A 57,671-nucleotide genomic window follows, 5' to 3' on the forward strand; every position below is an offset into this window, starting at 1 on the left:
CCCTTTTTTTACCCCCGCCGCGGTACCTTTGCGCACCCCCCCCCCCCGCGCGGGGGGGGTGGGGGCGGCCGCCCCCCCCCCGGAGAGGGGGCCTTCGTAGAGCGCGGTTCCCCCTCTCCGTCTCGGCTTCGCCGAGCCACCTCTCCCCCACTTTCGTGGGGGCGAGGAACCCAAGCTGGAATGAAGCCGCGATGCCAACCTGAAGCGATTTCCCTAAAACACAGCAACTTTGTTCTTGCTTTGTGCCGGCAGCTATGCTACTAATTTGGGTATGGTGCCATTTGGCTCCAACGACCCGCCCACCGAGGCGGGTTTTTTTGTTTTGAGATTCCGAAGTTGCCGACGTGAGGCGGGACAGCGCCCTGGACAGCCCCTCTCTGTCCTGCCGGACATCTCCCCCACTTGGGGGGAGATTGGCCGTCACCTCTCGATTTCGCTAATCACAGCGGTGAAGAGCGCAGAACTCGACGCGTGTGCCTGCCATTCTCTACGCCTCATCCTCATCATCGAGCAGCCGGGTGGCGCGCCAGCGGGTCAGCACGATGTTGGTCTGCTCGATGACGAAGAAGCGCGCGGAATCGCGGTCATAGCCTTCGGCGAGCAGCTTTTCGTAGTCGGTGTGGGCGTGGCGAATATGCGCAATCGTCGCCAGCCATACGGCAATGCTCGGCGGCAAGCTCTTCATGTGCACGGCGCCGGCATCGGCACGGATCTTTTCCATGTCGGCATAAGGCGCCAGCGGCAGCAGCGCTGTCAGCGCCTTGGCGATGGCGCGGCGGCGGCCGGTCGGCGCGCTCATCACTCCACCGGCCCTGGCTCGTCCCGCCCGGCGATGGTCGCATCGGCAAAGGCATCGGTCGAGGCGAAATAAGGCTTGATGTCGATGACCGGCGTGCCGTCGAGCACGTCGATGGCATCGAGATCGAGGCGGCCGGTGTCGATGTCGACGGCAACCAGCCCGGCGACATGCAGCCCAATTGGGTTCGGCCGGGCAGGGGAGCGCAGCGAAAAGACGCCTTTTGGCTCCGTGGCATGGCGGGGTTTCTGGACAATCAGTTGCCGCGGCGCATGGTGCAGCCAGGACAGGATGATGACGTGGCTAGCGCGTTCCAGCCCAAGCAGGCCGTCCCGATAGAGCGGATCGATCGTGAGAACCGCCGGCTGTCCCATCTCCCGCGCTGCCTTCATGTTCTTGGGGCAGGTCTCCCGCGTGATCCAAGGCGAAGCGATGCGGCCGATGAAGACGACATGGCCATCCGGCGGCATCGTTGCCGGGTCGGTTTCCAGGAGCTTTTCGCCGCTGCGCGTTTCGAACATGGTTCTCGCCCCGATCATGCGTCCGTTTTTGCGCGATCCGCCACGCATGCGTCATTTTCTTGTCCGGAAGCGACATAGCGCTTGCAAGCCTATCCAAACCGACATAAACATATGTTTATATCTTTTCAAAGAGAATGCTCGCATGCATGTCGCTCTCGACACGATGGTAGATACATTGAAGGCGGCGGCGGAATCCAGCCGGCTGCGCATATTGGCGCTGCTGTCGCGCGGCGATCTGACCGTGTCCGACCTCACCGAAATCCTCGGCCAGTCGCAGCCGCGCGTCTCGCGCCATTTGAAATTGCTGCTGGAGGCAGGGCTGATCGGCCGCTACCAGGAGGGCTCGTGGGCGTTCTTCCGGCTATCGGATTCCGACGCGTCGCGCGATTTCGTGCTCAGGCTGGTCTCCGGCATCCGCGGCGCCGATCCGCAGGTCGAGCGTGATCTCGAACGGCTGACCGCGGTCAAGCGCAAGCGGCAGGACCGGGCTGCCGAATATTTCTCGGTAAACGCCGCAAGCTGGGACCATATCCGCTCGCTGCATGTGCCGGATCGCGCGGTCGAAGCAGCTCTCATCAAGCTCGTCGGCAAGCGGCCGTTCCAGTCGATGCTCGATCTCGGCACCGGCACCGGACGGCTGCTCGAGATATTTTCGCCGCTCTATCGGCGCGGTGTCGGCATCGACATGTCGCGCGAGATGCTGACGGTGGCGCGCGCCAATCTCGACAAGGCCGGCGTTTCGAATGCGCAAGTGCGCCAGGGCGACATTTTTGCGCCACCGGTCGAACGCGACGCCTTTGATCTCGTTACCATCCATCAGGTGCTGCATTATCTCGACGATCCCGCCCGCGCCATCCGCGAGGCGGCGCGTCTGTTGCGCCCGGCCGGCCGGCTGGTGATCGTCGATTTCGCGCCGCACGCGCTGGAGTTCTTGCGCGAGGAGCACGCGCATATGCGTCTCGGCTTTTCCGACCGGCAGATTGGCGACTGGTTTTCCGAGGCCGGCCTCGACCTTGAGGACAGCCAGGAATTCGAGCCGCGCGGCGGCAACGAGGCCAAGCTCACCGTCAAACTCTGGCTCGGCCGCGACCGGCGCATGCTGATTGCCGAGCCTTCCAACGACAGACAACCGGCCAATGCGTATCCGATAGGGGAAACCGCCTGATGAACCAGTTCCGCTTCTCCCGCCGCCCCGACATCGGCGACAAGGTCAGGGTTTCGTTCGAGTTCTTTCCGCCGAAAAACGATGAGATGGAAGCAAGGCTGTGGGACACGGTCACCCGGCTTGAGCCGCTCAAGCCGAAATTCGTCTCGGTCACCTATGGCGCCGGTGGTTCGACCCGCGAGCGGACGGCCCGCACCGTCAAGCGCATCCTCAATGAAACGACGCTGACGCCGGCGGCGCACATGACTTGCGTCGATGCGGCGCGTCACGAGGTCGATGCGGTGATCCGGGAGTTCGCCGATATGGGCGTCAAGCGTTTCGTCGCCCTGCGCGGCGATCCGGCAGAGGGCGTCGGCGCGGCTTACCGGCCGCATCCGGAAGGCTATGCCAATGGCGCCGAACTGGTTGATGCGCTGAAGGGCGCCGGCGATTTCGACATATCGGTCTCGGCCTATCCGGAAAAACATCCGGAGAGTCCGGATTTCGCCACCGACTTCGACATGCTGAAGCGCAAGGCCGACAACGGAGCGACGCGGGCGATCACCCAGTTCTTCTTCGACAACGATCTCTATGAGCGCTATGTCGAGCGGGCACGGCGGGCCGGCATCTACATACCGATCGTGCCGGGCATATTGCCGGTGCACAATTTCACCCAGGTCGCCAACTTTTCGGCGCGGTGCGGCGCCTTGGTGCCGGCATGGCTGGCCGAGCGTTTCGATGGGCTGCAGAACGATCCGCAAACGCATGCGCTGGTGGCATCGGCCGTGGCGGCCGAGCAGGTGCTGGACCTTGTCGAGCGCGGCGTCGGCGATTTCCACTTCTATACGATGAACCGGGCCGATCTGGTCTTCGCCATCTGCCACATGATCGGCATCAGGTCGCACGAAGTCGAGGCGGCGGGATCAGCCGCGGCGTAAGGCGGCAAGCTCCTTTTTGAATGTCAAAAATCGGGGGAATGCAAAAGGCCGGGCAAAATGCCCGGCCTTTTTAATGGTTTGGAGTATTCGGTGCTGGTCTTCCCCCGCTCAGCGGCCTTATGGAAGAACGCCCATAATGAGGGCGCCGATGAATGCAAACGCAGCACAAATCATCAATGCGTTGATCGGCCTCGTCAGTCCCATGTCATAGCCTCCTCTTAAAGAGCTATGGCGAGAGTCTAGGGTCATTTGTGCCACAGGCAAGCAGAAACTTTGCTGCAATGCGACGAGATTGTGGAATTTGCGACCTGCCGTTTGCCGTTAGGCATTGAAACTCTTTGTCAAAAGCCGGCTCGGGACCTGTGAATAATTTGTGGCAAAGCCGGGGCAGTAACGAGAATGGCAGCGCTACCGCGCCAGAAATCGGAAATCGATTTTCGGACCGACTGAAGATTCGAAGCGTCGGAGCGTCCTTTGCATATCCAACCGGGTGCTGCACTGCGATGGGCAGCAGCGCGTTGCGAGGATAGCCCAGGACTTGAATATGCTGCCAATTGGCAGTATGTTGCCTGCCAAGTGATGGAGGTCGGAATGAGTGTCGCTTATGCGGTTCGCGATCCTGCAAATCAGGCTTTGCCGGCAAATCTGGCGGATGCCTCGGCACGGGCGCGGATCACGCCAGCTGCTGTTGCCGGCATCGTCAGGCTCGCAGACATCTGGCATCTGACCAGCACCGAGACCTGTACCTTGATTGGCGACGTGTCGGAGAGAACCTGGTTCCGCATGAAGAAAGGCGAGTGGGAGGGCGTTCTCTCCCAGGATTCGCTGACACGCATCAGCGCCCTGATCGGCATCTTCAAGGGACTGCGGCTTCTGTTTTCCGAAGGGCTTGCCGATGAATGGGTGCGGTTGCCGAACAAAGGGCCTCTTTATGGTGGCCGGCGCCCCCTGGACGTGATGATCGAGGGCGGCATTCCGAGGCTGCTGCAGGTTCGCCAACATATCGACGCTTTGCGCGGTGGACTTTGAATGCAGATCCCATCACGCGCGGACATTTCCCAGCGCGACACGATCCGGCTGATTTCGACAGGCAGGCTCAAGGAACCGGTCCTGATGCCGTTGGCCAGGAATCATGGAGATTTGGAGGACCTTGCGGAGCTCGAAGGAGCCACCAGCGGCCGCCTTCAGGCGCAGCAAGGGGGATTGCCCGACCTCGATCCGCGCGAACTGGTTTTCGGGAGACCGGGCTACACCTTCATCAATGCGGCGTTCGCTTACACCCGTCCGGGCGGCAATCGTTTCAACGATGATGCCAGGGGCGTCTGGTATTGTGGGTTCGATGCGGAAACCGCGCTCGGCGAGGTCTCGTTTCATCTGACGCGCGAGCTTGCCGCGATCGAACGGTTCGAAAACGTCACCGACTACGCGGAGCTCGTTGCCGACTTCATAGGCTCGTTTCACGATCTGCGCGGTGCTGAGTTCAGCAAGGACCCGGTGCTCGATCCGGATACCGCCTTAGCCTATCCTGCCGGTCAGGCGCTGGCGAAGCAACTCCGCAAGCAAGACGCCGCGAGCGGTCTTGTGTATCCTTCCGTGAGACATGTCGGCGGGACCTGCCTTGCCGCCTTCCTTCCCGATCTCGTTCAGAATCTCCGGCAAGGCGGTATCTGGCGTCTGGAATGGCAGGGTTCATCTGTTCCCGCGATCACGCCCAAATAGCGCACGATCGGGAGCGACAACTTCGCTGCGCCATCTCTAACGCCGCCCGAACAGGCGACCGTCGATGGTGACGAGGCCGAGGGCGATCAGCGCCATGCCGCCGAGTTCGAACAGTTCGAGCCGCTCGCCCAGGAACAGGAAGCCGAGCAGGATGGCACTGGCCGGCACGATGAGCGTGACCAGCGAGGCGTTGGTGGCGCCGGTCGAGGCGACGAGATTGAAATAGAGGATGTAGGCGAAGGCCGTCGACAGCAGCGCCAGTGCCAGCACCGCCGCCCAGACCGGCGGCGAGGCCGAAAACAGATTGGCGGCATCATAGGTGAACAGAACGACCGGGATCATGATGATGGTCGAGCAGGTCAATTGTCCGGCGGCAATGACCGGTGACGGCACGCCCTTGAGGCGGCGGGCAATCATCAGTGCAGCCGCATAGGATAGCGACGCTCCGATGAGCGCGAATTTCGCCCAGACCGGACCGCCGAGCCCGGCGACGAGGCCGGGGCCGATCATCACCGCCGTTCCCGCGATACCAAGGGCGATGCCGGCAAGCTTGTTCCACGACAGCTTTTCGTCGCTGGTCAGGGCGTTGGCGAGGATCAGCGTCCAGAACGGCGTCGTCGAATTGAGCACCGAGGCGACACCGGCGCCAAGCTCGGTCTGGCCGGCAAAGATCAGCGAGAAAGGAATGACATTGTTGGCGAGCGCCAGCAGGAAGAACAGGCCGGCATGCGGCAAGGCGAGGCGAAACGACGGGCCGCGGACCGCAAGATAGAGCTGCAACGCGATCGCAGCGATGGTGACGCGAAACAGCACCAGCACCAGCGGCGGAAGTTCCGCCACCGCAATGCGGGCAAAGAAGAACGAACCGCCCCAGACGGCGCCGAGCAGCAGAAGCTGCGCCCAGTCCTTGAGCACCATCGGACCGCGCATCGTGGTGGTGGCAGCTATCGCCATTGGTCGTCCTCCCAGACGAGATGCCTTGCTCTTCAGGCGTCTGTTCACGCCATACCCGATCCGGCCGCAAGGGCCACCCGAAACCTGAGCGATGGCCTAGCTCGCTCATAACCGGCCTGCAGCACCGGCGTAGCGCCGCGAAGCCAGGGCGGCGAGACATAGAATTGTTTTCATTAGCCGCTAGCTTGGATTAATTGTGCGCAGCCTCAGTCAAGGGATTCGTCCATGCAGCGATTCGAAAATGCCCGCGAGGCAGCGCTGGCGCTTCGCCCGGACGATCCGATCTATTGCTTCCGCCCGCAGGTGCTGAAGGCGGACGCCAAACAGTTCATGGGCATGTTTCCCGGCAAGACCGCCTATGCGGTCAAGACCAATGGCGAGCGGATCGTGCTCAACGCCCTGGTCGAGGCCGGCGTCGGTGCCTTCGATGTGGCCTCGCCCGGCGAATTCGCCGCCGTGCGCGCCGTCTCGCCGGACGCCGAGATGCTCTACATGCACCCGGTGAAGGCGCAGTCGGACATCAGGCTGGCGCTGGAAAAATACGCCATCCGCGTCATTTCGCTCGACCATGAGGACGAGGTCACCAAGCTGACCAGGGTGGTGCGGGCGCTCGACATCGATCCGGGCGCCATCACCGTGTTCGTGCGCATCCAGACGAAAGGCTCGGCGGCCTACGAACTGTCGAAGAAGTTCGGCGCCGGACCGGCCAATGCGGTCGAACTGGCCGAACGGCTGAACCGGACGGGCTACAAGGTCGGGCTGTGCTTTCACGTCGGCAGCCAGATCGAGGATCCCGACACCTATGAGCGGGCGCTGGCCTCCGCCGACTGGGTGCGCAACCGCGTCGGTTTCGACATTGCCGGGCTCGATGTCGGCGGCGGCTTTCCCGCCGAATACGGTCATGATCCGAACAGCCGCAAGCCGGAAATGCCGTCGCTCGGCCAGATCATGTCGCGGCTGTCGGGCGACCTCCAGGAGTATCAGTTCGACCAGATGCCGCTGGTGGCCGAGCCGGGCCGGGTGATCGTGGCGCGCTGCCTGTCGCTGATCGTGCGCGTGCTGCTGCGCAAGGGCAAAAGGCTCTACATCAATGACGGCATCTGGGCGTCGCTGTCGGATTCATGGACCGGCAAGATCACGCTGCCGGCACGCTTCATCCCCGATCCGGCGATCCGCTCGCGCAATGGCGAGGACAAGACCATCGTGCCGTTCAAGGTCTGTGGCGCGACTTGCGATTCCGTCGATATATTGTCGCGGCCGTTCTGGCTGCCCGAAACCGTCGATACCGGCGATTGGATCGAGATCGGCCATATCGGCGCCTATTCGCTGTCGCTCCGAACACGGTTCAACGGCTTCTATCCCGACACTTTCGTCGAGGTGGCGACGCCATTCGACGAAGGCGATGCGCCGCAGGGGTTTGCCAGCCTGGAGACGATGGCGGATTAGTGAATGGTGAATAAGTAAAATAGTGAATAGTGAATAGTGAATAGTGAATAGAAGTAGTTCTTGCGTTCCGTCCGCTTCGGTGAATTGTCACCATTCACCATTCACCATTCACCATTCACCATTCACCATTCACCATTCACCATTCACCATTCAGTCAGGCTACTCCGCCGCCGGCCTGGATATTCTCGCCGGTCAGCCAGCGAGCTTCGTCGGAAGCCAGGAAAACCGCGACATCGGCGACGTCGTGCGGTGCTCCGATCCGGCCGAAGGGCGACATGCCGGCGGCCACGGCGCGGTCCCGTTCGGGGAGCAGGTCGGTGTCGGTGAAGCCTGGTGAAAGCGCATTCACGGTAACGGAGCGCGGGCCGAGTTCGCGCGAGAGGACGCGGACGAACTGCTCGACGGCGCCCTTGCTGCCGAGATAAAGCGCCGTCTGCGTGAAGAACATCCTGGTTCCGCCGGTGGAGACGGCAATGATGCGGCCACCGTCGCGAACGCGGCGCGCCGCTTCCTGAAGCGTGAAGAAGGTGCCCTTGGCATTGGCGCCGAAGACATGATCGAAATCCGCTTCGGTGGCCTCGACGAGCGGCTTTATGACGGCGACGCCGACATTGGCGACGACGATGTCAATCGGCCCCATCTGCCTTTCGGTTTCGTCGAACAACTTGCGAATGTCGGGAATGCTGGAGACATCCGCCTGGATGGCAACGGCTTTTCCGCCATTCCCTTCAATAGAGGCAACCACTTCCCTGGCGGCCTTCTCGTTGCCGACATAGTTGACGACCACGGCAGCACCCTTGGCCGCGAGCCCCTCGGCGATGGCGCGTCCGATGCCGCGCGAGCTGCCGGTCACAAGTGCGGTTTTGCCTTCGAGTGGACGATGCATGGCTGTTCCTTCCGTCTGATTACGGCCGCCTCGATCGAGCGGCGTTCCAGGGAAAGCTATGGGCATGGTATTGCTCAGAGAATAGCCTATTATCTTACTGACTTGTTAAGCCTGGGGTACATAATGCGCGGAACCGAGTTTTCCGAACTCACGGCATTTGCAGCAATCATCGAAGAGGGCAGCTTCGTCCGCGCCGCGGCCAAGCTCAGGATTTCGCCTCCAGCACTCAGCCAGACGATACGCGGGCTGGAAGAGCGTCTCGGTGTCCGCCTGCTCAACCGCACCACGCGCAGCATGTCGCCGACGGCTGAGGGCGAGAAGCTGTTTGCCCGCATCGCACCGGCGTTCAGCGAACTGGAAGGGGCCGTCGCCGACGCGCATGCATCACGCGGCCGGCCGGCAGGCTCGCTGCGCATCAATGTTCCGCGCATTGCCGCCACGCGTTTCATCGCGCCGATCCTCGGCGATTTCCGCCGCGCCTATCCCGATATCGCCCTCACAATCATTGTCGACGACATGCTCACCGACATCGTCGAGGGCCGCTTCGATGCCGGAATCAGATTGGGTGAGCGGCTGCACAAGGACATGGTGGCGGTGAAACTCAGCGAGGAACTCGAGATGGCCGCAGTGGCGGCGCCGAGCTATCTGGAGCATCACCCGATACCGCGTCACCCCGCGGACCTGCATCACCACCAGTGCATCAATTTCCAGTGGCCCAGCGGCGGCAACATCTACCGGTGGGAGTTCGCCCGAGGCCAACGTGCTTTGGAAGTGGCCGTCAGCGGCGGCCTGACGATCAACGATACGGAACTGATGATCGGGGCGGTTCTGGATGGGGTCGGCGTGGCGTACATGCTGGAATATCAGGTCCGGCCATGGATCGAAGCGGGAAAGCTCATCCGCTTTCTCGACGCCTGGTCGCCGAGATTTCCGGGTTTTTATCTATATCACGCGAGTTCCCGCCAGGTTCCGGCGCCGTTGCGAGCGTTCATCGATTTCCTGCTTGCCAGGCGGTGATGTGAATAGTGAATAGTGAATAGTGAATAGTGAATAGTGAATAGTGAATAGTGAATAGTAGTAACCTCTGGTGCTCAGTGCGGCTCCGGTGCTATTCCTTTTCACCATTCACCATTCACCATTCACCATTCACCACCCTCACAGCCTGTCGAGCAGCTCCGGCGTCGGCCAGCCGTCGACCGGCAGGCCCAGCCGCTTCTGCTCCTTGCGGATCGCTTCGCGGGTGTTGGTGCCCAATATGCCGTCGACGGTGCCGACGTCATAGCCTTTCGCCTCGAGCTTGGTCTGCAGCACCTTCATCTGGTCGCCGTTGAGGCCGGGTTCGGGGTTGCGCGGATCGAATCGCGGCGCGCCCCCCAGCCGGGCGGCAAGATTTGCCGCGGTCAGGGCATAGGTGAAGGACTGGTTCCACTCGAGATAGACGTCGAAATTGTCGTAGGTCAGGAAGGCTGGCCCCTTGCGACCCATGGGCAGCGCCAGGCCGGCCTTCAGGCCGTTGTCGAGAAGCGGCGTACCGTCGGGCCTGGTAACGCCCCACTGCGCCCACTGCGTCAACGGCAGCTTGTTGGTGCGCCCCGTCTGCTCCCACGGCAAATCGTCGGGCACACGGACTTCCTCGATCCAGGGCTGGTCGCGCTTCCAGTCGCGCGACTGGATCTTGCTGGCCGTGCTCATGATCACATCAGGCGCGCTGCCGCGCAGGTCGACCAAGCCATCGCCGTCGCCGTCGACGCCGTGGCCGAGATAGTCGGAAGGCAACATCTGCGTCTGGCCGATCTCGCCGGCCCAGGCACCGGTCACGTCGGCCGGCACCACGCCGCGATCGATCAACATCAGCAGCGGGACGATCTGCGGCCGGAACAGCTGCGGGCGGCGGCAGTCATGCGAGAGGCTCACCAGCGCGTTCAGCGTATGAAAATCGCCCTGCACGGCGCCAAAATCGGTTTCCAGGGCCCAGAAAGCGGCGATGACCGGCGCCTGCACGCCGTATTCGCGATCGGCGCGGACAAAGACCTCGGCATATTTTTGCAGATTGGCCGCACCTTGCTTCAGCCGATGGGACGAGATCATGCGGTTCGAGAATTCGATGAAGGTCTGGGTGAAGACCCCCTGGGCACGGTCGCGTGCCAGCGCCTTTTCATCGAGGGTGGCGTTTTCCAGCGCAGAAAGGCCGGCAGCGCCGACGCCGGCCGCCCTGGCCTCCGCCGCCACGCCCTGCTTCCATGCCTCGAAATCGCCGCCGCATTGCTGTGCCGCGGCCGGCACGGCGCTCAGGAGCAGCGCCGCGAGAAGTCCAAAGCGCGATCGCATCGCCATCCTTCCGAGAAGATTACCAGCGGTTGCGGGCATCCGTCATTGGCTGTGTCGAAAAGCAGGCGGCAGGCCTGGTGTCAACGGGTGTTCTGCCGCAACCACTTCTTCCACGCGGCTTCGGAGCCGTTGAAGACGCTGATGTCGGCGTTTCCGGCCATGCCCGGCACGACACCCGTTCCGGTATACTGCCAGAAGGTGAAGGGATGGCTGCCGTATTTCTGGTGCGGGTGCCCGGCGACGGAGCGCAGCCAGTAGGGGTAGCCGCGGAAGCCCGATAAACCATTATCTTCGAAGAAGTCGACCGACGTGTAGATGATCGGCTTCTTGCCGTAGTGTTTTTCGACGATTTCGAGGAATGTGCTCATCTCGCTGCGTACCGTGGCGGCATCTGGCCGCAGCTTGCAGGTCGGCGATTTCGGGTTCCATTCCATGTCGAGAACCGGCGGCATCGCCGAACCGTCTTTGGGCACGTTCTGGATGAACCAGCGCGCCTGGGTAGCGGCCGGCGTGCAAAAGTAGAAAAAATGATAGGCGGCACGGGGGATGCCCGAGGCCCTGGTGCGGCTCCAATGCTCGTTGAAAGCTTCATCGAAACGGTCTCCGCCTTCGGTTGCCTTGATAAAGGCGAAGGAGATGCCGCTGGCCCTGGCCGCCGGCCAGTTGATCGATGTCTGGTATTTGGAGACGTCGGTACCGTGGACGGCATAGCTCCACGGTGCGCCGCTATCCCATTCATGCGGGTCGGAATCGGCAAAACGCGGCGCGCGTACCGCAACCGTCGGGGCGCTGGACGACGACAGCGATGGCGTCAGATCCTCGACCGTCGAGCAGGCGCCAAGCAGCATCAGCGTGATGAGGACCGCGAAACGGCGCATCGCTACTTCCCGAGCCGGTTTCAGCCGGCCGCTGATGGGTCTTTCCGCGGGTGCCCCCTCGACCGGGCGCAGCGTGTCTGAAACCGACTTACGCGACGCGCCTGGATCTTCGTTTCATGCATTCCCAAACCGTTATGCAGTTTTGGGACGCATGCATTCAAGCCCCGCCGGACGGTCACCCCACAGGATCGCCCGGTCTGTCCTAAGCGCGTCGCTTCGACGCGCTTAGCTCTTTTGTCTATGCATGTCGTTGTCCCAAAACCGCTGCGCACTTCTGGGCGACATTCACCTGTGATCGCCGATCATGGTTGATATTCGGTTGACGGCGCTCGACAAGAGCCGCGATTTTGCCGAAACAATGGCGGCAAATCGATGACATAGATCGAGCGCGCCCGGGGGAACTCAAAATGCAGATCCTTTTGAAGTTCGTCAAATGGCTGCTCGGCTTGGCTGTGCTGGCCGCCGCTGTACTCGCCGGCTGGCTGTATTTTGCGCCGCCGGAACTGATCCGCGTCGGTTCCGGCTATGCGGCCAAGATCGTCTGTTCGAACGTCTTCATCGCCGGGCGAGACGCCGACGATGTGCTTGCCGTCGATGTGCAGGCGCCGGGTCATCCGCTGCTGAAGCTGATGAGAGTGTCGGTCGACAAGGAGAAGGGAACGGTTTCGGCCGGCCTGTTCGGTGTGCTCGGCAAAAGTGTCGCGGTTGCGCGCGACGGGCTCGGCTGCGCCTCGGTTCCCGACGGCGATATTGCCGCCGCCAAGGCTATCGCGGGAGCCGCGCCAGCGGCGGCGCCGCTGCCCGATCTGATCTGGCCGGAGGGCGACAAGGCCGATGCCTCGCAGGATCCCGAGGTCGCGAAAGTCCTCGACGATCCAGCGTCGACCGGCGCCGGCATGCGGGCGGTCGTGGTGGTCAAGAACGGCCGCATCGTCGCAGAGCGCTATGGCGACGGCTTTTCCGAAAAGACGCCGCTACTGGGCTGGTCGATGACCAAGACGGTGAATGCGGCGATCGTCGGCACGCTGGTGAAGGACGGCAAGCTGGCGATGACCAACCAGCGGCTGTTCGGACCCTGGCAAGCAGATGGCCGTGCCGTGATCAGCCTCGCCGACATGATGGCGATGTCGAGCGGGCTGGAATTCAACGAGGATTACGGCGACGTCGCCGATGTGACGCGCATGCTCTACCTCGAACCGGACATGGCCGGCTTTGCCGGATCCAAGCCGCTGACCGGCGAGATCGGCAAGGTGTTTTCCTATTCGAGCGGCACGGCGGTGATGCTGTCCAGGCTGTGGCAGGACGCAATCGGCGACAAGGACAAGGCACTGGCGTGGCCGAGGACCGCGCTGTTCGATCCGCTCGGCATGCAGAGCGCTGTGCTTGAGGCCGACGAGCACGGCACCTTCGTCGGCTCGTCCTACCTCTACGCCACGGCACGCGACTGGGCGCGCTTCGGCCAGTTCCTGCTGCAGGGCGGCGTCTGGAACGGCAAGGAGATCCTGCCCGCCGACTTCGTCGACTGGATGCGGGAACCGGCAACTGCCTCGAAGGTCTACGGCAATGGGCAATTATGGATCGAAGGACCGGGCGACGAAGAAAACCCCGGCGCCGGCACTGCCGCCGGCCTGCCCAAGGATACCTATTGGATGGAGGGGCATGATGGGCAAACGGTTGCCATCATCCCCTCGGAGCAGCTGGTTGTGGTGCGGCTCGGGCTGACGCCGGCCAGGCTCGGCTACCGGCCGCAGGCGATGGTAGCGGCGCTGACGAAGGCGCTACACTGAGGAATGCGGCGGTCGCAGTCTTGTCTATGCGGCTGTCGCCAAAGGCTTGGCGCGATCAACACGCGCCCGCTCGTCGGGTGAGTTCATAACCGTCCAAAGATCGTTACGGCGCTGGACGTTCAACCAGAAATCCGGGCTGTTGCCAAACACCCGCGCCAGAATGAGCGCGGTAGCCGCCGTCACGTTGCGGCGGCCGTTGCACAATTCGTTCACATGCTTGCGCTGGACGCTCATAGCTTCGGCCAAAGCCGCCTGTGTCAGGCCGAGTGGTTGCATGAATTCTTCCGTAAGAATTTCGCCAACCGTTGCTGGCTTGCGTGCGGTCATCAACATGTCTCACCTCACTTATATATAACTGTGGTCGTCGAGATAGATGTCCGACGCCTCGCCCCGGCCCCCGTCCCAGCGGAAGACCAGCCGCCATTGTTTGTTGACACGGATCGAATGGAAGCCTTCGAGATTGCCGCGCAACTTCTCGAAATGGTTGCTGGGCGGCACTCGCAAATCCTGATCGATCGCCGCGTCGTCAATCATCTGGAGCTTGCGGAACAAGCGGCTTTCGAGATCGGACGGAATATTGCGGGAGTGGGTGTCGTCCACGAAGAAAGCCCGCAGCCATCCATCTCTAAAGCCGATGATCATCCCATGCTTCCGGCGAGGAGATAATGTACCACTCCTTGGGTCATATGGCAATGTGTGATTTAGCCAATTAACTGATTTCAGCCACGGCCCTCATTTAGGATTGGAGCCCCAAAACCTTCCACGGCAAAATTGATATTAGATGGCGATCTTGCTCACGGCGAGCCAGCTGTAGCCGCGATAAAGTGTTTTGAATCGAACGCTTGCGCCAACTCTTGCAGATTCCGAATCCAGAATCGCGCGCAACGATTGACGCGGCTCGACGTGGAATTTTTTCAGCCAGCCGCGCAACAGCTTGCGGAACCAGCTGGGCAAGGCTTCCTGCTGGCCAAAATCGACGACATGCAGCGAGCCACCCGGTGACAGAGCAGCAAGAGCCGCGGATACCGTCTTTTCCCAGCCGGGGATCATCGACAGCGAATATGAGACAAAGACGCGGTCGAAACTTTCGACGCCGAACAGCGCTTTCGCGTCGAAATTCGTGGCATCGCCGCGCGCCAGCGTGACGCGGCCGGAGAGGCCTTCGCGCGCGAGGGCGGCGGTGGCCGTCTCCAGCATCCCGGCCGAAATATCGAGGCCGAAGAAGCGCGCGCCGGGATAGCGGCGGGCGGCGAGGATGATGTTGCGGCCGGTGCCGCAGCCGAGCTCGAGCACGGTGCCGCCGGCCGGCACATCCAGTCCGGCGATAAGCCGGTCGCGGCCCAGCAAATAATATTTGCGGGTCAGGTCGTAGATATGACGCTGCCAGCGGTAGACGCCGTCCATCAGTTCGGCATGGCTGGCCGGCAAGTCGGTCGTGCTCATCAGGACCGCTTCACATAGAGATGGAAGCCGCCATAGATGGCCGAGCGGTCGCGCGCCGAAAACTCGCGCGAGGCGTCGTTCTCGTAGCGCCACTGATCGAGCAGCGAATTCGAGACGCGGCCGGGCAGCAGGCTGGGTTCCGCTGCGGTGCGGAAGATGACGCGGGCGCCGGTGGAGGCGGTTCGGGTGATCTCGGCCCACAACTCGTTGAGCTGGTCGTCGGTCATCCAGTCCTGTGCATCGAGCAGCACGAAGCGATCCACTGAGCCGGCATCCTTGCGGGCAAGGAACTCGATCAGATTGGCGTGGTGGATGGCAACGCGATCGACATTGTTGCGGATCGTCTTGTAGTTGCGCTTTTCGAGATAGGCGGGCAGGGCGGCCTCGCCCGGATCAGGGTAGCGGCGGGCGAAAGCCTGCCAGGCGAAATAATTGGTCTTCAGCGGAAAATCGCAGGCGAGCTTTTCCAGTCGTGCCTTCAGCACGCTGGCCATGGTGCCGTCACCCGAGGTGATCAGCGAATCGTACTGGGCCGGCGGAATGCCGAGGCCGAACAGCGAAGCCTTTCGCGAGGTCGCCCATTTCAGCAGCGGTTTTTCGAAGACCGGCGCCAGCTCTTCGTCGAAGAAGCGGCGCTGATCGGCGATGGTCTTGGCGTCCATGATTCCGGCCGGGTCGACGCCGAAGAATTTTGCGGTGCGATGGCCGATCGCAATGAACAGGCCAAGCAGGCCGGTCTGGTAGAAATTGCGGTCGAAGACGGCGATGCGGCGACGGCCGCGCCAGTTGCGGCGCTCCCAATAATGGCGGCTGACCGGGTCGAGATGCGGTGCGATGAAGCGATCGTAGGCCTGTGAATTGTGCCCGGTCTCAGCCGCGCCGAAGAAACGGAACAGGTCGCCCTGCGACGGCAGGTGACGGACGGCTTCGAGCTTCATGCGGTTCAGCGCGATATGGGCAGCGTTGAGGTCGACGGCATCGATCCTTTCCGGCGAGCGGGTGAGATAGGCAAGGATGTTACAGCCGCCGGAGGCAATGGTGACGATGCGGTGGCCCGTCCCGAGCTGCATCGCGTCCATGTCGATTTCGGGGTCTTCCCAGATCTGCGGATAGACGAGGCCGGAGAACAGGAAGGCGAACAGGCGCTCGGAGATGCCGGCTTTCGACAGCGGGCGGTTCTGGTAGACGGCCTTGCCGACTTCCTTGCCGCGGCGAAAAACCAGGTCCCCAGAAATGTCCGTCATGGCAAGGCGATTCCCCGTTTGCTTTGCCGCAAGCGGGTAGCGCAGGGTGATGACAGGCCAGTGACAGCCTGTTGACGCGAGTTCAGGCCTTGCCAAATCCACCTGGGGTCGGCGTCGTCACGATGACCGCCTCGCCAGCGTCGAGGATGGTCTGATCGCAGGCTTTCAGCGTCTCGATCGCGCCGGTCTTGCGGCGGACCTTGGTCGAACCGGCCTCGCCATCGCCGCCTCCGTCCAGTCCCCGCGGCGGGCGGTTGCGATGCGAGGACAGGATCGCGCATTCCATTTTTTCGAGGAAGCGGATGGTGCGCCCGGTGCCGTCGCCGGCATTCCATTTGCCTTCGCCGCCGGAGCCTTCGCGGATATGAAAATCCTCGAGCAATACCGGGAAACGCAGTTCCAGCACTTCCGGATCGGTCAGGCGCGAATTGGTCATATGGGTGTGGACGCCGGAGGTGCCGGCAAAACCGCGGCCGTCGTTCATCCGGCCAGCCGGCGAGCCCGAGCAGATCGTCTCGTAATACTGGTACTGCTTGTTGCCGAAGGTGAGATTGTTCATCGTGCCTTGCGCATTGGCCATCGCGCCCATGGCGCCGAACAGCGCGTTGGTGACGTGCTGCGAGGTCTCGACGTTACCGGCGACGACTGCCGCGGGATAGGCGGGCTTCAGCATCGAGCCGTCGGGAATGACGATGTTGATCGGCCGCAGACATCCGGCATTCATCGGGATGTTGTCTTCGACCATGACGCGGAAGGCATAAAGCACAGCGGCTCGGGCGACTGGCTCTGGCGCATTGAAATTGTTCTTCATCACCGGCGACGTTCCGGTGAAGTCGACGGTCGCTTCGCGCTTCCGCCGGTCGACCGATATCTTCACCTTGATCATTTGGCCGGTGTCGGTCGGATATTCGTATTCGGAACTGTCGGGCAGCCGCTCCAGAACGCGGCGCACGCTTTCGGCGGCATTGTCCTGGACATGGCCCATATAGGCTTCGACGACATCGAGGCCGAAATGCGCGACCATCTTGCGCAGCTCGGCGACGCCCTTTTCGTTCGCGGCGATCTGCGCCTTGAGGTCGGAGATGTTCTGGTGCGGATTGCGCGCCGGGTAGGGGTGGTTGGTGAGTAGCGTCTCCAGGTCCTTCTCGCGGAACCGGCCGCGATCGACGATGCGGAAATTATCGAACAGCACGCCTTCCTCGTCGACGGTTGTGGCAAGCGGCGTCATCGAGCCGGGCGCGGTGCCGCCGATGTCGGCATGATGGCCACGCGAGGCGACGTAGAAGAGGATCTCCTCCCCCCTCGAGGGGGAGGTGGCGGCGAAGCCGCCGGAGGGGGTCGTTGCGGCAGTGCTCGACGCATTTGTGGTGCCTTCTGCGAGGACCCCACCCGGCCGCTTCGCGGCCACCCTCCCCTCAAGGGGGAGGGAAAACACCGGCGTCACCACTGTGATATCAGGCAGATGGGTGCCGCCATTGTAAGGTGCGTTCAGCGCAAAGACGTCGCCGGGGTGAATGTCGCCGGAATTGAGCCGGATGATGGTCTCCACCGAGCGGTCCATCGAGCCGAGATGCACCGGCATATGCGGTGCGTTGGCGACCAGCGCGCCATTCCGGTCGAAGACGGCGCAGGAGAAATCGAGCCGCTCCTTGATGTTGACGGAATAGGCAGTGTTTTGCAGCGTTACGCCCATCTGTTCGGCGATCGACATGAACAGGTTGTTGAAGACCTCCAGCATCACCGGATCGGCTTCGGTGCCGAGTGCGGCCTGTCGGCGCTTCTTCTCGACGCGCCGCATCAATACGTGGTCCTTGGCGGTGATCTCGGCCTGCCAGCCCGGCTCGACGATAATGGTCTGGTTCGGCTCGATGATCAAAGCAGGGCCGGCGATCTTGTTACCAGGCTTCAGCGTTTCGCGAGGGAAGATGCCGGCGTCGCGCCAGACGCCGTCGACAAAGATTTTCCGGTTCCCGGAAGGACTTGCGGCCATGTCTTCAACAACTGAATCGCTTTCGTCGCGGCCGGTGCCGCCGGTATCGGTACCCTCGACGCCGACCGATTCGACGATCATCGGCTTGTCGTCGTAGACGAAACCGAACTGCGCCTTGTGCGCCAGTTCGAAGTCCGCCTTGGCCTGCGCAATCGAGCCGTGCCCGAAGTTCACAGGCAGCGCGGTATCGGTGCCGTCGTAGCGGATCTGCAGCACCGGTCTCGAGGCGACCGCGTCTTCGCTGATGCCTTGCGCGGCGAGTTCGTCGATGACGGCTTTGCGCAGCGTTGCGATGAGTTCATCGATCGCTGGCCCGGAATTGTCCGCCAGCGGCTTCAGCAGCGCCTGCTGGCGTGACGCAAATACAGAGGATAGGCCGATGCCGTATGCCGAGAGCAGGCCTGAGAAGGGATGGATCAGCACCGCCTCCATGCCGAGCGCATCGGCGACCAGGCAAGCGTGCTGGCCGCCGGCGCCGCCGAAGCAGTTCAGGAGGTATTCGGTGACATCGTAGCCGCGCTGCACCGAAATCTTCTTGATGGCGTTGGCCATGTTTTCGACGGCGATGGTGATGAACCCTTCGGCGACGGTTTCCGGCGAGCGGCCGTCGCCGATCTCGGCGGCAAGTGCGGTGAATTTTTCGCGAACCGTCTGGACGTCGAGCGGTTCGTCCTGGCCCGGTCCAAAAATAGCCGGGAAGAACTCGGGCTGCAGCTTGCCCAGCATGACATTGGCGTCAGTGACGGCCAACGGGCCGCCGCGCCTATAGGCGGCCGGGCCGGGATTGGCGCCGGCCGAATCCGGCCCGGCGCGAAAGCGGCCGGCCTCGTAATGGAGGATCGAGCCGCCGCCTGCAGCAACGGTGTGGATGCGCATCATCGGCGCGCGGATGCGCACGCCGGCGACCTCGGTGTCGAAGGCGCGCTCGTAGTCACCATCGTAATGGGCGACATCGGTGGAGGTGCCGCCCATGTCGAAGCCTATGACTTTGCCGAAACCGGCGAGTTTTGCCGTCTCGACCATGCCGACGACACCGCCGGCCGGGCCGGACAACAGCGCATCCTTGCCCTGGAACATGTCGGCGGCGGTAAGGCCGCCCGACGACATCATGAACATGAGGCGAGGAGATTGGCCGATCTCCCCCCTTGTGGGGGAGATGCCCGGCAGGGCAGAGGGGGGCGCCGTAGGGTGCTTTGTGTCATGATTGGCGTCACTAAGATGCTGAGATGCTGGCGGGACAGCGCCCCCCTCTGTCGGCTTCGCCGACATCTCCCCCACGAGGGGGAAGATTGGAGCCACGCCCAGCTCACCGGCAACCCTTTGCACATACCTTGCCAGGATCGGCGACAGATAGGCGTCGACCACGGTGGTGTCGCCGCGGCCGACCAGCTTGATCAGCGGCGAGACCTCGTGACTGACCGAGACCTGCGAAAATCCGAGTTTTCTGCAGACCTTCGCAACTGCCTTTTCGTGATCGGGATGTTTCCAGGCATGCATGAAGACGATCGCGACCGCATCGATGCCATCCGCCTTGGCTTGCTCAATAGCCGGGCGTACCGAAGCAATGTCGAGCAGGCGCTCGACACTGCCGTCGGCGCGAATCCTTTCGTCGATCTCGACGACACGCTCATAGAGCTGTTCGGGAAGGATGATCTGCTTGGCAAAGATATCGGGCCTGGCCTGATAGGCAATCCTCAGCGCATCGCGGAAGCCTTTGGTGATGAGCAGCAGCACACGGTCGCCCTTGCGCTCGAGAAGGGCATTGGTGGCAACCGTGGTGCCCATCTTGACATCGCCGATCAGAGCGGAGGGGATTGGAGCGCCGGGTTGGACGCCGAGCAAATCGCGAATGCCCTGGATGGCAGCGTCGGCATAGGCTTCGGGATTTTCCGAAAGGAGTTTCCTTGGATGCAGCCCGCCTTGCGGGTCACGGCCGATGACATCGGTGAAGGTGCCGCCACGGTCGATCCAGAAATCCCATTTTGCAGTCACTGCGGCGGCTCCCGGGATTTTTCCCTGTTCGATCTGTTAGCTCGCGAGGCCCTGACCGGCAATCGTCAAATGATTGGAATATGTTACAGGCAGAAATGCAACGTTACGAAACTCATGCGCAGCTTACGCATTGTGTCCTCGACCGCCGCCGGTAACGGAGGCGTGATTAGAGGAGAGATATCATGAAGAAACTCATTTTTGCGTCGGTGTCGGCGCTTGCGTTGCTTGGCCTTGCCGCCTGCAGCAACAGCGGCACCGACAACACCACGACGCAGAGCACCAACCCGCCGGCATCCGACCAGACGATGAAGCCGGCTGCTCCTGACGCCAACAAGCCTGCCGAGCCGGCTCCGGCTCCGGCGCCTGCGCCGGCTGCTCCGGCTCAGTAGTCAATGTGGCAACCAAGGAAAGGCTGGCCTCACAGGCCGGCCTTTCTGCTGCTTACGATACCAGCGCCTGGCGGCCGAGTGCGACGACGTGAGCGCTGGCGCCAGCCGCCTCAGGCATTGCGCCAAATCGATTGGGCCAGCCCCTGCGGCACTGTCTTGGCTTGATAGCGATGGGTGGTTGGCCCTATGAAGCCCCCATGTCGATTTGGGACCGCCTTGGCGACTTCGTCACACGCGTTTCATCTTCAGCGTCGTCAGGCGTCGCCGAAGTGGTCGAGGCCGTGCGCACGGTTTTCTCCGGCGATGCCGATCTGCGCCGGCGCGTCGCCTTCTCGGTGGCGATGATCGCCCTGTCGGCCAAGATGGCCAAGGCAGACGGCATCGTCACGCAAGACGAGGTGCGCGCCTTCCAGGAAATATTCGAGGTGCCGAAGGAACAGAGGCGCAATGTGGCGCGGCTCTACGATTTGGCCAAACGCGACATTGCCGGTTTCGAGACCTATGCCGAGCGGATGGCGCAGCTTTGCGGTTCGGGCCATTCGAACTGCCTGATGCTCGAGGACATACTCGACGGGCTGTTCCACATCGCCAAGGCCGACGGGCTGGTGCATGAGCGCGAGGGCCAATTCCTGCATCGCATCGCCGAGATATTCCGCATCAATGAGGCGCATTACCAGAGCATCCTGGCCCGGCATGTCGATCTGGGTGCCGCCGATCCCTATGTTGTGCTCGGCATCGAGCGTGGGAAGCCGTTCGAGGAGGTCCGCAGGCGTTACCGCAAGCTGGTCTCCGACAATCATCCGGACCGGCTGATCGCACGCGGCCTGCCGCAGGAATTCATCAAGATCGCGACGACCAGGCTGGCGGCGATCAACGCGGCCTATGAAATGATCGAGCGAGGCCTGCGGCACGCATGAGCGGCTTTCCGCCCGATGAGCCGAGCGCCGAGGTCAGGGTATCGCCGAATTTCGGACCACGGCGCGGGACGCTCGGACCCGATATGATCGTGCTGCACTACACCGGCATGGCTACCGGCGCCGGTGCCGAGGCATGGTTGTGCGATCCGGCAAGCGAGGTCTCGTCGCACTACCTGGTCCATGAGGACGGCCGAATTGTTCAGATGGTAAGGGAAAGCGACCGCGCCTGGCATGCCGGCAAGAGCTCGTGGTTCGGACAGAGCGACATCAACTCCTGTTCGATCGGCATCGAGATCGTCAATCCGGGGCATACGCTCGGCTATCGCAACTTTCCAAAACCGCAGATCGACGCGGTGATCGGCCTGTGCGCTGGGATCATCGAGCGCCATTCCATTCCGGCGCAGCGGGTGCTTGCCCATTCCGACGTGGCACCGGGGCGAAAGGTCGATCCAGGCGAGAAATTTCCATGGAAGGCCTTGTTTGCTGCCGGTATCGGCCATGTTGTGCCGGCAGCACCGATCCGGCGCGGCGCCGTGCTGAAGCCAGGCGATACCGGCGCCGAGGTAGAGGCGCTGCAGTCGATGCTGGCGCTCTATGGTTATGGCGTCGAGATCACCGGCACTTTCGACCGGCAGACCGAAATCGTGGTCGAGGCATTTCAGCGGCATTTCCGGCTGCGCCTGGTCGATGGCATGGCTGACGGATCGACGATCCGCACGCTGGAAAGGCTGCTCGCTTCCGTAAGGATAGCCTCTCTCAAATAATCTTTTGCCAGCTTAAAAGTTACAATCTGTTACTCAAAGTGACTTGCGTCGCCTTCTTTGGCGCCAATTCCGTCGTCAAAGGCGATCCGTACAGATTGTCGGACGTCTATCCCCCAAGATGTTCCGATGTTGATTGAGGGTATCTGCGCGAAGTTCTTTGTGCAGATCAAACAGAACAGGATCACATGCAGAAATTGACCGTTTTAACGGCAGCCATTGCTGCCGGCGTAATGACTTTTGCCTTCAGTGCGGCGAACAGCGCACCGCTGAGCCAGCGGGCCGATCAGGGCTTCAGTGCCGCAGCCGGCAAAACCGCCATGCCGAAGGGTGGTGCAAAAGTAGAGAAGACCGCCACCGCAAAAGTGGAAAAAGCGGCCGCGGTAAGGACGAAAAAGCCAGTCTCCGCGAAAAGGCCAACCGCTGCGAGAAAGACAATCGCCAAACAGCATGTGAAGCGTAACCGCAAACGCATCGACCGCATGGCAACGGCGTCAGTCGCTCCGAAGAGCAGGCCAGCGCCTCAGGCGGTGGTTGTCGGCGGCAGCGGACAGTATTCGGCGATCATTGCGCGTTATGCCGCCAGCTATGGCGTCCCGGTGTCGCTCGCCAACGCCGTCATCAAGATCGAAAGCAACTACCAACCGAACCAGGTCGGCAGCGCCGGCGAGATCGGCCTGATGCAGATCAAGCCGGCGACGGCAAGGATGATGGGCTATAGCGGTTCGGTTCAGGGTCTCTACGATCCCGATACCAACATCAAATACGGCATGAAGTACCTTGCCATGGCGCGGGATCTCGGCGGCGGCACGACCTGCGGCACGATCCTGAAATACAATGCCGGCCACGCCGCCACACGGATGAACCCGGTGTCCGCAGCCTATTGCGGCAAGGTCAAGGTGCAGCTGGCAGCACTTGGAGCGCCCGCCTGACAAGCGACAACTTGCTTTTTCGTTTGCGTTTTCGGGCCTGAACCCCTTTATACGCCTTGCCAGCTGGCCGGGCGGCCGCACCCGCGAAGCCGAAAGGCTGCGGGTGAGGAAAGTCCGGGCTCCATGGAGACACGGTGCCGGTTAATGGCCGGCGGGGGCGACCCCAGGGAAAGTGCCACAGAAAGCAAACCGCCACGATCCAATCGTGGCAAGGGTGAAAGGGTGGGGTAAGAGCCCACCGCGCGACTGGCAACAGGAGCGGCACGGTAAACCCCACCGGGAGCAAGACCGAATAGGGGCGGTGCGAGGGGAAACCCTCGAGGGCTGTTTCCGGCTCACCGTCCGGGTAGGTTGCGTGAGGCGCATGGCAACATGCGCCCAAGATGAATGGCCGCCACGTTCTCGCCCCGTAAGGGGCGAGGGCCATACAGAACCCGGCTTACAGGCCAGCTGGCAGTTTTCCCCGATAAAAGGAAATCTCCTGATATCAGCAGGTTGCGTCTTCGGGCGCAGCCGTTGATTCACTTTCGACCCCTGCAGCCGAGCGCGACAATCCTTGAAATTGGTACGATTTAATCGTACCATTGAGAGATTGATCAGGAGTGCGCCATGGGCCACGTTGACAAACGCAGCATCACGCTGTCGCCGGAACTGGCGGCGGCGGTCGACGACGTGGTCGCCGCCGGCGAATATGCCTCGGCGAGCGAGGTGATCCGCGACGCGCTGCGGCAATGGAAGGACCGGCGCGACCTGCTCGGCTACACGGTCGAGGAATTGCGCAAGCTGGTGCAGGAGGGGATCGACAGCGGACCGGGACGGTTTGCGTCGATCGACGAAATAAAGGCCGAAGCGCGGAGACGATTGAAACCCGACAGCGCGGCATGAATTTGCTGCCCATCATCCGAACCGCAAATGCGGAAGAGGATTTGATCGCGATCTGGATTCATGTTGCGCAAGACAACGAGGCTGCAGCCGATCGATTGCTCGATCGGATCGAAGCCCGCTGGCAACAAATGGCCACTTATCCTTCTCAGGTGCCCCGCGCGAAGACATCGCGCCCGGCATCCGTCACCTGATCGTCGGCGAATACCTCACCCTGTACCGCGTCAGTGAAGAGGCGATCGAAATCGTTCGCGTGCTGCACGGCCGGCGCAAGATCGCGGCCGACGATCTGAGTTCGTGATTGTTCAGCCACCGATAGCGTCTAGCGATACCTCGATCGCCTGCCAAAGTTCTTCCACCGGTTCGCAGCCGACCGACAGGCGAACGAAGCCGGGCGGAACGGCGTCTCCCATTTTTTGATCGCCGTTCGGCCGAGGTGTGTACGCCGCCGAACGACGTCGCTGCCTGCATCAAGGCGCAGTTGTTGATGAAATCCTCGGCCTTGTCCTCCGAGGCGAGCACGAAGGAGATGAGAAAGCCAAAGCGCTCCATCTGGGCGCGGGCAAGATTGTGCGATGGGTCACTCTCCAGTCCCGGAAAGCGCAAGCCGCTGATCGCGCGATGGTTTTTCAGCCGTCGCGCTATCATTTCGGCGGAAGCGCACATGCGGTCGAAGCGCACGTCCAGCGTTTCGAGGCCGCGACGCACCAGCCATGCCTCGAACGGCCCGGGGATAGCGCCCGACGTCTCGCGCCAGTCGGTCACCCTCGAGATAATGTCCGCGTCGCGGCTGGCGACATGGCCGAACAGCGCATCGGAATGGCCGTTTGGTGCCTTGGTATCGGCAGCAATGACGATATCTGCGCCGAGATCGAGCGGGCGCTGGCCGAAAGGCGTCATCGTCGTGTTGTCGACCACAAGCACCGCACCCGCTCTATGCACGGCCTCGGCGACGGCTGCGATGTCGCATATGTCCAGTCCTGGGTTGGCGGGCGTTTCGACGAAGGCAAGCCGATACCCATCGAAGCCGCCGTCGAGGAAGCTCGATGTTGGCCGGACATCATAGGCAACGCCGAAGGATTTCAGGAAACGCTCTGCCAGCGCTCTCGTCGTGTGATAGCCGTCGGACGGCAGCAGGATACGGTCGCCGGCTTTGAGCAGGCCGAAAAATACCGCCGAGATGGCAGCCATCCCCGAGGGGAAGGCGACGCATGGGGCGTCTTCCAAATGCGCCAGCATGTGCTCGACCGCATCCCAGGTCGGATTGCTGAAGCGGCCATATTGATCGAAGCCGGTGGCGTCGCCGGGCGCATGAAAGATGGCGGCCATGGTCAGGGGCAAGGGGATCGGGTCGCCCTTGGCCAGCCCGCCGCGGCGCAGATGGGGAAGTGCCGCGGCGCGCGACTTGGCTGTTTCGAACATGATTTCAAACCTCGTTACTGACCGGAAAAGGAGATGCCGAGGCTATGCGCGGCAGCGATCCGCAGCAAGTCGGCTCCGGTTGGGCCACACGGCTCTAAACGCTTCGTTAGGCTTAATAGACGATAAAGACGGGAGTGCCGTCAAAGCTGCTCTCCCCAGTCGTGGCAGGCGCGTTTTGAAGACTGTTCCCGTTGACGCCCATAACACCCCATGATATCCCATTCCGATACTCAAGCCTTCGTTCCGTGTCAGGGTGAAGCGTACGCCAACCGGGCAGCCGCGGCGGCTGCGCGTTTGCCTGCGTTCGCCCGTTATAACGAAGTGGGTTTTGGACGCCGACCGGGCTGGGGCGGCGCGGACAGGAAGATGCAGAGGGGTGCGGCGGCGCAAGCGGCCGTAACGCGTAATGGACCGGTTTCTGTCGAACGCGGTGAACAGGATCGATGCGAAGGGACGGGTGTCCGTGCCTGCGCATTTCCGTGCCGTTGTGCAGAAACGCGGCTATTCGGAACTTTATGCGCTACGCTGCCTGGATCGCCCGGCGATGGATGTCGGTGGGCTCGACCTGCTCGATCGCTACGAGCAGCGTATCGCCCAGGAAGACCCGTTCCTGCAGACGGCGGACGACATGTCGTTCTTCTGCCATGGCGATGGAACGTTTCTGAAGCTCGACCAGGACGGCCGTATCACGATGAGCGATTTCATTCGCGAGCATACCGGCATTTCAGCGGAAGTGGCCTTCGTTGGCCGCGGCAATTTCTTTCAGATCTGGGAGCCGGGACGGCTCAGCGCCTATGGGACGGAAGCACGTGCCCGGCTTTTGCAGCTTCGGCAGGGGACGAAGCCCGGGGAGCGGCTGGAATGATGGCGGGCGACGGCGATGAAGTTCATGCCGCTGGCGGACCAGCCCGTCACATTCCGGTCCTCCTTGCCGAAGTTCTGGAGGCGCTGGCGCCGACAAAAGGCGAGGTGATCGTCGACGGCACGTTCGGTGCCGGCGGCTACACCAAGGCCATTCTGGCAAGCGGAGCCTCGGTCGTCGCCATCGACCGCGATCCGGATGCGATCGCGGCGGGGCGGGCCCTTGAACAGCAGTCCGGCGGCAAGCTCAGGCTTGTCCAGGCACCGTTCTCGACGCTCGACGAGCAGGTTGAAAGTGCCGATGGCGTCGTGCTCGACATCGGCATCTCCTCCATGCAGATCGACCAGCCGGAGCGCGGCTTTTCATTCCGGGCCGATGGACCGCTCGACATGCGCATGGCGCAGGCGGGCCTGAGCGCCGCCGCCGTCGTCAACACCTTCAAGGTGGGCGATCTTGCCCGCATCTTCGGTTTTCTCGGCGAGGAACGCCATGCCGGGCGCATCGCCCGCATGATCGAGAGCCGTCGCGAAAAACGCCCCTTCGAGCGCACGCTCGACCTTGCCGATGCCATCGAGACGCATATCGGTCGCGCGCCGAAAGACAAGATACATCCGGCCACCCGCGTTTTCCAGGCGCTGCGCATCTTCGTCAATGACGAACTCGGCGAACTGGCCAAGGCACTGTTTGCCGCAGAGCGCGTGCTGAAACCGGGCGGGCGGCTTGTCGTGGTGACCTTCCATTCCCTCGAGGACCGCATCGTCAAGCGCTTCATCGCCGACAGAGCCGATTCAGCGACCGGATCGCGGCACCTGCCCGAGGCGCGGGCGCGCACCGCCACCTTCACCAAGAAGGGCGGCGGCGTGACACCTGGCGATGCCGAGATAACGGCAAATCCGCGGGCGCGCTCGGCAAGGCTGCGCGCTGCGATCCGTACAGAGGCGCCGGCGCGTGCCGGCGATTTTTCGATTTTCGGCCTGCCAAAACTGCCTGGCCCAAAGCTTCCCGGCGCCGATCGACCGGGAGAGAGGTGAGCACGTGTTTCGTACCAGCGACATAGTCCTGATCGCCGTCATGGTTTCGGCGGCTGCCCTGACCTACAAGACCAAGCGCGAGGCCGAGGAGCAACTGGCGGCAGTGCACAAGATCCAGGCGCAGATCCGTTATGAGGAGGACACGATCGACCTGCTCAAGGCGGACTGGAGCCTGCTTACCCAGCCGTCGCGCCTGCAGAAGCTCACCGAAATCTACAAATCGCAACTCGGACTCGAGCCGGTCAATGCGCGGCAGATCGTCGGGCTGGACGATCTGCCGGCGAAACCCGTCAACATCGAGGACCTTTCATCGCAGCGGCTGGGCGGCATGGCCGATATCGGCGGCAAAGATCCCGTGGTGACCGGAGGCATCGTCCAATGATCACCGGATTTCCAATCGCCGCCAGATTTCCAAAGGTTGGCAGGCTGCTGAAGCGCGGTTCGAAGCCCAGCGCGGGCGGATCGATCGTGGTCGAAGGTGCCCGTAAGGCGACCGGTGGCAAGGGCAGGACCCGCATCATCATGACGATGGCGGTGTTCTTCGGCATCTATTCGACCATTGCCGGGCGGCTGGTCTATCTGGGTTTCCAGAATCCCGACCTGTCGGGCGGGCCGCAGAGCCGGGTGACGGCATCGCGACCCGACATCGTCGACCGTAACGGCGAAGTGCTGGCGACCGACATCAAGACCGCGTCGCTGTTTGCCGAACCGCGCCGCATCGTCGATGCCGACGAGGCGATCGAAAAGCTGTCGACGGTGCTTCCCGAGATCGACTACGAGCAGACATATAACAAGCTGAAGAGCGGCGCCGGGTTCGTCTGGCTGCAGCGGCAACTGACGCCGAAGCAGCAGGCCGACATCATGCAACTCGGCATCCCCGGATTCGGCTTTCGCACCGAAAAGCGCCGGTTCTATCCGGCCGGCGAAACCTCGTCCTACATTGTCGGCCTCACCAACATCGACAATCAGGGCATCTCCGGCATGGAGAAATACATCGACGAACAAGGCTTGAGCGACCTTCAGGCGTCGGGTCTGGCGGTGGCCAAGGATTTGAAGCCGGTGCAGCTCTCGATCGACCTGCGCGTCCAGCATATCGTGCGCGACGAGGTCGCCACCGGCATGGAAAAGTACCACGCGATCGCGGCGGGCGCCGTTGTGCTCAACGTCAAGACCGGCGAGGTGCTGGCGATGGCGTCGGTTCCGGATTTCGATCCGAACAACCCCTATAACGCGCAGGACAAGGACAGGCTCAACCGTATGTCGGCCGGCCTCTATGAAATGGGGTCGACCTTCAAGAGCTTCACCACCGCTATGGCGCTCGATTCCGGCAAGATAACGCTGCAAAGCCGTTTCGACGCGTCGCGCCCGATCAGGATCGGCCATCAAACCATCCATGATTTCCATGGCAAGGGCCGGGTACTGTCGGTGCCGGAAGTGTTCATCTACTCCTCCAATATCGGCTCTGCCAAGGAAGCCGAAGCGGTTGGCATCGACGGACACCGCGAATTCCTGCATCGCCTGGGAATCCTCGAGAAGATGCAGACCGAACTGCCGGAAGTCGCTCGGCCGACCGAGCCCAAGGTCTGGAAGCAGGTCAATTCGATCACCATCGCCTTCGGCCACGGTGTGTCGACGACGCCGCTGCAGACAGCGGTCGGCTGCGCCGCGCTGATGAATGGCGGCTATCTGATGGACCCGACCTTCCTGCCGCGCACGCAGGAGCAGGCGATGGCGGTGGCCAAGAAAGTGGTCAGCGACAAGACGGTCGAGGGCATGCGCTATCTCTATGCACTCAATGCCGAAAAGGGATCCGGCCGCAATGCACGGGTGCCAGGATACCGGGTGGGCGGCAAGACGGGAACGGCGGAGAAGGTCGTCAACGGCCGTTACTCGAAGGAAAAGAATTTCAACGCCTTCGTTGCGGCTTTCCCGATGGACGATCCGCAATACATAGTGCTTACGATCGCCGACGAACCGAAGCCGGAAAAGCCCGGCATGGGTGCTACGGCCGCCTCGAACGCGGGCATCATGGCTGCAAACATCATCCGACGTGCGGCTTCCATGCTTGGCGTGAAGCCAGATTTCAGCCATGAAAATGGTGCAACGCTGGTTTCCTATCAGTGATTCTTGGGGCGCGCCGGCAACTGCGCGCTATTTTGTTGCGATGAACGGGGTTCGATGAAGCTGAAAAATCTAGCCGGTATCCTGCCTGTCGAGGGGACAGCTTCCTTCGACATGGAGGTTACAGGGATTTCGTCGGATTCCCGCCAGGTAACACGGGGCGTCGTCTTTTTCGCGCTCACCGGCTCCAAGGCGGATGGCGCAGCCTACGCCGCCGATGCCGCGAGCCGAGGCGCTGCAGCGATCGTGGTCGGCAAGGGCAGTGCCGTCGCCGGGCTGCCAGTCCCGGTTCTTGTCGTAGACGATCCGCGCCTTGCACTGGCGCTGAGTGCTGCACGTTTTTTCGGCATGCAACCGCAAACCATGGTCGCGGTGACCGGAACCAGCGGCAAGACCTCGGTCGCCGCATTCACCCGGCAGATATGGGAGCAGGCGGGTTTTGCCGCCGCCTCGATCGGCACGACCGGCGTGGTGGCGCCGGGCCGCAACGAATATGGCTCGCTGACCACGCCGGATCCGGTGGCACTGCACAGGCTGCTCAAGGAGCTGGCGGAGGCCGGCGTCACCCACGCCTCGATGGAAGCGTCCAGCCATGGCCTCGACCAGCGCCGGCTCGACGGCGTCAAGCTTGCGGCCGGCGGCTTCACCAATCTCGGCCGCGACCATATGGACTATCATCCGACGGTCGAGGACTATCATCGCGCCAAATTGCGTCTGTTCGACGCGCTGCTGCCGAAGGGCGCGCCGGCGGTCATCTTTGCCGACGACCCGTGGTCGGAGCCGACGATCAAGGCGGCGCGGGCAGAGGGACTGAATGTGCTGACGGTCGGCCGCCACGGCGATTTCCTGCGGCTGAAGCGGGTCGAGCACGAGCGCCACCGCCAGCGCGCCGAGGTCGAAGCGGACGGCGTTCTCCATGAAGTCGACTTGCCGCTGGCCGGCGACTTCCAGATTGCAAATGCGCTGGTGTCGGCCGGCCTCGCTATTTCGACTGGAACATCTGTTGCCAAGGCGTTGATGGCGCTGGAGAAATTGAAGGGCGCGCCGGGACGGCTCGACCTTGTCGGGACGGCCGCCAACGGCGCACCGGTCTATGTCGACTACGCGCACAAGCCGGATGCGCTGGAAAACGTGCTGGCTTCGGTGCGCCCCTTTACCACCGGCCGCGTCATCGTCGTATTCGGTTGCGGCGGCGACCGCGACCGGGGCAAGCGGCCGATCATGGGCGAGATCGCCACAAGGCTGGCCGACGTCGTCATCGTCACCGACGACAATCCCCGCTCGGAAGTACCCGAGACGATCCGCGCCGCGATCCTGGCGGCCGCACCTGGCGCCATCGAGATCGGCGACCGGCGCAAGGCCATCCACGAGGCGGTCGGGATGCTTCACGCTGGCGACACGCTGATCGTGGCCGGCAAGGGCCATGAGGAAGGCCAGACCATCGGCACCGAGACGCTGCATTTTTCCGATCATGAGGAAGTTCGCTCGGCGCTGCGGGAGCAAGCGACGTGAGCTATCTGTGGACCTCCGAGGCGCTGGTTGCCGCCATGGATGGCCGGCCGCTCGGTCCGATGCCTGAAGGCATCGCCGGCATTTCCATCGACAGCCGCAGCCTGCAGCCGGGAGACGCTTTCTTCGCCATCAAGGGCGAGGCCATGGACGGCCATGATTTCGTCACCGCCGCCATCAAGGCGGGCGCCGGGGTGCTGGTCGTCGCCGAGGGCAAGCTGCCGTCGCTGGGGCGGCTGACGGCACCGATGATCGTCGTGGAGGACGTGCTTGTCGCTCTGGAAAAGCTCGGCGTTGCCGCGCGCGCACGCTCAAAGGCCAGGGTGATTGCCGTGACCGGGTCGGCGGGCAAGACCACCACCAAGGAAGCGCTACGCCACGCTCTCTCCGCGGTCGGTACGGTGCATGCATCGGCCCAGTCGTTCAACAATCACTGGGGCGTGCCGCTGACGCTGGCGCGCATGCCGCAGGATTGCGACTATGCCGTCTTCGAGATCGGCATGAACCATCCCGACGAGATCCGGCCTCTGGTCAAGATGGTCCGGCCGCATGTCGCCATCGTCACGTTGATCGCGGCGGCTCACCTCGGCTTCTTCCGCAACCTGGACGAGATCGCCAAGGCCAAGGCAGAGGTTTTCGAGGGACTGGAGCCCGGTGGCGCCGCCCTTCTCAACCGCGACGATGCGCGCTGGAAGCTGCTGGAGAAGATGGCCAAAGAGGCCGGCGTCGAGCATGTCTACGGGTTCGGCGAGAATGCCCGGGCGACCTTCAAGCTGATCAAATGCGAGCTCAATGCCGATCACTCGGTCATCACCGCCAAGATTGGCGGGCACGAGATTGTCGCCAGGATCGGCGCGCCGGGCCGCCATATGGTGCAGAACGTGCTCGCGGTGCTTGGTGCCGCGCATCTGGTCGGCGCCGACGTCACCAGAGTTGCGCAGGCGCTGGCCGATCTTTCGCCCGAACGCGGACGCGGCAAGCGCTATGTGTTGCGTCACCCCAACGGGCCGATCACGCTGATCGACGAGAGCTACAACGCCAATCCGGCGTCGATGAGCGCTGCAATGGCACTGCTCAACACGACGCCGGTGTCGGGCGAGGGCAGGCGCATTGCCGTGCTCGGTGATATGCTCGAGCTCGGCAGCCATTCGGCGAAATTGCATGCCGCGCTTGCCGGTCTGATCGTCGGCACCGACACGCGCACGGTCTTTCTCGGCGGTCCGGAAATGCGGGCGCTGGCCGACGTTTTGCCGGGCGAGATCAAGACGGAATACCGCGCCGGTGCGGAAGATCTGAAACCGGTTCTTCTATCGGAATTGAAGCCCGGCGACGTGGTCATGATCAAATCGTCGAAGGGCATAGGCTTTTCAAAGCTGGTCGAGGCGTTGCTCGGCAAGTTTCCGGCGGAAGCCACAACCAGCAGACAGACCTAGGATCGGTCCGGGGGACGCAAGCGCATGCTAACACTGCTCGTCGAATTTGCGGACAAGATCTCGGTCTTCAACGTCTTCCGCTACATAACATTCCGCACCGGCGGAGCGCTGATCACAGCGGCGCTGATCGTGTTCATCTTCGGACCGACCATCATCAATTCGCTGCGGCTGCGGCAAGGCAAGGGCCAGCCGATCCGTGCCGACGGGCCGCAGACGCATTTCAAGAAGGCGGGAACGCCGACAATGGGCGGACTGATGATCCTGTCCGGCATCGTCGGTTCGTCGCTGCTGTGGGCGAACCTGTCGAGCATCTACGTCTGGGTGGTCCTGCTGGTGACGCTGGGATTCGGCTCGATCGGCTTTTACGACGATTATCTCAAAGTAACCAAGCAATCGCATCTCGGCTTTTCCGGCAAGGCGCGGCTGGGGCTCGAATTCGTCATCGCCGGCATCGCCGCCTGGGTGATCATGCATAACGGCCAGGCGCCGTTCTCGTCATCGTTGACATTCCCTTTCGCCAAGGAGTTTCTCGTCAATCTCGGCTGGTTCTTCATCCCGTTCTCGTGCTTCGTCATCGTCGGCGCCGGCAATGCGGTGAACCTGACCGACGGTCTCGACGGGCTGGCGATCGTGCCGATCATGATCGCCGCCGCATCCTTCGGCGTCATCGCCTATCTCTCCGGCAACGCGGTGTTCGCCGAATATCTGCAGATCCATTTCGTGCCCGGCACCGGTGAACTTGCGGTGGTCCTTGGAGCGGTGATCGGCGCCGGGCTTGGCTTCCTCTGGTTCAATGCGCCGCCGGCGGCGATCTTCATGGGCGACACCGGCTCGCTGGCGCTGGGTGGGCTGATCGGCACGGTCGCGGTGGCGACAAAGCACGAGATCGTGCTGGTCATCGTCGGCGGCCTGTTCGTCGTCGAGATATTCTCGGTCATCATCCAGGTCGGCTACTTCAAGATGACCGGCAAGCGCGTCTTCCTGATGGCGCCGATCCACCATCATTTCGAAAAGCTCGGCTGGACCGAAAGCCAGGTGGTGATCCGCTTCTGGATCATCGCCGTCATCCTGGCGCTGGTCGGCCTGTCGACCCTGAAGCTCAGATAGGAGGCCGCTTGATCCCCGCCGCATCCTTTTCAGGCAAGCGCGTTTCGCTCTTCGGGCTCGGTGGCTCGGGGATTGCCACGGCGCGCGCGCTGATCGAGGGCGGCGCGGATGTGCTGGCCTGGGACGACAATCCCGACAGCGTCGCCAAAGCCGGCGCGGTCGGCATCACGACAGCGGACCTGCGCGGTGCGGACTGGGCGAGGTTTTCTGCCTTCGTGCTGTCGCCCGGCGTGCCTCTGACGCATCCCAAGCCGCACTGGACCGTCGAGCTGGCGCGGGGCTCAGGCGTGGAGATCATCGGCGACATCGAGCTTTTCTGCCGCGAGCGGCTGCTGCTGGCACCGGCAGCACCTTTCATTGCCATTACCGGCACCAACGGCAAGTCGACGACCACGGCACTGACGGCGCACATCCTAAAATCGGCTGGGCGCGACACGCAGATGGGCGGCAATATCGGCCGCGCGGTGATGACGCTCGATCCGCCGCAGCCTGAACGGCACTATGTGGTTGAGTGCTCTTCCTACCAGATCGATCTTGCCCCTTCGATCAATCCGACGGCCGGTGTCCTGCTCAACCTGACGCCGGACCATCTCGACCGCCATGGCACGATGCAACACTACGCCTCGATCAAGGAGCGGCTGGTGGCCGGCAGCGAGACGGCAATCATCGGTGTCGACGATTCCTGGTGCGCCCAGATCGCCGATCGGCTGGAGCGGGCCGGCCGCCAGGTCATCCGCATCTCCAAGCGCCTGCCGCTGACCGACGGTTATTTCGCTGACGGCACCAACTTAATGGAAGCCGTGCACGGCCGCTACAGCCGTGTCGCCTTCCTCGAAGGCATCGGCTCGTTGCGCGGCCAGCACAATGCGCAGAACGCGCTGGCCGCCGCCGCCGCCTGCCTCAAGGTCGGGCTCGAGCTCGGCGAGATCCAATCCGGACTGGAGAGTTTCCCTGGGCTGGCGCACCGCATGGAGCAGGTCGGCCGCAAAGGGCATGTGCTGTTCGTCAACGATTCCAAGGCGACCAATGCCGATGCCGCTGCACCGGCGCTGTCGAGCTTTGCGCGTATCTACTGGATTGCCGGCGGCCTGCCGAAAGAGGGCGGCATCGAGCCGTTACGCGGCTTCTTCCCGCGCATCGCCAAGGCCTATCTGATCGGCGAAGCCGCACCGGCCTTTTCGGCGACGCTGGGCGAAGCGGTGCCCTACGAGATATCAGGCACGTTGGCGGCGGCAGTCGAACACGCCGCCCGCGATGCGGCCAGGGATAGTAGCGGCGAGGCAGTGGTGCTGCTGTCGCCGGCCTGCGCCAGTTTCGACCAGTTCAAGAATTTCGAAGTGCGCGGTGAGGCGTTCAGGCAAGCCGCAACCGCCATTGATGGCGTGAAGCCCATCGGAGGGACACGATAATGCAAAGCCGTCTCGACAAAAGCCCTGTGGCGACCTGGTGGTGGACGATCGATCGCTGGTTCCTGGCGGCGTTCCTGTCGCTGATGGGGCTCGGCATCGTTTTGTCCTTCGCCGCAAGCCCGGCGGTGGCCGAGCGCATCGGGCTAGACAGTTTCCACTTCGCGACACGCCAGATTATCTTCACCATTCCGGCGCTTGGGGTAATGCTGGCCGTCTCGTTCCTTGAATCCAGGCAGATCCGGCGCATGGCGCTGGTCATGTTGTGCATCATGCTGTTTCTGATGGTGGCGGTGCTCTATATCGGCGTCGAGGTGAAGGGCGCGCGGCGCTGGGTGTCGCTAGCCGGCCTGTCGATCCAGCCGTCCGAGTTCCTGAAACCGGCCTTCGTCATCATCTGCGCCTGGTTGTTCGCCGAGCACAAGCGCCAGCCCGACATTCCGGGCAATTTGTTCGCCATGTTGCTGCTTGCACTGGTCATCTCGCTGCTGGTGGCGCAGCCTGACCTTGGGCAGACCATGCTGGTGCTCGGCACCTGGGGGGTGATGTTCTTCATGGCCGGATTGCCGTGGCTGTGGATCGTCGCGCTGGGTGCTGCAGGCGTCGGCGGCGTGTTCGCCGCCTATGCAGTGTTCCCGCACGTTGCCGGCCGTATCGACCGCTTCATGACCGGCGAGGGCGACACGTTCCAGGTCGACATGGGCCGCGAGGCGCTGATCAATGGCGGCTGGTTCGGCGTCGGGCCGGGCGAGGGTACCGTCAAGCGGGTCATCCCCGACAGCCACGCCGACTTCGTCTTCTCTGTCGCCGGCGAGGAATTCGGGCTGATCATGTGTTTCTTCATCATGTCCATCTTCGGCTTCATCGTGCTGCGCGGTCTCAATACGGCGCTCAGGGAGCAGGACGATTTCACCCGCTACGCGGTTGGCGGCCTGGTCACGGTCTTCGGCCTGCAGTCGGTCATCAACATGGCCGTCAATCTGCAGCTGATGCCGGCCAAGGGAATGACGCTGCCGTTCATCTCCTACGGCGGCTCTTCGCAGATCGCGATCGCCATCTCGATGGGCATGGTGCTGGCGCTGACGCGCAAGCGCCCGGAAAAGCGCAAGCAGCTGGGCTTCATGCCGTCGCCGCGTGCGATGCCGGCGGAGTGAGATGGCGAAGGGGGTCATCCTTCTGGCGGCAGGCGGAACCGGCGGACATCTGTTCCCGGCCGAGGCGCTGGCACATGAGCTCAAGACGCGCGGCTGGGCGGTACATCTGGCCACCGACGACCGCGCCGAGCGCTATGCCGGCAGGTTCCCCGGCGACGGCGTCCACGCTATCGCCTCCGCTACCTTCGGGTCGAGAAATCCGCTGACTGTCGCGCGGACCTTCTGGACCCTGTGGCGTGGATTCCGCCAGTCGTCCGCCCTGATCGCCCGGCTGAGGCCGAATGCGGTGGTGGGCTTCGGCGGCTATCCGACGCTGCCGCCGCTGTTCGCGGCGACGCGACGCGGTGCGCCAACGCTGATCCATGAGCAGAACGCGGTAATGGGCCGCGCCAACAAGGCGCTCGCGCCGCGGGTGACGGCGATTGCGGGGGGCTTCCTCAAGGCCTCCGGTCCCTTCTCGGCCAAGATCGTGGAGACTGGCAATCCGGTCCGGCAGGCGGTGCTCGACGTGGCCGGCAGGCCCTATGCCGTGCCCGAGCCCGGCGGACCGCTGCGGCTGCTCGTCTTCGGCGGCAGCCAGGGCGCGCGCTATTTTTCCGACACTGTGCCTGAGGCGGTGGCGGCGATGCCCAGCGCAATGCGCTCGCGGCTGAGCATCGTGCAGCAGGCACGCGGCGAGGACGAGGCGCGGGTGAGAGAGCACTACCGCGCTCTCGGCATCGAGGCCGAGGTCGCGTCGTTCTTCTCCGATCTGCCGGCGCGCATGGCCGCCGCGCATCTCGTCGTCTCACGCTCGGGCGCGTCGACGGTGCTCGAGCTTTCGGTGATCGGCCGGCCGGCCATCCTCGTGCCTCTTCCGCATGCCCTCGACGACGATCAAGGCCACAATGCACAGATCCTCGTCAATGCGGGGGGCGCGGTGATGCGGCGCCAGCCCGGCCTCGACGCGGCGGCGCTCGCAGGCGAGATCGTGGAGTTGCTGGGCGACGGCGACAGGCTCGCCGCCATGGCCTCGGCGGCCCGCTCGGTGCGAAGACCCGACGCGGCGCGGTTGCTCGCCGATCTGACAGAGGCTATTGCGTCCAGGAAATCCGTTTCGGAATTCAGGAAGGAGACGCACGCATGAAGATGCCACAGACGATCGGCCTCGTGCATTTCATCGGCATTGGCGGCATCGGCATGAGCGGCATCGCCGAGGTGCTGCACAATCTCGGCTACAAGGTGCAGGGATCCGATCAGGCTGACAGCGCCAATGTGCAGCGGCTGCGCGACAAGGGCATCGAATGCTTCGTCGGCCATCAGGCCGAAAACCTCGGCGAGGCCGAAGTGGTCGTCGTCTCCACCGCAATCAAGAAATCCAACCCGGAGCTGAAGGCGGCGAGAGAGAAGTTGCTGCCGATCGTGCGGCGCGCCGAAATGCTGGCCGAGCTGATGCGCTTCCGGCAGGCGGTCGCGATCGGCGGCACGCATGGCAAGACGACGACGACTTCGATGGTGGCGACGCTACTCGAAGCCGGCGGGCTCGACCCGACGGTAATCAATGGCGGCATCATCAATGCCTATGGCACCAATGCCCGCATGGGAGACGGCGAATGGATGGTGGTCGAGGCCGACGAGAGCGACGGCACCTTCCTCAAGCTGCCGGCCGAGATTGCCGTCGTCACCAATATCGACCCCGAGCACCTCGACCATTACGGCTCCTTCGACAAAGTGCGCGAAGCGTTTCGTCAGTTCGTCGAGAATGTGCCGTTCTACGGCTTTGGTGTGATGTGCACCGACCATCCCGAGGTGCAGGCGCTGGTCGCCCGCATCGAGGACCGGCGCGTCATCACCTATGGCGAAAATGCGCAGGCCGACGTGCGCTTCACCAATCACCGCATGGACGGCCCGACCTCGGAATTCGACGTGGTGATCCGCGACCGCAAGACGCACGGCCAGATAACGATATCAGGCCTGCGGCTGCCCATGCCCGGGCGCCACAATGTCTCCAACGCGACGGCGGCGATTGCCGTCGCGCATGAGCTCGGCCTTTCGGCTGAGGCAATCAAGAAGGGCCTGTCGTCTTTCGCGGGCGTCAAGCGGCGCTTCACCCATACCGGTTCGTGGAACGGTGTCGATGTGTTCGACGATTACGGTCATCATCCGGTCGAGATCACGGCGGTACTGAAAGCTGCGCGCAGCGCTACCAAGGGTCGCATCATCGCCGTTACACAACCGCATCGCTTCACCCGGCTGCGCGATCTGTTCGACGAGTTTTCCGTCTGCTTCAACGACGCCGATACGGTAATGGTGGCGCCCGTCTATGCGGCCGGCGAGGAACCGATCGACGGCGTCACGTCCGACGCACTGGTGTCGCGCATCCGCTCCGGCGGCCATCGCGACGCACGCTACATCGAAGGTCCGGCGGCGATTGCGCCGATCGTGCGCGAGGTGGCGAAGCCGGGCGATTTCGTCGTCTTCCTCGGCGCCGGCAACATCACCCAATGGGCCTATGCGCTGCCCAAGGAACTCGGCGGGACCATCTCATGATGCGCGGCCAGGCGTTGATCGAGAAGCTTGGCGACCGGCTTGCCGGACTGCGCGGCCGCATCACGCCCAATGCCGAGATGGACAAGATCACCTGGTTTCGAGCCGGCGGGCTCGCGGACGCATTGTTCCAGCCGGCCGACGAGGACGATCTTGCCACGTTCCTGAAGGCGGTGCCGGAGGAAATTCCGCTGACCATCGTCGGCGTCGGCTCGAACCTGCTTGTCCGTGACGGCGGCATTGCGGGCTTTGTCATCCGGCTTTCGGCCAAAGGCTTTGGCGAGACCGAAGTAATTGCGCCGACCACGATCAAGGCGGGCGCCGCGACACCCGACAAGCGCCTTGCGGCCGTTGCCTACGAGGCAGGCATCGGTGGCTTTCATTTCTACCACGGCATTCCCGGCGCCATTGGCGGAGCGCTGAGGATGAACGCCGGCGCCAATGGCGTCGAGACGCGCGAGCGCGTGGTCGAGGTGCGGGCACTCGACCGCAAGGGCAATGTTCATACGCTGAGCAATGCCGATATGGGCTATGCCTATCGCCATTCAGCGGCGCCGTCCGGGCTGATCTTCACGTCGGCGCTGCTCGAAGGCATTCCTGAGGACAAGGCGGCGATCAAGGCCGCGATGGATGCTGTCCAGAACCATCGCGAGACCGTGCAGCCGATCCGCGAAAAGACCGGTGGCTCTACCTTCAAGAATCCTGAGGGCACCTCGGCCTGGAAGGAGATCGACAAGGCCGGCTGCCGCGGCCTGATGGTTGGTGGGGCGCAGATGTCGCCGATGCATTGCAACTTCATGATCAACACCGGAACCGCCACGGGCTACGAGCTTGAATATCTCGGTGAGACGGTGCGTGCGCGCGTGCTCGAAAGATCAGGTATCCGGCTGCAGTGGGAGATCAAGCGCATCGGTAATTTTCGGCCGGGCCATGCCGTCCAGGAATTTCTCGGGCAGTTGCTTTAGGCAAGCTGACCGCCGTTGCCTTTCGGAGTCATGAATTCACATTTTGCTGCCGTTTTTGCGGAAAGTGAATCCATCGGAATCGTAAGCACTTGCCAGCGAATCAACTCTCTGATTCTCTGCCCTGAAGCGTTTCCTGATTTGAGTCGTTTCGACGCGTTACTCGCGTTTCCGTCTGGGGGGGCAACCTGCCGGGAGACTCGGACTCAATGTTGCGGAAACACGGGAGCGAAGTTGCTCGGGCGCATTTGAGTGCGCGCGATGCTTTTCGGGCCATGCATGATGGTGCAGGCCTGCTGTGAGAGGAAATGACGGGGAATGACAAGCAAGCACGTGGCCGTCCTTCTGGGGGGATTCTCGTCCGAGCGGCCCGTATCCCTGTCGTCGGGCAAAGCCTGCGCCGATACGCTGGAGGGGGAGGGCTACCAGGTCACCCGCGTCGACGTCTCGCGTGACATCGGCTCGGTGCTCGCCGAGCTCAAGCCTGACGTCGTCTTCAATGCGCTGCACGGCCCCTTCGGCGAGGACGGCACCATCCAGGGCATCCTCGAGTACCTCGCCATTCCGTACACCCATTCCGGCGTGCTTGCCTCGGCGCTTGCGATGAACAAGGAACAGGCCAAGAAGGTCGCCAAGGCGGCCGGCGTTCCGGTGGCGGAATCGAAGGTGGCCAATCGCTTCGCCATCCAGAACAAGCACCCGATGAAGCCGCCCTATGTAGTCAAGCCGGTCAACGAAGGATCGAGCTTCGGCGTCGTCATCGTGCATGAAGGCCAGTCGCATCCGCCGCAGATCATCGGCTCGTCCGAGTGGAGATATGGCGACGCGGTGATGGTCGAGCGTTATGTGCACGGGCGGGAATTGACGTGCGCGGTGATGGGCGATGTGGCGCTCGGTGTCTGCGAGATCATCCCGACCGGCCATTCCTTTTACGACTATGATTCAAAATACGTCGCGGGAGGATCAAAACACGAATGCCCGGCAAAACTTTCACCGAATATTTACCAAAAAATACAGACACTGGCACTCAAGGCTCATCAAGCTATCGGCTGTCGGGGCGTTTCCCGGTCGGACTTCCGTTATGACGATCGTCACTCCGAAAACGGCGAAATTGTCTGGCTCGAGGTCAACACCCAGCCGGGCATGACGCCGACGTCTTTGGTGCCGGAAATCGCCGCGCAAGCGGGACACTCGTTCGGCGATTTGTTGAGTTGGATGGTGGAGGACGCTTCGTGTCTGCGTTGAAGTGGGGACAGGGCAACGGGAAGGGCGCGGCCGGGCCGGCGCTGTTCGGCATGCCGTTGTCGTTCGACCATTTCGTGCTGCCGCGCCTGCTCCGCCGGCCGGTGCGCGTGCTGGCGCGCCTCGGCGAAGGCGACTTCGAAGCGCCGCCCTATTGCGCTGCCATGCTGTCGGCGGCACTGCTTGTTTCGAGCAGTGCCTATGGCGCCTATCTCGGCGGATATTCCGACGCCATCGTCCAGAGTGTCACCGCCCGCACCGGCTTTGCCGTCGACCAGGTCAAGGTCGTCGGCAACCGCGAAACGTCCGAGATCGATATTCTCGACAGGCTGGAACTCGACGGCTGGACCTCGCTGATCGGCTTCGATGCCGAAGCCGCGCGCGAACGCATCACCACGCTACCCTGGGTCGAAGCCGCGGCAGTGCGCAAGGTCTACCCGCATACGCTGGAAGTGCGCGTCGAGGAGCGCGAGCCGTTCGCGCTGTGGCAGCAAGGCAGCGCGCTTTCGGTCATCGAGAAATCCGGCACCGTCATTGCGCCATTCTCCGGCGGCAAACAGATATTGCTGCCGCTGATCATCGGCACCGGCGCACCGGCCAAAGCGCCGGATTTCCTAGCCAAGATCAAGAATTATCCGGAGCTCGCCGCGCGGATCAAGGGCTATATCCGCATCGGCGAACGGCGCTGGGACCTCAAGCTTGAAAACGGCATCACGATCAAGCTTCCCGAAGACGGTGAGGATCAGGCGATTGCCGACCTGGTCAGGATGGATCACGAGAACGGGCTTTTGACGCGCGACATCGCCGCCGTCGACATGCGCCTTTCCGATCGTCTGGTCGTCCAGTTGACGCCGGAAGCGGCGACACAGCGCCAAGCCGCGCTCGACGAAAAGCCCAAGATGCTGAAGCGCAAGCCGGAGACGAAGATATGAGCTGGCTTGGCGGCAATAGCGATGCCTCGTCGCGCCGGTCCGGCATCCTGACGGTGCTGGATGTCGGCTCCAGCAAGGTCTGCTGCGTGGTGGCCAAACTCAAGCCGCGCGACGATGGCAAGCTGCTGCGCGGACGCTCGCATCGCGTCCAGGTGATCGGCATCGGCCACCAGAAATCGCAAGGCGTGAAATCGGGCGTCGTCATCGATCTCGACCGTGCCGAGCACGCCATCCGTCTTGCCGTCGACGCCGCCGAACGCATGGCGGGACTGACGGTCGATTCGCTGATCGTCAACATGACTGCCGGCCGGCTGAAGAGCGAGGCTTTTTCGGCCACCATCAATCTCGGCGGCCATGAGGCCGACGAGGCCGACATCAAGCGCGTGCTTGCCGCCGGCGCCAAGCAGGCGTTGCGGGCCGAGCGCGAGGTGATCCATTCGCTTCCCGTAGCCTTTTCGCTGGATGCCGAGCGCGGTGTGCGCGATCCGCGCGGCATGGTTGGCGACCAGCTTGGCGTCGACATGCACGTGCTGACAGGCGACGCAGCGCCCTTGCGCAATCTGGAGCTCTGCATCAACCGCTCGCATCTGTCGGTCGAACGCATGGTGGCGACGCCCTATGCCAGTGGGCTTGCTGCGCTGGTCGACGACGAGCTCGAAATGGGCGCGGCCTGCATCGACATGGGCGGCGGCACGACGACGATCTCGGTGTTTTCGGAAGGCAAGTTCGTCCATGGCGATGCCATCGCGATCGGCGGCAACCACGTCACGCTGGATATGGCCAAGGGCCTGTCGACCTCGCTCGATGCCGCCGAAAGGCTGAAAGTGATGCATGGCTCGGCGCTGCCTGGCAGTGCCGACGACCGCGACCTGGTTTCCATCCATCCGATCGGCGAGGACGGCGAGGTGCCGTTGCAGATCCCGCGCTCGGTGATGACGCGCATCATCCGCGCCCGCATCGACGAGACGCTGGAATTGTTGCGCGACCGGCTGAACAAATCCGGCTACGGCAACGCCGTCGGCAAGCGTGTGGTGCTGACCGGCGGTGCCAGCCAGCTTGCCGGCCTGCCAGAAGCAGCACGCCGCATTCTCGGCCGCAATGTGCGCATCGGACGCCCGCTTGGCGTGGCAGGCTTGCCCGAGGCGGCCAAGGGGCCGGCTTTCTCGACCCCGGTCGGACTTCTGATCTATCCACAGATGGCGAGCTTCGAGAGCCGGCCGGCGAAGGGAATTTCCGGTCTTCGGATGACCGGAACAGGCGGAAAACTGCATCGAATGAGTCAGTGGTTGAGAGACAGTTTTTAATTTTGACGGGGACAGCCCCATAGGCGGCCGCGGCGGCGAAGCGGCGGGAAAGGCAAAGGACGAAGACAATGACCATCAATCTGCAGAAGCCGGACATCACCGAGCTCAAGCCGCGCATCACCGTGTTCGGTGTCGGCGGCGGCGGCGGCAATGCCGTCAACAACATGATCACCGCCGGCTTGCGCGGCGTCGAGTTCGTGGTGGCCAACACCGACGCGCAGGCACTGACGATGTCGAAGGCCGAGCGGCTGATCCAGCTCGGCGCGCATGTCACCGAGGGTCTCGGCGCCGGATCGCAGCCTGAAGTCGGGCGCGCGGCGGCGGAGGAATGCATCGATGAGATCATCGATCATCTCTCCAACACGCATATGTGCTTCGTCACTGCCGGCATGGGCGGCGGCACCGGCACCGGGGCGGCTCCCGTCGTTGCCCGCGCTGCCCGCGAAAAGGGTATCCTTACCGTCGGCGTCGTCACCAAGCCGTTCCACTTCGAAGGCCAGCGCCGCATGAAGACGGCCGACATGGGTATCGAGGAACTGCAGAAATGCGTCGATACCCTGATCGTCATTCCCAACCAGAACCTGTTCCGGCTGGCCAATGACAAGACCACCTTCGCCGATGCCTTCGCCATGGCCGACCAGGTGCTCTATTCGGGCGTTGCCTGCATCACCGACCTGATGGTCAAGGAAGGCCTGATCAATCTCGACTTCGCCGACGTCCGCTCGGTCATGCGCGAAATGGGCAAGGCGATGATGGGGACTGGCGAGGCTTCGGGCGAGGGCCGTGCAATGGCCGCGGCGGAAGCCGCCATCGCCAACCCGCTGCTCGACGAGACCTCGATGAAGGGCGCCAAGGGCCTGCTGATCTCGATCACCGGCGGCCGCGACCTGACCCTGTTCGAAGTCGATGAGGCGGCAACCCGCATTCGCGAAGAGGTCGACCAGGATGCCAACATCATTCTGGGCGCCACTTTCGACGAGGAACTCGAAGGCGTTATCCGCGTGTCAGTGGTCGCCACCGGCATCGACAAATCGGCGGCCGAAATCGCTGCCGCGCCGATCGCCATCCGCACGGCTCCGCCGAAGGCGGCCAGCCGCCCGGCGGCCCAGGTCACGGAAATGCGCCCGGCGCCTGTCCAGCAACCGATCTATGAACCACGTGCTGCCGACCCGGTCGCCGAGGCCATTCAGCTCGCCGAGGCGAATGCGGCAGCGGTGGCGCAGGCCCGCCCGGCACCGGTCGCGCATGCGGAAGACTTCCGTCCGCAGAGCAAGATCTTCCAGGCGCCTCCGGCTCAGCCGCAGCCGATGATGCAGCCAGCGGTTCAGCAAGCGATGCAGCCTGCTCCGCATCGTGAAATGCCGCAGCCGGTTGCCGCAGCACCCCAGCGCATGCCGCGGGTCGAGGATTTCCCGCCGCAGGTGAAGGCCGAAGTGGAAGCCAAGGCGCGCCCGGCCGACCACGAAAACAGCGGCCCGATGGGCTTGCTCAAGCGCCTGACCAACGGCTTGACCCGCCGCGAAGAGGAGCCTGCAAGGCTGCAGCCGGCGCAGCCGCGCGAACCGAAACTGCGCCAGGCGCCGGCGGAAGTGCGCCGCCTTGCCAGCCAGGATCCGCAGCTTTACGCGCCGCGCCGCGGCCAGCTGGACGAGCAGGGCCGACTGACGCCGCAGAGCCGGGCTGTCCAGGAAGACGATCAGTTGGAGATTCCCGCCTTTCTGCGCCGACAGGCCAATTGATCTGTTAACGGTTCGTAACAGTTGTTAACAGGCGAGCAGGAGACTGTTCGCCTGTTAACGTTAAAAACGATTTCAGAACAAGGACTTATGAGGCGTTCCCTCCCGGGACCGCAGTTACAAAGAGTAAGAAACCGTGATTTGGAGTCTCCCTGCGGGATCATTATCTTCGCCACCGACCAAAGTCGGTTTGCTGGGAGTCTCGGGGAAGTGGCCCTGCCTGCCGATCAATCAAGAGCCGCGCCCTCAGGGCAGATGAAGCGGACCTAGGCAGTACGGGCTATGGGGATTGTTTTGCACGACTATCAGACGACACTTAAATCGCGCGCGACGCTGACTGGCATCGGCGTTCACAGTGGCAATCCGGTCACCGTCCATTTCCTGCCGGCGGATGCCGATACGGGTGTCGTCTTCCAGCTTTCGAATGCAAGCGGAAGCCACGAATTTCGCGCGCTCGTCTCCGAGGTCGGCGCCACCGATCTCTGCACCATGCTTGGCGATCCGCAAGGCGAGCACATTGCCACGGTCGAGCATCTGATGGCGACGCTTTTCGGGCTTGGAATCGACAATCTCGTCATCGAAATCGACGGCCATGAGGTGCCTATCCTCGACGGCAGCGCAGTGATGTTCGTCGAGGCCATTGACCAGGCAGGCATCGAAACGCTGCCGGTCAAGCGTCGCTACATCAGGGTGGTCAAGCCGGTTCGCATCGAGAACGGAGCCTGCTGGGCGGAGTTCAGGCCCTATGACGGCACGCGCTTCGAGATCGAGATCGATTTCGAAAGTCCGGCGATCGGGCGCCAGCTTTTTGCATCCGACATGAACGCCGACATTTTCCGCCGCGACGTCGCGCGGGCCCGCACGTTCGGTTTCATGAAGGACGTCGAGCGGCTGTGGGCGGCCGGCTATGCGCTCGGCTCCTCGTTGGAAAACTCCCTGGTGATCGGCGACGACAACCGCGTGATCAACATGGGAGGCCTGCGCTATCCCAACGAGTTCGCGCGCCACAAGACGATGGATGCGATGGGCGACCTGGCGCTCGCCGGTGCCCGGTTCATCGGCTGCTTCCGCTCCTATCGTGGTGGCCACAGGCTGAACGCGGCTGCGCTGCGCCGTCTCTTGTCGGACCGTTCGGCTTTCGAGATCGTCGAGACGACGCGCCGCGAGCGCGGGCGTACCGCGGAGATGAGCGCCGTCAACGCACCCCTCTATGCGCCCTGGATGATCTGATTCTTAAGGTCTTACGGCCCACATTGCGGTCAAGCTGTGTTGCATGGATGCATCACCGGCCGGCCAAATTACACAGCTTTCCAGGTGGCGCCAAACCGCCACAAAAATGTGCGATTGGCCGGGGATAGCGTTGCCGGGCAAGGCAATTATGGTTTATGGCTGCTGCCGTCGACTGAAATGACGCCGAAAGGGCGGAATCCAAACATGTTTTTCAAGCGAGTTGGTCAATCGAAGGCGCTGCGGCGGGCTGTTTTCCTGGCGCTTTCGGTGGTCGTTCCATCGCTGTTTCTGTCGGCCTGCATGTCGTCCGAGAAGGACGTCGATCTGTCGACCTATGTCGATCAGACCGAGCCGGCCGACGTGCTCTACAATCAGGGTCTCGCCAATCTGAATGCCGGGCGACTGCAGGAGGCAAGCCGCAAGTTTGACGCCGTCGACCGCCAGCATCCATATTCCGAATTCGCCCGCAAATCGATGGTGATGGGTGCCTTTGCCGACTACCGTCAGGGCAATTACGATGAGGCGATCGGTTCGGCCAAGCGCTACCTGACCCTGTACCCGTCGACCGACGATGCAGCCTATGCCCAATATATTATCGGGCTGAGCTACTACCGCCAGATCAAGGACGTCACCCAGGACCAGAAGGAAGCGCGTCTTACCGTGCAGACGATGCAGGACCTCGTGACGCGCTGGCCCACGTCCGAATATGCCGACGACGCCAAGGAGAAGATCCGCTTCGCCAACGATCAGCTCGCCGGCAAAGAGATGCAGATCGGCCGCTATTATCTCGAGCGCCGCGAATACATCGCAGCCGTCAAACGGTTCCGCAACGTGGTGGAGAACTATTCGAACACACGCCATGTCGAGGAGGCGCTGGCGCGTCTGACCGAGAGCTACTATGCGATGGGGCTAACGTCGGAAGCGCAGACCGCTGCGGCCGTGCTCGGCACCAACTATCCCGACAGCCAGTGGTACAAGGACTCCTACAAGCTCCTGCAGAGTGGTGGGCTCGAGCCGCGCGAGAATGCCGGATCGTGGATCTCCAAGGCCGGGAAGCTGATCACCGGCGCCTGAGCGGCGCGTCACCATGCTCTCCAGGCTGTCGATCCGCGATATCGTTCTGATCGAGAAGCTGGACATCGACTTCTCGTCCGGCCTTTCGGTGCTGACCGGCGAAACCGGCGCCGGAAAGTCCATCCTGCTCGACGCCTTGTCGCTGGCGCTTGGCGCCCGCGGCGACGCCTCGCTGGTGCGGCATGGCGCGGCACAAGGCCAAGTCATCGCCGTGTTCGACGTGCCGCGCAATCACGCGGCTCGCATGCTGCTTGCCGAGAATGCCATCGAGTACGACGGCGACATTATCCTGCGCCGCGTCCAGACGGCTGACGGCCGCACGCGCGTGTTCGTCAACGACCAGCCGTCCAGCGTGACGCTGATGCGCGACATCGGCCGTGCGCTGGTCGAGATCCACGGCCAGCATGACGAGCGCGCTTTGGTCGATCCCGGCGCCCATCGCGAGTTGCTCGACAGTTTCGGCGGTCATCTGGGTGCCGCGCGGGCAACCGGCGAGGCGTGGCGGCATTGGCGTACCTGTGAGCAGGAATTTTCACGGCACGGGGCCAAAGTCGAGGCAGCTGCCCGCGAGGCCGATTATCTGCGTGCGGCGGTCGCCGAATTGACCAGGCTCGATCCGCAACCGGGCGAAGAGACCGAGCTCGCCGAACTGCGCGCCTCGATGATGCGTGCCGAAAAGATCGCCTCGGAAATCCACGATGCGCAGGATGTGCTCTCGGGCCCGTCCTCGCCCTTGCCGCAGTTGGCCAGCCTGCTCAGGCGGCTGCAGCGCAAGGTGACGGAAGCGCCCGGCTTGCTCGAGGATGTCGTCAAGTCGCTCGACGAGGCGATGCTGTCGCTCGACGCGGCGCAGTCGGGCGTCGAAGCCGCACTGCGCGCCACCGAATATGATCCGCAGCGGCTGGAGAAAGCCGAGGAGCGGCTGTTTTCGCTGCGTGCCGCGTCGCGCAAGCACAGCGTCGCCGTCGACGACCTGGCACAATTGCGTGACACCATGGCGGCCGACCTTGCCGATCTCGACGCCGGCGAAGAGCGCCTGCATGCGCTGGAGACACAGGCTGCAGCGGCGCGCCAGGCCTATGACATTACGGCGGCCCAGCTGTCGTCGCTTCGCCATGCGGCGGCCGTCGGGCTGACCAAGGCGGTAATGGCCGAACTGCCGGCGCTGAAGCTCGAACGGGCCGAGTTCATCGTCGAGATCGCAAGCGATGCCGAGAGCCGCATGGAAGAAGGCATCGACCAGGTCGAGTTCTGGGTGCGCACCAACCCCGGCACCAGGCCCGGCCCGATGATGAAAGTCGCTTCCGGCGGCGAGCTTTCGCGCTTCCTGCTGGCGTTGAAGGTAGCACTCGCTGACCGGGGCTCGGCGCCGACCTTGGTCTTCGACGAAATCGACACCGGCGTCGGCGGTGCGGTTGCCGACGCCATCGGCCAGCGGCTGGCGCGGCTGGCAAAACGCGTGCAGGTGCTTTCGGTCACGCATGCACCACAAGTGGCGGCGCGCGCGGCGACGCATTTCCTGATCTCCAAATCGGGCGGGGCCGACCGGGTCTCGACCGGCATCGCCGAGATGGACCGGGCGGCGCGGCAGGAAGAGATCGCACGCATGCTCGCCGGCGCCACCATCACCGACGAGGCGCGCGCGGCGGCCGAGCGGCTGCTGCGGGAGAACACCGCTGCAGCCTAGAGCGGTTCATCGTTTCACGGAAACGCCGAACCGCTCTACTTCTTTGTTTTGCGCAATTCCGGACGGAAAACCGTTTCACACTTTTCCCGGAATTGCTCTAGACGAGTTCGTTTCCGGCGCTCGTGACCTGAGTCAGGGTCTGGCGCCATCCTGCTGTTCAGGAATGATTTTCCGTGCCTGGTCTCTCCCTCGTGAGAGAATCCTGCTCTATTGTGTCGCGCCACCGTGGAGGGAGCAGTGCATGGACGAAAAACCAGTCGATTCGCTCAGCGAAAGCGAGGCGGCAAGCGAGTTGAAGCGGTTGGCGCAGGAGATCGCCGAGCACGACCGGCGCTACCATGGCGAGGACGCGCCGATAATCACGGATGCGGAATATGACGCGCTGACGCGGCGCAACCTCGCCATCGAACAGCGCTTCCCCGCTTTGGTGCGTGAGGATTCGCCCTCACGCAGGGTCGGCGCGCCGCCGGCGGAAGGCTTTGCCAAGGTGCGCCACGCGGTGCCGATGCTCAGCCTAGCCAAGGCCTATACCGACCAGGACGTCGCGGACTTCATCGAACGGGGCCGGCGATTCTTTGACCGCGACAAGGATCTGAACATCGCCTTCACGGCGGAGCCGAAGATCGACGGGCTATCGGCTTCCCTGCGGTATGAAGGCGGTGTGTTCGTGCAGGGAGCAACGCGCGGCGACGGCGTCGTCGGCGAGGACATCACCGCCAATCTCAAGACCATCGCCGATATTCCCAAGACCTTGAAGGGATCGGACTGGCCCGAGGTCATCGAAATACGCGGTGAGGTCTATATGACCTACGCGGAATTTGAGGCGCTGAAGCAACGTTCGGCGGCGATAGGCGGCCAGGATTACGTCAATCCGCGTAACACGGCGGCCGGGTCGCTCCGTCAGAAGGACCCGTCCGTTACCGCCAGCCGCAACCTCAAATTCTTTGCCTATGCCTGGGGCTATACGACGAAGGATCCGGCTCCGACCCAGTACGATTCGGTGCAGAAGTTCGCGGAGTGGGGGTTCAAGGTCAGTCCGCTGATGGTCCGAGCAAAATCGGTCGAGGAACTGGTCGCGCACTATCACCTAATCGAGACCCAGCGCTCATCGCTCGGCTACGACATCGACGGCGTCGTCTACAAGGTCGACCAGCTGGAATTGCAGCGCAGATGGGGCTTTGTCACCGGCGAACCACGCTGGGCCATTGCCCACAAATTTCCGGCCGAACAGGCGATGACGACCGTGCTCAGGATCGACATTCAGGTCGGCCGTACCGGTACGCTGGCGCCCGTTGCCCGGCTTGCGCCCGTCACGGTCGGCGGCGTCGTGGTCGAAAACGTCACGCTTCACAACGAAGACTACATCAAGGGTCTGGACAGCAACGGCCAGCCGATCCGCGACGGCTATGACGTGCGTATCGGCGACACGGTGGTCATCCAGCGGGCAGGGGACGTCATTCCGCAGATCGTCAGCGTCGTCGCCGACAAGCGGCCGACTGATGCCGTGCCCTACGAATTCCCGCACAAATGTCCGATCTGCGGCTCGCCGGCAACGCGCGAGATCAACGAGAAGACCGGCAAGGAAGATTCCCGCCGACGTTGCACCGGCGAACTGATCTGTCCTGCGCAGGCCGTCGAAGGATTGCGCCACTTTGTGTCGCGCGGCGCCATGGATATCGAAGGCCTGGGCGCTGAAAACATAGACCTGTTCTTCAATGCCGGGTTGGTCAAGACAGCCGCCGATATCTTCACTCTCCGGGACCGCCGTCCCGCCGTCACCAAGGCGCTGGCGGAGCGACGGGAGGAGCAGGCCAGGCAGCGCGAGGCCGCATCGGGCAAAACGCGCAAGAATGTACGCAGCGTCGAGGAACGCAACTATGACGGCCTCGACAAGCTCTTCGCTGCCATCGACGCCCGCCGCGAACCGGAACTTGATCGCTTCATCTTCGCGCTGGGCATCCGCCATATCGGCGAAACGACGGCCGCTGTGCTTGCCCGAACCTTCTCGACGATCGAGGAGTTGATCCGCATCGGCAAGGAGACGGCAGCGGCAGCCGATCCACACACCGTTTTTCCTTCGATCAACGGCATCGGCGATACGGTGATAGGCGCCCTTCGCGATTTCTTCGGCAATGAACGCAACGACGCCGTGCTTGAAGCGCTGCTCACACAGATCCACCCGAAGCCGTACATTGTGAACGTCTCAGCCAATAGTGCGGTCGCCGGCAAGACAATCGTGTTTACAGGCACGCTGGAAAAGATGACGCGCCCGGAGGCCAAGGCGATGGCTGAACGTCTCGGCGCGAAGGTCGCCGGCTCGGTTTCCGCGAAGACCGATCTCCTGGTGGCAGGGCCAGGCGCCGGTTCCAAGCTGAAGGAGGCGACCAAATTCGGCATCGAGGTGATCGACGAAGACACCTGGCTGCAGCGGATTGGCAAGGGCGGGTGATGGCGGCTGCGTTCAACGGTTTTGGGCAAAAGGCCATTCCCTTCCTCAAGGCGCTGGATTTTCATCAGAGCCGGGAGTGGTTTTTGGAAAACCGCGACCTTTTCGAGCGCGACCTGCGCGATCCCTTCGGCGATCTGGTCGAGACGCTCTCCGAGCGCTTCACGGCCGCGGGGCTCGGCCTGCGCGGCGACCGCAAGAAGTCGCTGTTCCGGATTAACCGCGACGTGCGTTTCGCCAAGGACAAACGGCCTTATAACCGGCATTTGTCGGCGATCCTTTCGCCCGACGGCACCAAGATGGAACAGGGCGTGTTTTACGTCCATATCGGGCTGGAGCGCTGCTTTGCCGCCGTTGCCTGGTGGCAGCCCGGACCGGAGCTATTGCTGGCGCTGCGCAACGCGATCGCGAAGCGGTCCGCTGAATTCCGCAGCCTCGTTGCGGCGCTGAAGAAGAACGGCCTCGAGTTCGACCCGGACGGCTGCATGAAGCGCACGCCGCGCGGCTTCGAGCATATCGCCGAGCCCGATCTCGCTGCCGCGATCCGCAACCGGCATTTTGCCGTCCGGCACGCAATCGAGCCGGCGGATATCTACGGAGCTGGATTGGTCGACGAGCTTGTCGACTTCGCCATGCGGGCAAAACCGCTGCTCGACTGGGGCAGGGCGATCGAAGGCAAGGCTTCGCCGCGCTAGGCTCGGAAGGGAGCTTGCCGCGACGCTTCAGCCATCATTTCCGCTGATCGTTTGCCTCAAGCAAATTGGTGTGACAAGCCGGGCCGCTCTCTCTACATACGGCCGTTCCCAAGGAGCGATCGATGTCGGCGGAAGCAATCTCCGAAAACGGAGCGAAAAGCGATTTCTGGGACGGCGTGCGGCTCAGCATGCCCGTCGTGGTGGCGTCGGCGCCGTTTGCATTACTATTCGGGGCGCTCGCCGTCGACAACGGGTTTTCCGTGCTCGAAGCGTTCCTGATGAGCGCAACGGTGTTCGGCGGCGCCAGCCAGATGGTGGGCATCGAGCTGTTCGGCCAGCATGTCGCGCCGTGGCTGATCGTGCTGTCGATCTTCGCGGTGAATTTTCGCCATGTCCTCTATTCGGCTGGCATCGGCCGGCGCATTGCGCATTGGCCGCTGGTGCAGCAGGCGATAGGCTATTTTGTGCTGACCGATCCGCAGTTCGCGGTGGCCGAGCGCAAGGCGGAGGCCGGCGAGACCGTCGGGTTTACCTGGTATATGGGGCTTGGGCTGCCGGTCTATGTGTTCTGGGTGATTGAAAGCGCGCTCGGCGCGATGTTCGGCAAGCTTATTCCCGACACCCACGCGCTGGGCATCGACTTCCTGCTGCCGATCTATTTTCTCGGCCTGGTCATGAGCTTCCGTAAGCGGCCGCTGTGGCTGCCGGTGGTCGTCGCCAGCGCTGCCGCCTCCATCATTGCATACAAAACGGTCGGCTCGCCCTGGCATGTCTCCATCGGCGCGCTGGCCGGCGTGCTGCTCGCCGTCATCCTGCCGCCCCGCCACAGCGGCGTGGAGGCACGGCCATGAGCACGACCTTGTGGATCATCATCGCCGCTTCGATCGCAACCTATCTGACCCGCATCGGCGGTCATCTGGTGATCTCACGCTTCGACCATATCCATCCGCGCGTCGAAGCCGGGCTGAACGCCGTGCCGGCGGCGGTGCTGACCACGCTGGTGGCGCCGGCGGCGCTCAGCGCCGGGTCGGCGGAATGGGCAGCCTTGATCGTCGCCGGCCTTGTCTCACTGCGCGGCGGCCTGATGGCGATGTTCCTGGCGGGTGCTGCCGTGCTGATCCTCGCGCGGCAGCTCGTCGGCTGATCGACTTTTGCCTTGGCGGCGAGAGCACACATGCGCTTTACCGCAGCGACTATTGCCGCGCCGACCCGCGACAGGCTCAGCCGGATCGCCTCCGCTCTCTCCTGGTGGGCGCAACGCACGGCGTCGCTATAGAGTGCTTCGCGCTGCTTCGGCGTCAATGCGCTTAGATCGATCGGCTGGATGCCGAAGGGCTCACGCGACATTTCCATCTCCCCTGGTTTGCCGTGTTGATCGGCAGCTACACCGGCGATTTACGGGAAAGGCATAATCAGTTAAAATGAATAATTAAGATCGTTATGTTCTCCAGGAGAGATGTATGGATTTGACCGATCTGCGCATCTTCCGCACGGTGGTGCGTGAGGGCGGAATCACCAGGGCGGCGGAAAAACTGTTTCGCGTGCAGTCGAACGTGACCACACGCATCCGGCAGCTCGAGGAGGATCTCGGCGTGCAGCTGTTTATCCGGGAGGGCAAGCGCCTGCACGTATCGCCGGCCGGTCACAAATTGGTCGGCTATGCGGATCGGCTGCTGGCGCTTGCGGAGGAGGCGCGAACGGCGATGCTCGATCCACGCCCGCGCGGCACGCTTCGCCTAGGTGCTATGGAGAGCACCGCCGCGGCACGGCTTCCAAGTCTGCTCGCCGATTATCACGCACGTTATCCCGAAGTGGAAATCCAGTTGCGCACCGGCAATCCGCAGGTTCTCGCGACCGCCATGCTTGCCGGCGAACTCGATGCAGCGTTCGCAGCCGAGCCGATCGCTGACGTTCCGTTCGAAAAGCTGCCCGCATTCCACGAGCAGCTGGTCATTGTCTCGGCGGCATCGCGCGTTTCGGTCGAAGACCACCTGGACATGCCCAAAACCATGATAGCCTTCGAGCACGGCTGTCCGCACCGCAAGCGGCTGGAACAATGGTATGCGCGCAGAGGGTTCATGGCCGAGAAAACCATCGAGCTTGGTTCATACCATGCCATCCTTGGTTGCGTGGTGGCTGGCATGGGCATAGCGCTGATGCCGAAAAGCGTGCTTTCGGGTTTCCCGGAAAGCCGCTGGCTAAAGCTGCACGAACTGCCCTCTGACGAAGACAACGCCGTCACGGTGTTGTTCTGGCGCAAGGGAGCCGGTTCTCCCAACGTCACCGCTTTGCAGGGACTGCTTGCGGAGCAAAGCCTGCCAACCGGCGTTGCCGCCGGCGCTATTGCTTGAGGTCGTGCGGCAGCGGGGCGGTTGCTTTTTCCAGCCAGGCCAGCGTCTCGCCGTCGAGCATCGGTCCGATCTCGGCCAGTACGCGGGCATGGTATTCGTCAAGCCAATGCAACTCGTCGCGGGTTAAAAGGTCCGACCGGATCAGCCGCTTGTCGATCGGAGCCAGCGTCAGCGTCTCGAAGCCGTGCATGGCGATGTCGCCGCCCTCGATTGCCTCGGCCGGTGTCACCAGAATCAAGTTCTCGATGCGGATGCCGTAGGAACCTTCCTTGTAATAGCCGGGCTCGTTGGAGAGGATCATGCCGGCCAGCAGCTTTTCGGTACCGGTCTTGGCGATACGCTGCGGGCCCTCATGCACGGCAAGATAGGAGCCGACACCGTGCCCAGTGCCATGGGCGAAATCGCAGCCGTGTCTCCATAGCGCCAGGCGCGCCACTGCATCGATTTCGGAGCCGCGCGTGCCCTGGGGGAAGCGCAGCATGGAGATGCCGATCATGCCTTTCAGCACCAGCGTGAAGCGCTCGCGCATCTCCTCGGTTGGCGCGCCAATCGGAACCGTGCGGGTAATGTCGGTGGTGCCGTCCTGGTACTGCCCGCCGGAATCGAGCAGGAACAGTTCGCCATCCCCCACCTTGCGATTGGTGGCGCGGGAGACGCGGTAGTGCATGATGGCGCCGTTAGGACCAGCGCCGGAGATGGTATCGAACGATACGTCGCGCAGCGGCATCTGCGTTTCTTCGCCGGTCTGACGGCGCGTCTCCTCAAGCCTGGTCACAACGGCGATTTCGTCGAGCGTGCCGGGCTTCTGGCGGTCGAGCCAGCACAGCAGCTTGGCGACCGCGGCGCCGTCGCGGCGATGTGCGGCGCGTGCGCCGGCGATCTCAGCTTTGTTCTTTGTTGCGCGTGGAATGCGGGCCGGATCGGCCGTGGCAATGACGGTGCCGCCATTATCCTCGACCAGCATTCTGAGCTTGTCCGCCGCGAGAACCGGGTCCAGCGCGATCTTTGCGCCGCCCTTGGCCCGGGTGACGATTGCCGATTCGAATTCACCTGGTTCGTGCAATTCGGCGAGCTGCGTCAGGTAGGCCGCGACGGTGCGCGAAAACTTGCGCTGGTCCATGAAAAGCAGATGCGAGCCGTCGGCGGCGAGCACGGCAAAGCCGAGCGCCAGCGGTGTGTGCGGTACGTCGCCGCCGCGGATGTCGAAGGCCCAGGCAATGGAGGAGGGGTCGGTCAGCACGGCATGGGTGGCGCCGTCCTTCTCGGTGGCCGCCGCCAGCCGCACCAGCTTGTCCTTGGCCAGTTCGCCGGCAAAGCCGATCGGGTGGATCTCGACCGGCGCCAGTGGCGGCCCGGGCTGGTCCTGCCAAATGGCGTCGATTGGATTCTCTTCGAGCGGCACCAGTATCGCGCCTGATTTCTCGGCCGAGGCCTTCAGCGCCTTGACGTCACTGATCGTATGGAGCCACGGATCGAAGCCCAACCGCACGCCCTTGCCGAGATTGTCGTTGATCCAGTTGGCCGGCGGGTTGTCGACAAGGCTCTCGATCGAAAAGATGTCGAGATCGACCTCCTGGCGCACCTGCAGCGTGTAGCGCCCGTCGACAAACATGACGGCGCGCTCGCCAAGCACAATGGCGACGCCGGCCGAGCCGCTGAAGCCGGTCAGCCATTTCAGCCGTGCCGAGCGGTCGGCGACATATTCGCCCTGGTGCTCGTCGGCACGGGGCACGATGAAGCCATCCAGCCCGTTCGCCGCCAACCATCGGCGCAGCATTGCCACGCGCGGCTTGCCAACGGCCGGATCGCCGGCGGAATCGAAGGTCTGGAACATGTAGGCTCTCCTCGAATGCTGGCGCGACCGTAGCGCATGACCTCGAAAATCGGAATCGATTTTCGGACCGATCATTCCCGGTTGCTGCGTGTCTCTTTGCGCATGGACGCCATGCAGAATCGGCGATTTCAAAAAGCGTCAGCAGAGCTTACCCCCTTCACGTGGAGGAAAGAGTCCTATTGCCCTGCAAAGGAGACCGTCATGTCCACGATTTCACCTAGACGCGGATTTTTCAGAAACGCTGTGAAAGCGCTGATCGAAGCTCGCCAGCGCGAAGCGAGCCGGTATGTGAGCGGCGTTCTGCTTGGCTTTGACGACGAAACGCTGAAAGCTCACGGCTACGATCGCGAACAGCTGAAGAAAGCGGCGAACTCGCGCTAGGTCCGAGCTGATTCCGGCTTGCGTTGAAGGCGCTGCGCCTCAGCGCTTGAGGTGAATCGTCACCCAGCCCTCGCGGTGCAAGGTGCGGACGTGCCGGAATTTCTGGCCGACATAGGCCGCGATTACCGCATCGCGCTGGCGCTCGAGGATGCCCGACAAAACGATCGAGCCACCGAGCGCCATATGTCCGGCCATTTGCGGCGCCAGACGCATCAGCGGCCGCGCCAATATGTTGGCGACGATCAGGTCGAAGGGCGCACGCGCGGCAAAGATCGGATGATGAAAACCGGGCGCCGCCACCGTTTCAATGAGCCCCTTGACCTGGTTCAGTCGCGCATTGGCGGCGGCCACCTTGACGGCGACCGGGTCGATGTCGGTCGCCAGCACCGGTATATGCGCGAGCTTGGCCACCGCGATGGCGAGCACCGCGCTGCCGGTGCCAAGGTCGAGCGCGTTGCGCGGATGCTCGCGCTGTATGACCTGCTCCAGCATTTCGAGGCAGCCGGCGGTGGTGCCGTGATGGCCGGTACCGAAGGCAAGGCCGGCCTCGATCTCGATGGCGAGTTCGCCGCTGTGGCGCTTCCTGCGGTCATGCGCGCCATGGACGAAGAAGCGCCCGGCCCGAACCGGTTTCAATCCCTCCAGCGAGCGCGCCACCCAGTCGATGTCGGGCAGCGCTTCGCGCGCTATCGGTTTCGACAGCGACAGTCCGGCAAGGATGTCCCTAAGCCGCGCCTCGACCGCATCGACGTCGTCGTCGGCATAGAGCGATACTTCGTGGATGTCGCGGTCCTCGTCGACCTCGAGCACCGCAATCGGCAGGCCCTCATCGTCGAATGCCGCACCGAGCGCCGCAAAGATGCGGTCAGCCTCGATCTTGCCCGCGGTGAAATACAAACGCGTCTGCGTCATTACCGGATGTGTCAACCTTCCGCCGCCAGCCGTTTGAGCTTGGCGATGGCGGCATCCGGGCTTTCGCCATAGGCAATGGTGCCGGCGAAATCGCCCTTGGCGTTGAGCAGCAGCACCGAAGCAGTGTGGTCCATCGTGTAGTCGCCGTCGTTCGTGTCGACTTTCTTCCAGTAGATGCCGAAGGACTTGGCCATGGCGTGGACCTTGTCGGGATCGCCTGATATGCCGAGGATGCGATCGGAGAAATTGCTGACATAGGTGTTCATGATTTCGGGCGTATCGCGCTCCGGGTCGACCGTAACGAAATAGGCACGCAGGTTCTTGCCGTCGTCGCCCATCGTCTTCAGCCAGCCGGCCAACTCGAAAA

Annotated in this window: 51 protein-coding genes, 1 other RNA gene and 2 pseudogenes (1 of these 54 running past the window's edge); 39 read left to right on the top strand and 15 right to left on the bottom strand. The window is 63.0% G+C overall.

Translation table 11 applies throughout. From position 1 onward, the window contains the following. Positions 1–487: 487 nt before the first annotated feature. Complete coding sequence (locus NKI67_RS24545) at positions 488–799, bottom strand: DUF2293 domain-containing protein (protein WP_292659440.1); 312 nt, start codon at positions 797–799, stop codon at positions 488–490. Further along, complete coding sequence (gene tsaA / locus NKI67_RS24550) at positions 799–1,317, bottom strand: tRNA (N6-threonylcarbamoyladenosine(37)-N6)-methyltransferase TrmO (protein ID WP_352647374.1); 519 nt, start codon at positions 1,315–1,317, stop codon at positions 799–801. The genes NKI67_RS24545 and tsaA overlap by 1 nt, the downstream gene beginning before the upstream one ends. A gap of 142 nt (positions 1,318–1,459) precedes the next feature. Here tsaA and NKI67_RS24555 point away from each other — a divergent pair, with 142 nt between their 5' ends. The 4 genes from NKI67_RS24555 to NKI67_RS24570 all read left to right on the top strand — a co-directional run bounded on the left by NKI67_RS24555 (position 1,460) and on the right by NKI67_RS24570 (position 5,118). Beyond that, positions 1,460–2,482: an ArsR/SmtB family transcription factor gene (locus NKI67_RS24555; protein WP_352638495.1), complete on the top strand. Its 1,023-nt coding sequence runs from the start codon at positions 1,460–1,462 to the stop codon at positions 2,480–2,482. Continuing rightward, a complete protein-coding gene (gene metF, locus NKI67_RS24560) occupies positions 2,482–3,399 on the top strand; it encodes a methylenetetrahydrofolate reductase [NAD(P)H] (RefSeq protein WP_023676795.1) in 918 nt (305 codons plus the stop codon). The genes NKI67_RS24555 and metF overlap by 1 nt, the downstream gene beginning before the upstream one ends. Before the next feature lie 591 nt (positions 3,400–3,990). Next, positions 3,991–4,428 carry an antitoxin Xre/MbcA/ParS toxin-binding domain-containing protein gene (locus NKI67_RS24565; protein WP_352638496.1) on the top strand — a complete coding sequence of 146 codons (438 nt, stop codon included), beginning with the start codon at positions 3,991–3,993 and terminating at the stop codon, positions 4,426–4,428. 174 nt (positions 4,429–4,602) lie between these two features. Continuing rightward, complete coding sequence (locus tag NKI67_RS24570) at positions 4,603–5,118, top strand: RES family NAD+ phosphorylase (protein WP_352647377.1); 516 nt, start codon at positions 4,603–4,605, stop codon at positions 5,116–5,118. A gap of 36 nt (positions 5,119–5,154) precedes the next feature. On the opposite strand, the gene NKI67_RS24575 is transcribed toward NKI67_RS24570, so the two are convergent. After that, positions 5,155–6,072, bottom strand: coding sequence for a DMT family transporter (locus NKI67_RS24575; RefSeq protein ID WP_352638499.1), 918 nt, complete (start codon positions 6,070–6,072; stop codon positions 5,155–5,157). Between the two features lie 225 nt (positions 6,073–6,297). Here NKI67_RS24575 and NKI67_RS24580 point away from each other — a divergent pair, with 225 nt between their 5' ends. Next, the gene (locus NKI67_RS24580) at positions 6,298–7,518 is read left to right on the top strand and encodes an alanine racemase (protein ID WP_352456188.1); all 1,221 of its coding nucleotides are present in this window, start codon (positions 6,298–6,300) and stop codon (positions 7,516–7,518) included. Positions 7,519–7,672: 154 nt separating this feature from the next. Here NKI67_RS24580 and NKI67_RS24585 read toward each other — a convergent pair whose 3' ends face one another. Then, complete coding sequence (locus tag NKI67_RS24585) at positions 7,673–8,404, bottom strand: SDR family oxidoreductase (RefSeq protein ID WP_352638500.1); 732 nt, start codon at positions 8,402–8,404, stop codon at positions 7,673–7,675. Between the two features lie 123 nt (positions 8,405–8,527). Between NKI67_RS24585 and NKI67_RS24590 the strand changes: the two genes are divergently transcribed. Beyond that, positions 8,528–9,421, top strand: a complete 894-nt coding sequence (locus NKI67_RS24590) for a LysR family transcriptional regulator (protein ID WP_352589424.1) — start codon at positions 8,528–8,530, stop codon at positions 9,419–9,421. A 138-nt stretch (positions 9,422–9,559) separates the two neighbouring features. On the opposite strand, the gene NKI67_RS24595 is transcribed toward NKI67_RS24590, so the two are convergent. Continuing rightward, a complete protein-coding gene (locus tag NKI67_RS24595; protein ID WP_352638501.1) occupies positions 9,560–10,732 on the bottom strand; it encodes a lytic murein transglycosylase in 1,173 nt (390 codons plus the stop codon). Positions 10,733–10,812: 80 nt separating this feature from the next. Then, positions 10,813–11,610, bottom strand: coding sequence for a glycoside hydrolase family 25 protein (locus tag NKI67_RS24600; protein WP_352638503.1), 798 nt, complete (start codon positions 11,608–11,610; stop codon positions 10,813–10,815). A 407-nt stretch (positions 11,611–12,017) separates the two neighbouring features. Here NKI67_RS24600 and NKI67_RS24605 point away from each other — a divergent pair, with 407 nt between their 5' ends. Next, positions 12,018–13,397, top strand: a complete 1,380-nt coding sequence (locus NKI67_RS24605; RefSeq protein WP_352647380.1) for a serine hydrolase domain-containing protein — start codon at positions 12,018–12,020, stop codon at positions 13,395–13,397. A gap of 24 nt (positions 13,398–13,421) precedes the next feature. On the opposite strand, the gene NKI67_RS24610 is transcribed toward NKI67_RS24605, so the two are convergent. The 5 genes from NKI67_RS24610 to NKI67_RS24630 form a co-directional block, all read right to left on the bottom strand. Next, positions 13,422–13,730: a HigA family addiction module antitoxin gene (locus tag NKI67_RS24610; RefSeq protein ID WP_352453138.1), complete on the bottom strand. Its 309-nt coding sequence runs from the start codon at positions 13,728–13,730 to the stop codon at positions 13,422–13,424. Positions 13,731–13,742: 12 nt separating this feature from the next. Then, positions 13,743–14,039 (bottom strand): type II toxin-antitoxin system RelE/ParE family toxin, encoded by a 297-nt coding sequence (locus NKI67_RS24615; RefSeq protein WP_352456184.1) that lies wholly within the window; start codon positions 14,037–14,039, stop codon positions 13,743–13,745. Positions 14,040–14,174: 135 nt separating this feature from the next. Beyond that, positions 14,175–14,840, bottom strand: a complete 666-nt coding sequence (locus tag NKI67_RS24620; protein ID WP_352619488.1) for a class I SAM-dependent methyltransferase — start codon at positions 14,838–14,840, stop codon at positions 14,175–14,177. Next, positions 14,840–16,084 carry a BtaA family protein gene (locus tag NKI67_RS24625; protein ID WP_352647383.1) on the bottom strand — a complete coding sequence of 415 codons (1,245 nt, stop codon included), beginning with the start codon at positions 16,082–16,084 and terminating at the stop codon, positions 14,840–14,842. Before NKI67_RS24625 ends, NKI67_RS24620 begins: the two co-directional genes overlap by 1 nt. 82 nt (positions 16,085–16,166) lie before the next feature. After that, complete coding sequence (locus NKI67_RS24630; protein WP_352647385.1) at positions 16,167–20,066, bottom strand: hydantoinase B/oxoprolinase family protein; 3,900 nt, start codon at positions 20,064–20,066, stop codon at positions 16,167–16,169. Between the two features lie 182 nt (positions 20,067–20,248). Here NKI67_RS24630 and NKI67_RS24635 point away from each other — a divergent pair, with 182 nt between their 5' ends. The 7 genes and pseudogenes from NKI67_RS24635 to NKI67_RS24665 all read left to right on the top strand — a co-directional run bounded on the left by NKI67_RS24635 (position 20,249) and on the right by NKI67_RS24665 (position 24,248). Then, entirely contained in the window at positions 20,249–20,455 is a 207-nt protein-coding gene (locus NKI67_RS24635; protein ID WP_352647387.1) for a hypothetical protein, read from the top strand. Between the two features lie 197 nt (positions 20,456–20,652). Beyond that, positions 20,653–21,372, top strand: coding sequence for a TerB family tellurite resistance protein (locus NKI67_RS24640; protein WP_352456180.1), 720 nt, complete (start codon positions 20,653–20,655; stop codon positions 21,370–21,372). Further along, complete coding sequence (locus tag NKI67_RS24645; protein ID WP_352570490.1) at positions 21,369–22,136, top strand: N-acetylmuramoyl-L-alanine amidase; 768 nt, start codon at positions 21,369–21,371, stop codon at positions 22,134–22,136. The genes NKI67_RS24640 and NKI67_RS24645 overlap by 4 nt, the downstream gene beginning before the upstream one ends. Positions 22,137–22,321: 185 nt before the next feature. Continuing rightward, positions 22,322–23,065, top strand: coding sequence for a lytic transglycosylase domain-containing protein (locus NKI67_RS24650; RefSeq protein WP_352570489.1), 744 nt, complete (start codon positions 22,322–22,324; stop codon positions 23,063–23,065). A gap of 59 nt (positions 23,066–23,124) precedes the next feature. Continuing rightward, an RNA gene (gene rnpB, locus NKI67_RS24655) (RNase P RNA component class A) lies at positions 23,125–23,523 on the top strand. A gap of 151 nt (positions 23,524–23,674) precedes the next feature. Then, positions 23,675–23,950 (top strand): type II toxin-antitoxin system ParD family antitoxin, encoded by a 276-nt coding sequence (locus NKI67_RS24660; protein WP_023676776.1) that lies wholly within the window; start codon positions 23,675–23,677, stop codon positions 23,948–23,950. Then, positions 23,947–24,248: pseudogene (locus tag NKI67_RS24665) on the top strand (type II toxin-antitoxin system RelE/ParE family toxin). Before NKI67_RS24660 ends, NKI67_RS24665 begins: the two are co-directional and overlap by 4 nt. A 4-nt stretch (positions 24,249–24,252) precedes the next feature. Here NKI67_RS24665 and NKI67_RS24670 read toward each other — a convergent pair. Further along, a pseudogene (locus NKI67_RS24670) lies at positions 24,253–25,369 on the bottom strand (cystathionine gamma-lyase). Between the two features lie 406 nt (positions 25,370–25,775). Between NKI67_RS24670 and mraZ the strand changes: the two are divergent. From mraZ to NKI67_RS24790, 24 genes are all read left to right on the top strand, one after another. Continuing rightward, positions 25,776–26,234, top strand: a complete 459-nt coding sequence (gene mraZ / locus NKI67_RS24675; RefSeq protein ID WP_352570487.1) for a division/cell wall cluster transcriptional repressor MraZ — start codon at positions 25,776–25,778, stop codon at positions 26,232–26,234. Further along, a complete protein-coding gene (gene rsmH / locus NKI67_RS24680; protein ID WP_352570486.1) occupies positions 26,231–27,262 on the top strand; it encodes a 16S rRNA (cytosine(1402)-N(4))-methyltransferase RsmH in 1,032 nt (343 codons plus the stop codon). The genes mraZ and rsmH overlap by 4 nt, the downstream gene beginning before the upstream one ends. A gap of 4 nt (positions 27,263–27,266) precedes the next feature. Further along, positions 27,267–27,644, top strand: a complete 378-nt coding sequence (ftsL, locus tag NKI67_RS24685) for a cell division protein FtsL (RefSeq protein ID WP_023676771.1) — start codon at positions 27,267–27,269, stop codon at positions 27,642–27,644. Further along, a complete protein-coding gene (locus NKI67_RS24690; protein ID WP_352570485.1) occupies positions 27,641–29,386 on the top strand; it encodes a peptidoglycan D,D-transpeptidase FtsI family protein in 1,746 nt (581 codons plus the stop codon). Before ftsL ends, NKI67_RS24690 begins: the two co-directional genes overlap by 4 nt. A gap of 54 nt (positions 29,387–29,440) precedes the next feature. Continuing rightward, entirely contained in the window at positions 29,441–30,895 is a 1,455-nt protein-coding gene (locus NKI67_RS24695; protein WP_352647389.1) for a UDP-N-acetylmuramoyl-L-alanyl-D-glutamate--2,6-diaminopimelate ligase, read from the top strand. Next, entirely contained in the window at positions 30,892–32,325 is a 1,434-nt protein-coding gene (locus NKI67_RS24700; RefSeq protein ID WP_352570482.1) for a UDP-N-acetylmuramoylalanyl-D-glutamyl-2,6-diaminopimelate--D-alanyl-D-alanine ligase, read from the top strand. The genes NKI67_RS24695 and NKI67_RS24700 overlap by 4 nt, the downstream gene beginning before the upstream one ends. 24 nt (positions 32,326–32,349) lie before the next feature. Next, positions 32,350–33,432, top strand: coding sequence for a phospho-N-acetylmuramoyl-pentapeptide-transferase (gene mraY / locus NKI67_RS24705; protein ID WP_023676767.1), 1,083 nt, complete (start codon positions 32,350–32,352; stop codon positions 33,430–33,432). An 8-nt stretch (positions 33,433–33,440) separates the two neighbouring features. After that, on the top strand, positions 33,441–34,841 hold the full coding sequence (gene murD, locus NKI67_RS24710) for a UDP-N-acetylmuramoyl-L-alanine--D-glutamate ligase (protein ID WP_352647391.1): 1,401 nt from the start codon (positions 33,441–33,443) through the stop codon (positions 34,839–34,841). Further along, complete coding sequence (gene ftsW, locus NKI67_RS24715; protein ID WP_352456168.1) at positions 34,841–35,992, top strand: putative lipid II flippase FtsW; 1,152 nt, start codon at positions 34,841–34,843, stop codon at positions 35,990–35,992. The genes murD and ftsW overlap by 1 nt, the downstream gene beginning before the upstream one ends. 1 nt (position 35,993) lies before the next feature. Beyond that, entirely contained in the window at positions 35,994–37,118 is a 1,125-nt protein-coding gene (gene murG, locus NKI67_RS24720; RefSeq protein ID WP_352456167.1) for an undecaprenyldiphospho-muramoylpentapeptide beta-N-acetylglucosaminyltransferase, read from the top strand. Then, the gene (gene murC, locus NKI67_RS24725; protein WP_352456166.1) at positions 37,115–38,521 is read left to right on the top strand and encodes a UDP-N-acetylmuramate--L-alanine ligase; all 1,407 of its coding nucleotides are present in this window, start codon (positions 37,115–37,117) and stop codon (positions 38,519–38,521) included. Before murG ends, murC begins: the two co-directional genes overlap by 4 nt. Beyond that, positions 38,518–39,483 (top strand): UDP-N-acetylmuramate dehydrogenase, encoded by a 966-nt coding sequence (gene murB / locus NKI67_RS24730; RefSeq protein ID WP_031211769.1) that lies wholly within the window; start codon positions 38,518–38,520, stop codon positions 39,481–39,483. Before murC ends, murB begins: the two co-directional genes overlap by 4 nt. Before the next feature lie 315 nt (positions 39,484–39,798). After that, positions 39,799–40,725 (top strand): D-alanine--D-alanine ligase, encoded by a 927-nt coding sequence (locus NKI67_RS24735; RefSeq protein ID WP_023676761.1) that lies wholly within the window; start codon positions 39,799–39,801, stop codon positions 40,723–40,725. Further along, positions 40,713–41,654: a cell division protein FtsQ/DivIB gene (locus tag NKI67_RS24740; protein WP_023676760.1), complete on the top strand. Its 942-nt coding sequence runs from the start codon at positions 40,713–40,715 to the stop codon at positions 41,652–41,654. Before NKI67_RS24735 ends, NKI67_RS24740 begins: the two co-directional genes overlap by 13 nt. Continuing rightward, a complete protein-coding gene (gene ftsA / locus NKI67_RS24745; protein ID WP_023676759.1) occupies positions 41,651–42,958 on the top strand; it encodes a cell division protein FtsA in 1,308 nt (435 codons plus the stop codon). Before NKI67_RS24740 ends, ftsA begins: the two co-directional genes overlap by 4 nt. Before the next feature lie 68 nt (positions 42,959–43,026). Next, positions 43,027–44,697, top strand: a complete 1,671-nt coding sequence (gene ftsZ / locus NKI67_RS24750) for a cell division protein FtsZ (protein WP_352570480.1) — start codon at positions 43,027–43,029, stop codon at positions 44,695–44,697. A gap of 279 nt (positions 44,698–44,976) precedes the next feature. Next, positions 44,977–45,924 (top strand): UDP-3-O-acyl-N-acetylglucosamine deacetylase, encoded by a 948-nt coding sequence (gene lpxC, locus NKI67_RS24755; RefSeq protein WP_254818982.1) that lies wholly within the window; start codon positions 44,977–44,979, stop codon positions 45,922–45,924. Between the two features lie 204 nt (positions 45,925–46,128). Continuing rightward, positions 46,129–46,998, top strand: a complete 870-nt coding sequence (locus tag NKI67_RS24760; protein WP_023676756.1) for an outer membrane protein assembly factor BamD — start codon at positions 46,129–46,131, stop codon at positions 46,996–46,998. Positions 46,999–47,011: 13 nt separating this feature from the next. Next, positions 47,012–48,685, top strand: a complete 1,674-nt coding sequence (gene recN, locus NKI67_RS24765; protein ID WP_352570479.1) for a DNA repair protein RecN — start codon at positions 47,012–47,014, stop codon at positions 48,683–48,685. A gap of 241 nt (positions 48,686–48,926) precedes the next feature. After that, entirely contained in the window at positions 48,927–51,134 is a 2,208-nt protein-coding gene (gene ligA / locus NKI67_RS24770) for an NAD-dependent DNA ligase LigA (protein ID WP_352647394.1), read from the top strand. Next, positions 51,134–51,826, top strand: coding sequence for a DUF2461 domain-containing protein (locus NKI67_RS24775; RefSeq protein ID WP_352589470.1), 693 nt, complete (start codon positions 51,134–51,136; stop codon positions 51,824–51,826). The genes ligA and NKI67_RS24775 overlap by 1 nt, the downstream gene beginning before the upstream one ends. A gap of 122 nt (positions 51,827–51,948) precedes the next feature. Next, positions 51,949–52,677 (top strand): AzlC family ABC transporter permease, encoded by a 729-nt coding sequence (locus tag NKI67_RS24780; protein WP_352589473.1) that lies wholly within the window; start codon positions 51,949–51,951, stop codon positions 52,675–52,677. Further along, a complete protein-coding gene (locus tag NKI67_RS24785) occupies positions 52,674–52,970 on the top strand; it encodes an AzlD family protein (RefSeq protein WP_352589476.1) in 297 nt (98 codons plus the stop codon). The genes NKI67_RS24780 and NKI67_RS24785 overlap by 4 nt, the downstream gene beginning before the upstream one ends. A gap of 316 nt (positions 52,971–53,286) precedes the next feature. Further along, positions 53,287–54,177, top strand: a complete 891-nt coding sequence (locus NKI67_RS24790) for a LysR family transcriptional regulator (protein ID WP_352589479.1) — start codon at positions 53,287–53,289, stop codon at positions 54,175–54,177. Here NKI67_RS24790 and NKI67_RS24795 read toward each other — a convergent pair. Beyond that, a complete protein-coding gene (locus tag NKI67_RS24795; RefSeq protein WP_352636626.1) occupies positions 54,167–56,011 on the bottom strand; it encodes an aminopeptidase P family protein in 1,845 nt (614 codons plus the stop codon). The two genes, NKI67_RS24790 and NKI67_RS24795, sit on opposite strands and share 11 nt — an antisense overlap. Positions 56,012–56,212: 201 nt before the next feature. On the opposite strand from NKI67_RS24795, the gene NKI67_RS24800 reads away from it, so the two are divergent. Beyond that, positions 56,213–56,392 (top strand): hypothetical protein, encoded by a 180-nt coding sequence (locus tag NKI67_RS24800; RefSeq protein WP_031211768.1) that lies wholly within the window; start codon positions 56,213–56,215, stop codon positions 56,390–56,392. 39 nt (positions 56,393–56,431) lie between these two features. Here the strand turns inward: NKI67_RS24800 and NKI67_RS24805 are convergent, their stop codons facing one another. Continuing rightward, entirely contained in the window at positions 56,432–57,304 is an 873-nt protein-coding gene (locus NKI67_RS24805; RefSeq protein ID WP_352636628.1) for a 50S ribosomal protein L11 methyltransferase, read from the bottom strand. An 11-nt stretch (positions 57,305–57,315) separates the two neighbouring features. Then, on the bottom strand, positions 57,316–57,671 hold the 3' portion of the coding sequence (locus NKI67_RS24810) for an SCO family protein (RefSeq protein WP_352450110.1). The gene runs 223 nt beyond the window's last position; only the last 356 of its 579 coding nucleotides appear in the window; its start codon lies off the right edge, out of view — the gene reads right to left on this strand; the stop codon is at positions 57,316–57,318.

Origin of the sequence: Mesorhizobium sp. M0408 (assembly GCF_040321495.1) — a bacterium.
GTDB lineage: Bacteria > Pseudomonadota > Alphaproteobacteria > Rhizobiales > Rhizobiaceae > Mesorhizobium.

Bases quoted from the DNA above. Each gene is read 5' to 3' on its own strand.
- NKI67_RS24790 (WP_352589479.1), top strand. From the start codon at position 53,287: ATGGATTTGACCGATCTGCGCATCTTCCGCACGGTGGTGCGTGAGGGC.
- NKI67_RS24635 (WP_352647387.1), top strand. From the start codon at position 20,249: ATGAAGAAACTCATTTTTGCGTCGGTGTCGGCGCTTGCGTTGCTTGGC.
- murC (WP_352456166.1), top strand. From the start codon at position 37,115: ATGAAGATGCCACAGACGATCGGCCTCGTGCATTTCATCGGCATTGGC.
- ligA (WP_352647394.1), top strand. From the start codon at position 48,927: ATGGACGAAAAACCAGTCGATTCGCTCAGCGAAAGCGAGGCGGCAAGC.
- NKI67_RS24650 (WP_352570489.1), top strand. From the start codon at position 22,322: ATGCAGAAATTGACCGTTTTAACGGCAGCCATTGCTGCCGGCGTAATG.
- NKI67_RS24565 (WP_352638496.1), top strand. From the start codon at position 3,991: ATGAGTGTCGCTTATGCGGTTCGCGATCCTGCAAATCAGGCTTTGCCG.
- NKI67_RS24695 (WP_352647389.1), top strand. From the start codon at position 29,441: ATGAAGCTGAAAAATCTAGCCGGTATCCTGCCTGTCGAGGGGACAGCT.
- NKI67_RS24615 (WP_352456184.1), bottom strand. From the start codon at position 14,039: ATGATCATCGGCTTTAGAGATGGATGGCTGCGGGCTTTCTTCGTGGAC.
- NKI67_RS24580 (WP_352456188.1), top strand. From the start codon at position 6,298: ATGCAGCGATTCGAAAATGCCCGCGAGGCAGCGCTGGCGCTTCGCCCG.
- NKI67_RS24555 (WP_352638495.1), top strand. From the start codon at position 1,460: ATGCATGTCGCTCTCGACACGATGGTAGATACATTGAAGGCGGCGGCG.
- NKI67_RS24640 (WP_352456180.1), top strand. From the start codon at position 20,653: ATGTCGATTTGGGACCGCCTTGGCGACTTCGTCACACGCGTTTCATCT.
- NKI67_RS24595 (WP_352638501.1), bottom strand. From the start codon at position 10,732: ATGCGATCGCGCTTTGGACTTCTCGCGGCGCTGCTCCTGAGCGCCGTG.
- ftsZ (WP_352570480.1), top strand. From the start codon at position 43,027: ATGACCATCAATCTGCAGAAGCCGGACATCACCGAGCTCAAGCCGCGC.
- NKI67_RS24545 (WP_292659440.1), bottom strand. From the start codon at position 799: ATGAGCGCGCCGACCGGCCGCCGCCGCGCCATCGCCAAGGCGCTGACA.
- rsmH (WP_352570486.1), top strand. From the start codon at position 26,231: ATGATGGCGGGCGACGGCGATGAAGTTCATGCCGCTGGCGGACCAGCC.
- NKI67_RS24735 (WP_023676761.1), top strand. From the start codon at position 39,799: ATGACAAGCAAGCACGTGGCCGTCCTTCTGGGGGGATTCTCGTCCGAG.
- ftsA (WP_023676759.1), top strand. From the start codon at position 41,651: ATGAGCTGGCTTGGCGGCAATAGCGATGCCTCGTCGCGCCGGTCCGGC.
- NKI67_RS24760 (WP_023676756.1), top strand. From the start codon at position 46,129: ATGTTTTTCAAGCGAGTTGGTCAATCGAAGGCGCTGCGGCGGGCTGTT.
- murB (WP_031211769.1), top strand. From the start codon at position 38,518: ATGATGCGCGGCCAGGCGTTGATCGAGAAGCTTGGCGACCGGCTTGCC.
- mraY (WP_023676767.1), top strand. From the start codon at position 32,350: ATGCTAACACTGCTCGTCGAATTTGCGGACAAGATCTCGGTCTTCAAC.
- NKI67_RS24785 (WP_352589476.1), top strand. From the start codon at position 52,674: ATGAGCACGACCTTGTGGATCATCATCGCCGCTTCGATCGCAACCTAT.
- NKI67_RS24795 (WP_352636626.1), bottom strand. From the start codon at position 56,011: ATGTTCCAGACCTTCGATTCCGCCGGCGATCCGGCCGTTGGCAAGCCG.
- NKI67_RS24690 (WP_352570485.1), top strand. From the start codon at position 27,641: ATGATCACCGGATTTCCAATCGCCGCCAGATTTCCAAAGGTTGGCAGG.
- NKI67_RS24575 (WP_352638499.1), bottom strand. From the start codon at position 6,072: ATGGCGATAGCTGCCACCACCACGATGCGCGGTCCGATGGTGCTCAAG.
- NKI67_RS24590 (WP_352589424.1), top strand. From the start codon at position 8,528: ATGCGCGGAACCGAGTTTTCCGAACTCACGGCATTTGCAGCAATCATC.
- tsaA (WP_352647374.1), bottom strand. From the start codon at position 1,317: ATGTTCGAAACGCGCAGCGGCGAAAAGCTCCTGGAAACCGACCCGGCA.
- NKI67_RS24645 (WP_352570490.1), top strand. From the start codon at position 21,369: ATGAGCGGCTTTCCGCCCGATGAGCCGAGCGCCGAGGTCAGGGTATCG.
- murG (WP_352456167.1), top strand. From the start codon at position 35,994: ATGGCGAAGGGGGTCATCCTTCTGGCGGCAGGCGGAACCGGCGGACAT.
- NKI67_RS24605 (WP_352647380.1), top strand. From the start codon at position 12,018: ATGCAGATCCTTTTGAAGTTCGTCAAATGGCTGCTCGGCTTGGCTGTG.
- metF (WP_023676795.1), top strand. From the start codon at position 2,482: ATGAACCAGTTCCGCTTCTCCCGCCGCCCCGACATCGGCGACAAGGTC.
- NKI67_RS24620 (WP_352619488.1), bottom strand. From the start codon at position 14,840: ATGAGCACGACCGACTTGCCGGCCAGCCATGCCGAACTGATGGACGGC.
- NKI67_RS24610 (WP_352453138.1), bottom strand. From the start codon at position 13,730: ATGTTGATGACCGCACGCAAGCCAGCAACGGTTGGCGAAATTCTTACG.
- NKI67_RS24600 (WP_352638503.1), bottom strand. From the start codon at position 11,610: ATGCGCCGTTTCGCGGTCCTCATCACGCTGATGCTGCTTGGCGCCTGC.
- NKI67_RS24660 (WP_023676776.1), top strand. From the start codon at position 23,675: ATGGGCCACGTTGACAAACGCAGCATCACGCTGTCGCCGGAACTGGCG.
- recN (WP_352570479.1), top strand. From the start codon at position 47,012: ATGCTCTCCAGGCTGTCGATCCGCGATATCGTTCTGATCGAGAAGCTG.
- NKI67_RS24800 (WP_031211768.1), top strand. From the start codon at position 56,213: ATGTCCACGATTTCACCTAGACGCGGATTTTTCAGAAACGCTGTGAAA.
- NKI67_RS24625 (WP_352647383.1), bottom strand. From the start codon at position 16,084: ATGACGGACATTTCTGGGGACCTGGTTTTTCGCCGCGGCAAGGAAGTC.
- lpxC (WP_254818982.1), top strand. From the start codon at position 44,977: ATGGGGATTGTTTTGCACGACTATCAGACGACACTTAAATCGCGCGCG.
- NKI67_RS24775 (WP_352589470.1), top strand. From the start codon at position 51,134: ATGGCGGCTGCGTTCAACGGTTTTGGGCAAAAGGCCATTCCCTTCCTC.
- NKI67_RS24780 (WP_352589473.1), top strand. From the start codon at position 51,949: ATGTCGGCGGAAGCAATCTCCGAAAACGGAGCGAAAAGCGATTTCTGG.
- ftsW (WP_352456168.1), top strand. From the start codon at position 34,841: ATGCAAAGCCGTCTCGACAAAAGCCCTGTGGCGACCTGGTGGTGGACG.
- NKI67_RS24585 (WP_352638500.1), bottom strand. From the start codon at position 8,404: ATGCATCGTCCACTCGAAGGCAAAACCGCACTTGTGACCGGCAGCTCG.
- NKI67_RS24805 (WP_352636628.1), bottom strand. From the start codon at position 57,304: ATGACGCAGACGCGTTTGTATTTCACCGCGGGCAAGATCGAGGCTGAC.
- mraZ (WP_352570487.1), top strand. From the start codon at position 25,776: ATGGACCGGTTTCTGTCGAACGCGGTGAACAGGATCGATGCGAAGGGA.